Source organism: Pseudomonas sp. LRP2-20 (assembly GCF_024349685.1).
In the GTDB taxonomy this organism is placed as follows: domain Bacteria; phylum Pseudomonadota; class Gammaproteobacteria; order Pseudomonadales; family Pseudomonadaceae; genus Aquipseudomonas.
In genome coordinates this window covers 1,558,634-1,616,304 of record NZ_AP025944.1, presented here as the reverse complement: position 1 = coordinate 1,616,304, position 57,671 = coordinate 1,558,634, and the positions used below count along the sequence as shown (strand labels likewise).

Below are 57,671 nucleotides of genomic sequence, written 5' to 3'. Positions count from 1 at the left end.
GGCCAGACGGTGCCACTTGTCCCGGGTGGCATGCCACACCTGGTGGAACAGGCGGTGCTCGGGCGAGTTCAGCCAGGCCATCAGCGCTGGCGCCAGCGGCGTGACCTGGCGCGCCTCGGGGAAGGCGTGCTTGCTGGCGACGAAGTGATTGTCCGGCTCAGGGCTCAACAGTGGCCGGTCGCTGCGACGGATTCGCCCAGTCAGGGTGCCGGCGCCAGCGTTGCCCCAGGATGCCCAGACTTCATCGAGGGTCGCCTCCAGTTCATGGCTGGGCGCTGACGCCCCAGCCGGCACCAGGCGCCAGCGGACCTTGCCGGCATCGGCGGCGACCAGTTCGCCGAGCACCCGGTAACGGGGCTGGTCACTGCCGCGCAGGCGTTCAGCCACGTCGATGAAACCACGCAGCGAGCGGCCGCTCGGGCCGACATCCAGCAGCATCTGCACGTCCTGCAGGGGCAGGCCATCCAGGCCAGCCTCGGCACCACTGAAGCGCAGGTCCCAGATGCCGCGCAGTTTGTCGCCAATGCGCACACCCGCAGCGGTAGCGGCATCGACCGTGGCCTCGCCGGGGGTCTCTACTTCATCTTTGCCGAGCTTCTCGTCGTGGTCGCGCGGCTGGCGCGCATACCACGCTGCCGAACCCGCCGCCCCGGCTACCGCCAGCCCCACCATGAACCCACGCCTGGAAAACCTCATCGCCACATCCGTATCCGTGTCAGCCACGCCTATCGAGCTAGAACGAGACGCCACGCGGCAAATTTACCGGCAGCACGCCGCTAAATTTCCCGCTGCCGCTCTCGTCCCTCCGTGACAGGCAAGCCCCGTGATCGCGGCTGCCGCAACCGCATCGACCCTGCAACCAACGGGATGGCAATGAACACGACACGCTTGCGCAAGGCCCCCTACCTCGCTGCCCTGGCGCTGATCCTCGCGCTTGCGGGCGCCGCGGCCTGGTACCTCTTCATCTACCTGCCCGCCGGCTACCCGCGCGAAGTGATGAAACACGCAGAAGAACTGCAAGAGCGCATCATCTCCTTCGACAGCCACATCACCGTGCCGCTGAACTTCGGCACCGAAGGCAAGGAGGCCGACAAGGATGGCAGCGGCCAGTTCGACTTGGTCAAGGCGGGCCGCGGGCGCCTCTCGGGGGCTGCACTGACGATCTTCGGCTGGCCGGAAATCTGGAACGGCGCCAATGCGCCCCATCGCCCGACCGCCGCCTTCGTCGATGAAGCGCGCCAGCAGCAGGAGATGCGCTACAAGATCCTCACCGGCATGGTCCGCGACTACCCCAACCAGGTCGCCATCGCCTACACCCCCGCCGACTTCCGACGCCTGCACGGCGAGGGCAAGTTCGCGATCTTCCTCAGCATGCTCAATGCCTACCCGCTGGGCCACGACCTCGATGCCCTGGACACCTGGGCCGCGCGCGGCATGCGCATGTTCGGCTTCAGCTACGTGGGCAACAACGCCTGGGCCGACTCCTCGCGCCCACTGCCGTTCCTCAACGACACCCCCGACGCCCTCGGCGGCCTGTCGCCGCTGGGTGAACAGGCCGTGGGCCGGCTCAACGACCTGGGCGTGATCATCGATGTCTCGCAGATGTCCACCCTGGCCCTGGAAGACGTCGCTCGCCTGAGCCGTGCGCCGATGGTCGCCTCCCACTCGGCGCCGCGTGCGCTGGTGGACATCCCGCGCAACCTCAGCGACCACGAGCTGCAAGCGATCAAGCGCAGCGGCGGTGTGGTGCAGGTGGTGGGCTTCCCGGCCTACCTCAAGCCGCTGAGCCAGGGCACTCTGGACAAGCTCAACGCCCTGCGCAAGCGTTTCGACCTGCAGCCACTGAACGGTCTGGCCAATGCCCTGATGCCAGGTGACGCGATCATCTCCATCTGGCCCGAGCAGAAGTTCGGCGAGTACGCCAGCGCGCTCTACGCCATCCTCGACGAAGAGCCCCGTGCCACGGTCAAGGACATGGTCGACGCCATCGACTACACCGTGCGCAAGATCGGCATCGACCATGTCGGCATCGCCTCCGACTTCAACGACGGTGGCGGCGTCACCGGCTGGATGAACGTCGGCGAGTCGCGCAATGTCACTGCCGAACTGATCCAGCGCGGTTACTCCGACGCCGACATCGCCAAGCTGTGGGGCGGCAACTTCCTGCGCGTGTGGGAGCAGGTGCAGCGCCTGGCCAAGCCCGCTGCCAGCACACAAGCGGAGCGCGGCTGATGAACGACCGTCGCAGCTTTCTCAAGCAGGCCGGACTGTTCGCCGCCGCCCTGCCCTTGACCGGCAGTTTTACTACCAACGCACTGGCCGCCCCCCTTGAGGCAAAACCCGGCCAGGACAAGTGGCAGGCCCTGCGCCAGCAGTTCGACCTGGACCCGGCCTACCTGCACTTCTGCAATTTCCTGCTCGCCTCCCACCCCCGCGTGGTCAGCGAGGCCATCGCCCGCTTCCGCGCGCGGCTGGACCAGAACCCGGGCGAAATGGTCGACTGGGACCGCGAGGAACTCTGGGGCTATGAAAACGAGGTGCGCGCCTGGGCCGGCCGCTACTTCGGCGTACAGCCGAGCCAGGTGGCCCTGACCGGTAGCACCACCGAAGGCTTGTCGATGATCTACGGCGGCCTGCAGGTGGCGCCGGGCAAGGAAATCCTGGTCAGCGCCCACGAGCATTATTCCACCAACACCCGCCTGGCCTACCGCGAACGGCTGATGGGCACCCAGGTGCGCCGGGTGGCGCTGTTCAAGGACCCGCAACTGGTCTCGGTGGACGAAATGCTCGGCAATATCCGCCAGGCCATCCGCCCGGAAACCCGCGTGCTCGGCATGACCTGGGTGCAGTCTGGCAGCGGCGTCAAACTGCCGATCGGCGAAGTCGGCGAACTGGTGAAAACGCTAAACCAGGGGCGTGACGAGCAGGACCGGATCCTCTACGTGGTCGACGGAGTGCACGGCTTCGGCATCGAGGACGTGACCTTCGCCGACTTCAACTGCGACTACTTCATCGCCGGCACCCACAAGTGGCTGTTCGGCCCACGCGGCACTGGCGTGATCATCGCCCGCGAAGCAAAGCCCCAGCCGTACCTGGTGCCCAGCCTGCCGACCTTCACCAAGGGCGAGAACTTCGGCACCTTGATGACCCCCGGTGGCTACCACGCCTTCGACCATCGCCTGGCCCTGGGCAAGGCCTTCGAACTGCACCTGCAGCTGGGCAAGGCCGATGTCCAGGCCCGCGTGCACCAGCTCAATGACTACCTCAAGCAGCGCCTCGCCGAACACCCCAAGGTGCAACTGGTGACGCCACGCAGCCGCCAGCTTTCCGCCGGCTTCACCTTCTTCCGCGTCGAGGGCCGCGATTGCGACGCCGTTGCCCGCCACCTGATGGCCAACAAGGTGATCAGCGACGCCGTCGACCGTGATGTCGGCCCGGTGGTGCGCCTGGCCCCGAGCCTGCTCAACGACGAAGCCGAGATCGACCGGGTGATGGCCATCCTCGCCCCGCAACTCGCCTGACCTTTCGCCTTTCAAGAGAACCGCCATGCACATGTTCAAGCCCCTGGCCCTGGTGGCCGCCCTGCTCGCCAGCGCCCCGGCCTTTGCCAGCGATGCGCACGCACCCGGCAAGACGTTCAAGGACTGCAAGGATTGCCCGCAGATGGTCGTGCTGCCCGCCGGCAGTTTCACCATGGGCGTGCCTGACGACGAAGTCGGCCGCCAGCCGGACGAAGGCCCGATGCACACCGTGACCTTCGCCAGGCCCTTCGCCATCAGCCAGTTCCAGGTCCAGGCCAGACAGCTGCAGGCCTGGCAACGCGAAGCCAAGGTCACCCTCCCCGACGGCGACGACCGCCCAGGCCGCCGCTGCACCAACGGCAAGCCCAGCTACCCGCAAGGCCCCGACCAACCGGCGGTGTGCATCAGCTACGACGAGGTGAAGGCCTACGTCGCCTGGTTGTCGAAGAAGACCGGCAAGCATTACCGCATGCTCAGCGAAGCCGAGCGCGAATACGGCGCCCGCGCAGGCAGCAGCGGCCCGTTCCCGTTCCCCTTCGATGAAGGCAAGGAATACAGCATCGCCAAGCACGCCAACACCTATGGCGCCGCCGACGGCTTCAACTACACCTCGCCAGCCGGCAGCTTCCCGGCCAATGCCTTCGGCCTCTACGACATGCACGGCAATGTCTACGAATGGGTCGCCGACTGCCGGCACGACAACTACGTCGGCGCACCCGCCGATGGCAGTGCGTGGATGGAAGCAAGCTGCGAGTACAACCACATCCGCGGCAACGACTACAGCGAAGCCCCGGTGTTCTCCCGCTCCGGCAACCGCAACTACCGCGAACCCTATGTGCGGGGCGACTGGCTGGGCTTCCGGGTAGCCCGCGAGCTCTGATCCACGCCACCTGCCCCACTCGCCCGGGCCCATGGCCTGGGCCTCCTAAATAAGAACACTTCTCGAACGTTTTTCTTCACAGGGCAATGGCCCGCACCGGCGCCTGCCCCGCACAGCGCCCCAAAGCGCATCTGCGCATCCACCAGGAACCTACCATGAACCGATCGACCCCTGGCGCACTTCGCGAACTCCTCGGCTTGCTCAAACCCTACCGGCTGATCGTCGCCTTTGCCGTCGGGCTGGGTATCGTCGGCGGCTTGTGCATCACCTTGCTGCTGGCCAACATCAACAACCTGCTGCATGCTCCTGGTGCCCTGAGCTGGGGTGTGGTGCTGGCGTTTGCCGGCATCTGCCTGGTGGCGCTGGGCTCCTCCATCGCCTCGGACATTGGCACCAACTATGTCGGCCAGCACGTCATCGCCGGCTTGCGCCGCGACCTGGGCGAGAAGGTGCTCAGTGCGCCCATCGAACAGATCGAGCGCTACCGCAGTCACCGCCTGATCCCGGTGCTGACCCATGACGTCGACACCATCAGCGACTTCGCTTTCGCCTTCGCGCCGCTGGCCATTTCGCTGTCAGTGACCCTGGGCTGCCTGGGTTACCTGGCCCAGCTGTCCTGGCCGATGTTCCTGATCGCTGCCCTTGCCGTACTGATCGGCACTGCCGTGCAATACATCGCACGGGTCCGTGGCATCCGCGGTTTCAACGCAGCGCGCGAAGCCGAGGACGAACTGCAGAAACATTACGACGGCGTTGCATCGGGCGCCAAGGAGCTGCGCATCAGCCGGCCGCGTCGTCAGCGCATGTTCAACGACCGCATCAGCCGCACGGCGAACTACATCCGCGACACCCACGTGCGTTCGATCAACATCTTCGTCATCGCCAAGAGCCTCGGTTCGATGCTGTTTTTCGTGGTCATCGGCTTGGTGCTGGCCCTGCAACAAGCCCAGTTGGTCAGCGACCCCAAGGTCACCAGCGGCTTCGTGCTGGTGCTGCTTTACATGAAAGGGCCGCTGGAGCACCTGGTCTCGACCCTACCGATCGTCAGCCGCGCGCAGATCGCCTTCCGCCGCATTGCCGAGTTGTCGCAGCAGTTCTCCTCGCCCGAGCCGCACCTGCTGCTTGCCGCCAACGAAGTGCCGGATCAGCAGATTCGCAGCCTCGAACTGCGCAACGTCGGCTTTGCCTTCCCGCCGGTGGCAGGCGCGGCGCCGTTTGCCCTGGGGCCGATCAACCTGCGCATCGAACACGGCGACATCCTGTTCATCGTCGGCGAGAACGGTTGTGGCAAGACCACCCTGATCAAGCTGCTGCTGGGCCTGTATGCACCACAGCAGGGCGAGATCCTGCTCGATGGCCAGGCTGTCACGGCAGCCAACCGCGATGACTATCGCCAGCTGTTCACCACCGTGTTCGCCGACTACTACCTGTTCGATGACCTGCTGCAAGACGCCCAGGCCCTGCCCGAGGATGCCGGCAAGTATCTGCAGCGCCTGGAGATCGCGCACAAGGTGCAGATCCGTGACGGCGCCTTCACCACCACCGACCTGTCCACCGGCCAGCGCAAGCGCCTGGCACTGGTCAACGCCTGGCTGGAAAAGCGCCCGGTGCTGGTGTTCGACGAATGGGCCGCCGACCAGGACCCGACGTTCCGGCGCATTTTCTACACCGAACTGCTGCCGGAACTGAAGCGCCTGGGCAAGACCATCATCGTCATCAGCCACGACGATCGCTACTTCGACGTCGCCGATCACCTGTTGCGCCTGCGCGACGGCAAGCGCGTGGAAGAAGAAATCACAGAATTTTCACATTGATCTTTCCGGTTCTGGGGAGCCGGTACGTTACATAAATGCAAATAACTCTCATAAGTAATCTATCTGCTAACACTGAGTATCCGCATGACCACTAACACGGTTTCGCCGCTCGCCAAGGCGGTTCGCAGGAAATCACTGGCCTTGTTGACCCCGTCGCTGCTGGCTTGTGCGCTGGCAGCCTCGCTGAACGCCAATGCCGAACCGGTACAACTGAACATCCCTTCCCAGGGCCTGGTCGGGGCGCTGAATGCGTTGGCCAAGCAGGCCGACCTGCAGCTGCTGTACAGCCCGGAGACCGTGCGCAACACCACCGCGCCGGCCATCAAGGGCAACATGGAGCCCGAGCAGGCACTGCGCCTGCTGCTGCGTGACAGCGGCCTGACCTACCAGATCGACGGCCACACGGTGATCCTCAATGGCGCATCCGGCTCGTCGGCAATGGAGCTGGGCCCACTGAACATCAATGCCAACACGCTGAATGCCACGAGTGAGGGGACCAACTCGTATGCTGCACGCGCCGTAACCATTGGCAAAGGCGTTCATACCCTGAAGGAGACGCCGCAGTCGGTCACCGTCATGACCCGCAAGATGCTCGACGACCAGAACCTCAACACCCTCGAGCAGGTGCTGGACAAGACGCCCGGCATCACCACCTATGACTCGCCCATGGGCGGCAAGTACTTCTACTCGCGCGGTTTCAACCTCGACGGCCAGTACCAGTACGACGGCGTGCCCCTCGATGTGGGCGGCAACTACGTGCAGGCCAACAGTTTTTCCAGCGACATGGCGTTCTATGACCGCGTCGAGATCCTGAAAGGCGCGGCCGGCATGATGAAGGGCTCCGGCTCCTCGGCCGGTGGTGTCAACTTCGTGCGCAAACGTGGCCAGGACAAAGCCCACACCAGCGTGACCCTCTCCGCCGGCAGCTGGGACAACTACCGCAGCCAGGTGGACGTGGGCGGCCCGCTGAACGAGTCGGGCACCGTGCGCGGCCGCGCCGTGGCGGCGCTGCAGGACAAGCAGTATTTCTACGACAACGCCGATCGCCAGGACCGCGTCGCCTATGGCGCCATCGACTGGGATGTGACGCCCGACACCACCCTGGGCTTCGGTCTGGCCTACGAGGATGTCGACGCCTCCCCTTGCTATCACGGCCTGCCGCGCTACGCCGATGGCAGCGACCTGAAACTGTCCCGCTCGACCTGCCTGGGTGCCAGCTGGAACGACCTGCAAAGCGAGCGCATTACCGGTTTCGCCGACCTCAAGCACCGCTTCAACGACGACTGGTCGCTGAACTTCGCGTCGGTCTACACCCATAACAACCAGAACATCGAGTACGGCTACTCTGAAGGCTCGGTACCGGTGGGTGCCACCACCGGCGCGATGGGGCGCTATTCCGGGCGCTTCGATTACGACCAGACCGACTACGGCTTCGATAGCTACATCGATGGCAAGTTCGAGGCGTTCGGCCTGGAGCACGAACTGATCATCGGGGCCAACGCCAGCCGCCAGAAAAACCACGACTACTTCGCCCTGCTGGCATTGAGCGGCACGCAGAACCCTTTCGACCCGTCGGATAACTTCCCGCACCCGGCCAAGGCCGACTACCAGACCGGCACCATCCGCGGCGGCCCGTTCCCGACCGACTCCACCACGACCCAATGGGGCACCTATGCCAACCTGCGCCTGAAACTGGCCGAGCCCCTCACCCTGGTGCTGGGTACCCGTGTCAGCTGGTACCGCAATGACCGCGACTCCTATACCCAGCGCTGGGATACCTGGGAACATATCCGCAGCAAGGAAAACGGCGAAGTCACGCCATTCGGCGCCTTGCTCTACGACCTGAACGACCAGTGGACCGCCTACGCCAGCTACGCGCAGATCTTCCAGCCGCAAGGCAACCTGACCACCGCCGATGGTCAATCGCTGCAGCCCAAGACCGGTGGCAGCTATGAGCTGGGCATCAAGGGCGAGTTGCTCGACGGCAACCTCAACACGTCGTTCAACCTGTTCCGTACCATCGAAGACCACCGTGCTGAAACCGACTATGAGAACGTCTGTGCAGGCTCCAGTGACGGTTATTGCTACACCGACAGCGGCAAGGTCCGTGCCCAGGGCTTCGAGGCCGAGATCAGCGGCTCGCCGATCGACCGCCTGCAACTGCTGGCCGGCTACACCTATACCCAGACCAAGTACCTGAAGACCATTAACGATACCGACCCGACCGAGCTGACGTTCACCTCCAGCTTCATTCCGCGGCACATGCTCAAGGTCTGGGGTGACTACCAGCTTGATGGCGCGCTGGATCGCTGGACGATCGGTGCCGGGGTGTCCAGCCAGAGCGACAACTTCCGCCGCCAGGGCAACATCCGCATCGAGCAGCCGGGCTACACGCTGTTCAGCGGCCGCGTGCAGTATCGCCTGGACCAGAACTGGACCGTTGCGGTCAATGGCAACAACCTGTTCGACAAGAAGTACTACAGCACCATCGGGGCTACCGGTTGGGGTAACTACTATGGCGAACCACGCAACTTCATGCTGACCTTGAAGGGAGATTTCTGAAGGGTGCTCGCTTGAGTACGGAAAGGGCCGCATAGCGGCCCTTTTTTCATTCCTGGTGGAGCCACCGGGGCTGCCAAGTGTTCGACTTGCGGTTTTCAGCGCCTGGGAGATCGAGCGCCGCCCGCGCGGCGCATCGCGAGCTTTGCTCGCTCCTACGTTTGTTTCTGGCCAGTAACGCCTGTGGCAGACGCGCGCGACCGCCTGGTTTGTACGACGGGATATCGCGCCATGCGCCAAGGCGTCCGCGCGCAAATCCCCCAGAAATGATTGGCCCGAAACAAACGTAGGAGCGAGCAAAGCTCGCGATGCGCCGCGCGGGCGGCGCTCGATCTCCCAGGCGCTGAAAACATCAAGGCGAACACCCCGGGCTCCCCTTATCCCATCGCCCTCCCCAACGCCGCACACAACCGCTCATGCACCTGCAGCACATCCGGCAGCACCGAGGCCATGCGCAACAGGTCATGGGTCAGCCCCGGCAGCTCCATCACCTCGACCGCTACTCCAGCCTCGCGCAAGCGCTCGACGTAGGCCCTCCCCTCATCCAGCAGCGGGTCGAGCCCGGCCAGCGCAACGATGGCTGGCGCGACACCGCTCAGATCCTCTGCCAGCAACGGCGAGAAGCGCCAGTCCTGGCGGTCCTGCGGCGTGCGTGCGTAGTGGTCGTAGAACCATTCCAAGGTATCGCTTTCCAGCAGGTAACCCTCGCCGAACAGCGTGCGCGAAACACTCTGCCGGCTGGCATCGGTCACCGGGTAGCACAGCAGCTGGGCACACGGCGTCAGCGCTGCGCGCTCCCCCAGCCGCGCCGCTTCGATGGCCAGCACCGTGGCCAGGGTGGCACCTGCGCTGTCGCCGCCGAAGGCCACACGGGCGCGGTCCAGGCCCAGGCACTCAGCCTGGCTGGCCAGCCAGGCCAGGCAATCCTCACCGTCCTCCAGGGCAATCGGGAAACGGTGTTCCGGCGCCAACCGGTAACCCACCGCCAATACCGCGCAGCCGGCCCTTGCGCACAGTTCGCGGCAGACGCCATCGTGGCTGTCGAGGCTGCCGACGACAAAACCGCCGCCGTGAAAATACACCAGCACCGGCAACCGGGCCGCTGCCTGTGGCGGCCGATACAGGCGCAGCGGTATGGCCGCACCGTCCCTGGCAGGGGCGTACAGCGCTTCGATGGCCAGGTTTTCAGGCGCTGCCCAGCGCAGTTGTTCGGTGGACTGCTGGAACACCCGGCGGGCTTCCACAGGGCTCATGTGATGAAACGGCGCATTGCCAGCATTGGCTTCGGCCAGGTCGAGAAAAGCTTCAAGTTCAGGATGCAGCATGGTGTTCCTCGAAGAAGGGAGGCCTGCGCAGGCCCCCCGGTTGAATGACGAAAAGGCTCAGCCCAGACGCGCCAGGCAGTGCTCGATCAACAGCTCCAGCTCGACGCGATAATCGTCCATCAGCGCCTGCACGGTCTCGGGGCGGTAGCGGCGCGTGCTGTAGACACAGCGCAGCGCCAGGCAACCGTCATAGGCCTGGCCGATGATCTCCAGCCAGTTGCCCAGGCGTGCAGCGGGGCTGTAGCAATCCCCCGTGCCTTCGGCAGCCGGTACCAGCAGCGCCTTGTCGTCGAAGCTCTGGTCGAACTGCCCCAGGTAGTTGAAGGTGATCCGCGCCTGCGGCAGACGCGCCAGGCGCTCGCCCAGCCCAGGCTGGCCAAGGTAGCGCAGCACGCCATAACCGATGCCCTTGTTCGGCACGGCCTGCAGTTGCCCCTGGATGGCCAGGATCGAACGCCCCATGTCCACCTCAGGCTGCAGGCGAACCGGGAACATGCTGGTGAACCAACCCAGTGTGCGCGACAGGTCGAGGGCTTCGAACAGGTCTTCGCGGCCATGCCCTTCCAGCTGCACCAGCACCGATTCCTGCTCGCTCCAACGGCACAGCACGCGCCCCAGGGCGGTCAGCAGCAGGTCGTTGATCTGCGTGCCATAGGCAGCTGGCGCTTCCTTGAGCAGGCGGCTGGTCGGGCTGCTGTCGAGCACGACCCTGGCCACGGCCTGTTCACTGACCTGGTTGCGGCCACGAGGGTTGTCGCAGGGCAAGTCCTGTATCGGGCGGTCCAGCTGCTGCAGCCACCAGTCGGCTTCCTCGGCGGCGATTCGCCCAGCATCCTGCGCCAGGCGCTCGACCCAGGCGCGGTAGCTGCTGCTACGCATCGGCAGCACGGGTTGCTGGCCCAGGCTGCAGGCCTCGTAGGCGCTGCGCAGGTCTTCCAGCAGCACACGCCAGGACACCGCATCCACCACCAGGTGGTGGATCACCAGCAGCAGGCGCGCCTCACCGTCGGCCATGGTCACGTGCATGGCACGCCACATCGGGCCGTCGGCCAGGTCCAGGCTGCGTTGCGCCTGGTTGGCCAGCTGCTCCAGCGCCTCGGCATCGGCGGCCTCGCGGCGCCACAGCTGCGGCGCACAGGCGTCCTCGGCCAGGTAGTGCTGCAACCAGCGGCCGCTGTCGCGGCTGAAGCGCAGGCGCAGCGAATCGTGGTGTCGCTGGATCACCCCAAGGGCGCGCTCCAGTGCATCCAGGTCCAATGCGCCGCGCGCCTTGAGCATCAGCGCCTGGTTGAAGTGCTGCGGCTCGAGCATGTCCTCGGCAAACAGCCACTCCTGGATCGGCAGCAGGCGGAAAGCACCCTCCACCGCCACCAGGCTGCCGTCCTCGACCGGGCCGCTGACCGTTTCCAGGGGGCGCTGGCAAATGCCGGCAATGGTCTGGTAACGCAGCAGGTCGCGCAACTTCAGGTCGAGGTCCAGGCCTGAGTGGTTCTTCACCCTCGATACCACTTGCAGGCTGAGAATCGAGTCACCGCCCAGTTCGAAGAAGTTGTCTTCGATGCCGACCTGCTCGACTTGCAACACCTGAGCCCAGATCTCAGCCAGCATCTGCTCTACGGCATTGCGCGGTGCCACATATGCCTCCTGCTGGAAACTCGGCTCCGGCAGCGCCTTGCGGTCCAGCTTGCCGTTGGGCGTGAACGGGAACGCGGGCAGCACCATGACCTGCATCGGCACCATCCAGTCCGGCAGGCTGGCGCGCAGGGCCATTTTCAGGCTGTCACCCGTCAGTGAACGATCGCCGACCACGTAGCCGACCAATTGCTTGCCGCAGGCACTGTCACGCGCCACCACCAGGGCATCTTCGACGCCCGGCTGACGGCGCAACGCCGCTTCGACTTCGCCCAGTTCGATGCGGAAGCCGCGGATCTTCACCTGCTGGTCGATACGCCCCAGGTAATCGAGGATGCCATCCTCGCGCAGGCGCACCAGGTCACCGGTGCGATACAGCCGCGCGCCGGCGCTGCCGAACGGGTCGGGTACGAAGCGCTCGGCGCTCTGCCCGGGTCGGTTCTGATAACCACGGGCAACCCCTTCGCCACCGATGTACAACTCACCGGCGAAGCCCACCGGCAGCGGGTTGAGCTGCTCGTCCAGCACATGCAGGCTGCGCTCGCCCACGGCACGCCCGATGGGCGCGTAGTCGGCGCCGCAACGGTCGTTGCCCGCCGCCTTCCACAGCAACGGCGTGACCACGGTTTCAGTGGGGCCATAGCCATTGGTGAAGTGCCGCGGACGCAGCGCCGCCCGGACCTGTTCGAAACTGCGCTCCGCTACCGCATCACCGCCAAAGCAGTAGATGCGCACCGGCGGCGCCGGCATGCCGCTGCCTTCGACAAACTCGGCCATCTGCTTGAGGTAGGCCGGTGGGAAGCAGGCAATATCGATACGCTGTTCGTGCAGCACGCGGCACGTCTGCTCCGGCGTCCACAGGCTGCCATCGCGAATCACCAGCGTGCCGCCTACCATCAACGTGGTCAGCCAGCGTTCGTGGGCACCGTCGAAGGCGAACGACATGAAATGCAGCTCGCGCACGCCAGGCTCCATCTCGTACAGCTCGGCAATGGCCTGGCAATGCATGCTCAGCGGCGCTTGCGGCACCGCCACGCCTTTCGGCCGGCCGGTAGAGCCAGAGGTGTAGATCAGGTAGGCCAGGTTGCCCGGCCGGGCCTGCGACATCGGTGCGGTGTCCGGCCAATGGCCCTGGTCTGCGTCATCGAGCAGCACGCGTTGCAAGGCAGCTGGCGCAGGCACGCGCGCCTGCAGTGCATCCTCGGTGATCAGCAAGGCCATGCCCGAGTCATCGACCATGTAGGCCAGGCGTTCGGCCGGGTAGTCGATATCCAGTGGCAGGTAGGCGGCGCCCGTCTTCATCACCGCCAGCAAGGCCACCAGGGTTTGCACCGAACGTTCCAGGGCGACGCCGACCACCACTTCAGGGCCGGCGCCCAATGCTTGCAGGCGGTTTGCCAGGCGATTGGCCGAGCGCTCCAGCTGCAGGTAGTCGAGCTGCTGCCCGCCACACTGCACCGCCAACGCGTGCGGGCGCTGCCCGGCATGGCGGCCAATCAGTTCGACCAGTGACTGTGCCTGCCAGGTGTTGGCAGGTGCCGCGCTCCAGCCCTGCAGGGCTTTGCGTTGTGCCTGCGGCAGACGCTGCAGGTTGCCCAGCGCCACGTGCGGATTGGCGAGCATCTCTTCCAGCAGGTGCTCCATCATGGCGCGAATGCCCTGTACCACCGGCTCGCTGAAGCAGCCGCGCAGGTACAGGTATTCGATCGACAGCTGCTCGCCCAGGTGCACCGCGAGGTCCATGGGGAAGTTGGTGACGTCGTGGTTGGACGATTGGCCGAAGCTCAACCCGCTGGCCGCGCTTTCGCCCAGGCGCTGATCGATCGGGTAGTTCTCGAAGACGATGATGCTGTCGAACAACGGCTGCCCGCCCTGCCCCGACCAGCGCTGGACGTCGGCCAGTGGCACATGGGCGTGCTCGCGCAGTTCCAGGTTGTCGCGCTGCAAGGCCTGCAGCCAGTCGAGCAGTGGCTGCCCGGCGTCCATCCGGCCGATCACCGGCAGGGTGTTGATGAACAGGCCGAGCATGCGATCAGCCCCTGCCAGCCCCTCGGGGCGCCCGGCGACGGTCGCGCCGAAGCACGGCGCCGACTGGCCGGTGTAGCGCTGCAACAGCAGCAGCCAGGCGCCCTGTACCAAGGTGTTGGCGGTGATGCGCAGTTCACGGCAACGCTGCTGCAGGCGAGCAGTGCGCTCACCGTCCCAACGGGTATAGAGCGCATGGTGGCCCTGTTCGTCGCTGACCTGCCGCGGGTGCACGGCCTGGCTCAGCGAAGTCGGCTCGTCCAGGCGTTGCAGGCGGTCTTTCCAGAAGCGCTCGAGGGCACCCTGGTCCTGGCGCTGCAGCCAGGCGATGAAATCGCGGTAACGGCCCACCTCACCGGTGCTGCCGCCCTGGTGATACTGCTCCATCACCTCGCCGAACAACTGCGAGCTGGACCAGCCATCCATGAGGATGTGATGGCTGGTCCAGGCCAGGTGGTAGCCCTGCTCCGCCACGCGGATCAGCAGCAGGCGCTGCAACGGCGCACGAGTCAGGTCGAAGCCACGGGCGCACTCTGCTTCAGCGCGCTCGGCCAGGCGCAGCTCGTCTACTGCCTCACCGCGCCAGTCGAGCAGTTCGAAGTCCAGGCGGGCCTGGCGGTGAACCACCTGCACCGGGCGTGGCAAGCCTTGCCAGTGGAAGCTGGTGCGCAGGATGTCGTGGCGGGCCATGACACGCTGCCAGGCCGCCGCGAAGCGTTGCGGATCGAGGCCGTCGACGGGCAGGCAGACCTGGTTGACATACAGCGCCGAGCCACCATCGGACAGAGTATGGAACAGCATCCCCTCCTGCATCGGCGACAACGCGTACACGTCTTCGATGTCATCCACCGCCACAGGCAACGCATCGAGCTGGGCCTGGTCGAGGGCGGCCAGGGGGAAGTCCGCCGGCGTCACCCCCTGGCTGCCCGGCTGCTGGCAATGCTCCACCAGTGCCCGCAGGGCGCTTTCGAAGGCGGTCGCCAGCGCCTGTATGCGGCTTGCCTCGAAGGAACAGGTGCTGAACGTCCAGCTCAGGCTCAACACGCCTTGGTGGACCTGGCCATCCAGGTTCAGCCAGTTGCCCAGCGGTGCATCATCGTCGATACCGCTGCCGGCCGACTCATCAGCCAGGCGCCACAGCGCATCTTCTGCCGAGCCGGCATCGAACTGCCCCAGGTAGTTGAAGGTGATGCGCGGCTGCGGCAGGGCAGCCAGGGTCTGGCGGGCAGCCTGAGGACCGAGATGGCGCAGCAGGCCGTAGCCGAGGCCTTTGTTCGGCACGTTGCGCAGTTGTTCCTTGATACGCTTGATCGACGTGCCGATATCGGCAGCGGGTTGCAGACGCACCGGATACAGGCTGGTGAACCAGCCCAGGGTGCGCGACAGGTCGATGGCGTCGAACAGCTCCTCACGCCCATGCCCTTCCAGCTGCACCAGTGCCGAGGCTTCACCGCTCCAGGCACACAGGGCCTGGGCCAGGGCGGTCAGCAGCAGGTCGTTGACCTGGGTGCGATAGGCCGCCGGCGCCTCTTGCAGCAGTGCGCGGGTCAAAGCCGGGTCGAAGCGGCTGGTGAGGGTTTGAGCATGGCGTTTGGCCTGGCTGCCATCGCGGTGGTCGGCAACGATGCCTTCGCCGCCTTCGGCAAGCTGCGCCTGCCAGTAGCCCAGCTCGGCGCTCATCGCCGTGGACTGCGCATGGGCTACCAGCTGCTCGCCCCAGGCCTTGTAGGCGCTGGTCTTGGCTGGCAGGCGCAGCGCCTGGCCTTTTTGCAATTGGCGGTAGGCGCTCTGCAGGTCCTCCAACAGAATGCGCCAGGACACGCCGTCGATGACCAGGTGGTGGACCACCAGCAGCAGGCGCTGGCTGCCATCGGCCAGGCTGGCCAGCAGCGCACGGCACAGTGGCCCGTGCTCCAGCGACAGGCTGCGCTGGGCCTCGGCCGCCACCTGTTCGAGCGTATCGACCTGCACGCACTGCAACTGCACGCACTGGTCGACGGCGGCGTGATACTGCACCCAGCCCGCAGTGTCCTGGCGATAGCGCAGGCGCAGGGCGTCATGGTGCAGCGACACATGCTGCAGCGCGGCGCGCAGGCGTTCACCGTCCAGCGCCTCGACAGGCGCCAGCAGCAAGGCCTGGTTCCAGTGATGGCGAGCCGGGATTGCCGTGTCGAAGAACAGTTGCTGGATCGGCAGCAACGGTGCCTCGCCAGTCACCGGCCCTTGCTCGACCTGGCTCGCTTCGCTCTGCTCGGCAACGCCGGCCAGGCGCTGCAATGTCTGTTGCTCGAAAACGTCCTTGGGCGTGAAGCGCAGTCCTTGCTGGCGGGCGCGGCTGACCAGCTGAATCGAGACGATGGAATCACCGCCCAGTTCGAAGAAGTTGTCGTTGAGGCCGACCTGTTCGACCTTGAGCACCTCCTGCCAGATGGCAGCCAGGCGTTGCTCCAGTTCGCTCTGCGGCGCCAGGTACTCGCGCCGCGACTGGCCCAGCTCCGGCTTGGGCAAGGCCTTGCGGTCGAGCTTGCCGTTGGGCGACAGCGGCATGCGCTCGAGCAGCACCCACTGGCTCGGCACCATGTAGTCCGGCAACACAGCGGCCAGGTGCGATTTGATTGCCTCCAGGCTATCGGCCTGCTCGGCCACCAGGTAGGCCACCAGTTGCTTGCCGCTCGGGCCATCGGCGGCCACTACCACGGCTTCGCGCACGGCGTCCTGCTCCTGCAGCCGCGCTTCGATCTCGCCCAGTTCGATGCGCAGGCCGCGGATCTTCACCTGGTAGTCGATGCGCCCGGCGTACTCGATCACCCCGTCCTCGCGCTGGCGCGCCAGGTCGCCGGTGCGGTACAGCCGCTGGCCGGCGCCGAACGGGCTGGTGACGAAACGCTCGGCGGTCAGCGACGGGCGACGGTGGTAACCGCGCGCCAGGCCGATGCCGCCCAGGTACAGCTCGCCAGTGACGCCGGGGCTGACCGGGTTCAGCTCACCGTCCAGCACGTAGGTCTGCAGGTTGGCGATCGGCTGGCCGATCGGCACGGCGTCCTTGCCTTCCTCGACGCAGGTCCAGTGGGTGACGTCGATGGCCGCTTCGGTCGGGCCATACAGGTTGTACAGGCCGCTTTGCGGCAGCAGCGCCAGGGTCTGGCGTTGCAGCTCTACCGGCAGCGCTTCGCCGGAGCAGATGATCCGCTGCAGCGAGGTGCAGCGTGCGGCGTTTTCGTCACCGACGAAGGCCTGCAGCATCGACGGCACGAAGTGCAGCGTGCTGATCTGCTCGCGGGTGATCAGCTCGGCCAGGCGCGCCGGGTCACGGTGGTCACCGGGCCGCGCCATGACCAGGCGCGCACCTTCCATCAGCGGCCAGAAGAACTCCCACACCGACACGTCGAAGCTGAACGGTGTCTTCTGTAGCACGCTGTCATCGGCATTGAGCTGATACGCCTCCTGCATCCAGGCCAGGCGGTTGTGCAAGGCGACATGGCGGTTGCCGGCGCCTTTCGGCTTGCCGGTGGAGCCGGAGGTGTAGATGACGTAGGCGAGGTTTTCCGGGTGCAGCCGCACGCCCGGGTTGTGTGCGTCCAGCGCGCTCCAGGCTTCGGCCCGGTCCAGGTCGAGCACGGCCAGCCCTGCAGGGATCGGCAGGCCGTCGCGCAGGTGCGACTGGGTCAGCAGCAAGGCGATGCCGCTGTCCTCGAACATGTAGGCCAGACGCTCCTGCGGGTACTCCGGGTCCAGCGGCACATAGGCGCCACCGGCCTTGAGGATCGCCAGCAGGCCGACCACCATCTCTACCGAACGCTCGGCGGCGATGCCGACCAGCACGTCCGGGCCCACACCCATGCCACGCAGGTGCTGCGCCAGGCGATTGGCCTCGGCATTGAGTTCGGCGTAGCTCAGCGTACGTTCGGCGAAGGTCAGCGCCGGCGCCTGCGGCTGGTGGGCAACTTGCTGTTCGAACAGCTGATGCACATACGGCGTGCCAGGGTAGTCGCGCGCCGTGGCATTCCATTGCTCGACCACCATCTGGCAGTCACCGGCCTCCAGCAACGACAGCTCGCCCAGCGGGCTATCCGGCTGCGCCATGAACTGCAACAGCAGTTGGGTCAATTGCCCGGCGATGCGGCGGATGGCCGGCTCGGCGAAGTCCTGGGTCAAGTAATTGAAGGCCAGCTCCAGCTCCTCGCCCACCTGGGCGATCAAGGTCAAGGCATAGCCGCTCTGCTCGCTGTAGCCCAGGTTGCTGAAGCCAAGGCCACCCGGGGCCGCCTGCAGGGCCTCGGAAACCGGGTAGTTCTCGAATACCAGCAGCGTGTCGAACAGCGCTTCGCCGTTGCGCCCGGCCAGGCGTTGCACGTCTGCCAGCGGCGTATGCTCGTGGTCGCGCAGGGCCAGGTTCTGCGCCTGCACCGCCTGGGCCCACTGGGCAACACTGAGCGCGCCGTCCGGTGTGGCGATCACCGGCAAGCTGTTGATGAACAGGCCCAGTTGCTGCTCGATCCCTGGCAGCTCCACCGGGCGCCCAGACACGGTGGCGCCGAACGCCACGCTGCGCTGGCCGGTATAACGCTGCAACAGCAGCAGCCAGGCCGATTGCACCAAGGTGTTGAGGGTGACCTGCCGCTGCCGGGCGAAAGCCTGCAGGCGGCGGGTCTGTTCGACGTTCAGCCGGGCGCTGTGCAGGGCCTGGCCGGGCTTGGCCCGATCCGCTCGGGCGCAGGCCAGCGCCAGGCGGGTCGGCTCCTCCAGCGGCGCCAGTTGAGCCTGCCAGAAACGCTCGCTGGCTGCCTGGTCCTGGCCCTGCAGCCAGGCGAGGTAGTCCTGATAGCGCCCTTCTGGCGCAGCGACGGCCTGGCCGGCATAGGTTTGCAGCACCTCGCCGAGCAGCCGCGAGTTGCTCCAGCCATCCATCAGAATGTGGTGGCTGGTGTAGATCAGGTGATGGCTGTCAGTGCCAGTGCGCACCAGGCACAGGCGCAAAAGCGGTGGGCAGGCCAGGTCGAAACCGCGGTCCAGTTCTTGGCCAGCACGCTCGTCCAGCAGGCTGGCAGAACCTTCGCCGCCCTCCTCGACCAGGATCTCCAGGCTGGCCTGGCGCTGGATCACCTGGCGCGGCGACTCCAACCCGCCGTCCCAGAGAAAGCCTGCGCGCAGCAGTTCGTGGCGATCGACCGCCTGCTGCCAGGCACTGGCGAAGCGCTCGACGTCCAGGCCACGGATATCCAGGCGCATCTGGTTGACGTAGGTACGGCCGCAGGCTTCGTACAAGCTGTGGAACAGCATGCCCTGCTGCATGGGCGACAGTGGGTAGATCTCGGCGATGGCCCGGGCGGGCAACGCCAGCGCATCGAGCTGTGCCTGGTCCAGCCCGGCCAGTGGCACATCGCTCGGGGTCAGCCCGCCGTGGCTCTGCACCAGGCAGTGCGCGATCAGCGCCTCCAGGGCCTGCTGGTAGGCCTCGGCCAGGCGGGCGATGGTCGCTTCGGTATAAACCTCGCCACTGAAGGTCCAGTTCAGGCTCAGCTCGCCACCGAACACCTGGCCATCGACACTCAGCCAGTTGCCCAGCGGTGCCTGCGGATCTTGCCCGGCGCCACGGCCTTCACTGGCGGGCACCCACAACGCGCCCTCGGCGAAGTCGCCATCGAACTGCCCCAGGTAGTTGAAGGTGATACGCGGTTGCGGCAAGGCGGCCAGTGCCGCGCGTGCCTCGGCACTGCCCAGGTGGCGCAGCAGGCCGTGGCCCAAGCCCTTGTCGGGGGTGGCCCGCAGCTGCTCCTTGATGCCTTTGATGGACGCTGCCAGGTCGCCGACCGGGGTCAGGCGTACCGGGAACATGCTGGTGAACCAGCCCAACGTGCGCGACAGGTCGATGTCGCTGAACAGGTCTTCGCGACCGTGCCCTTCCAGCTGCACCAGCGCCGACGCTTCGCCGCTCCAGGCGCAGACGACCTGGGCCAGGGCGGTCAGCAGCAGGTCGTTGACCTGGGTGCGGTACGCCGCTGGCGCTTCCTGCAACAGCTGGCGGGTACGCGTGGCGTCCAGCCGCGTGGTGACGCTGCGCGCATGCTGGTTGTCCATCGCACCCTGTGGATTGTCACGCGGCAGCTCCTGCGGCGCGCCGTCCAGCAATTGCTTCCAGTAGCCGAGCTGCTCGACCATCGGCGCGGACCGGGCATGTTCGACCAGGCGCTCGCCCCAGGCCTTGTACGAGGTGGTCTTGGCCGGCAACTGCAGCGTCTGCCCAGCCTGCAACTGGCGATAGGCCGCCTGCAGGTCTTCCAGCAGGATGCGCCAGGAGACACCGTCGATGAGCAGGTGGTGAATCGCCAACAGCAGGCGCTGTGTGCCGTCCGGCAGGGTAATCAGGGCCAGGCGCAGCATGGGGCCTGCGGCCAGGTCGAGGCTGCGCTGCACCTCGGTGCAGTAGGCCGGCAGCTCGTCGAGGCTGAGCAACTGATGCTGCCAGATCAGCCCGTCGGCGCCCACCTGTTGCTGATGGGTCTGCACCCAGGCGCCGTCGACCTGCTGGTACCGCAAGCGCAGCGAGTCATGGTGCTGCAACAGCGCGGCCAGGGCATGTGTCAGCCGTTCGCTGTCCAGCGGTTCGGCCGGGGCCAGCAGCAGCGACTGGTTCCAGTGCTGGCGGTTGGGAATCTCACTGGCGAAGAACGTGCGCTGGATCGGCAGCAGCGGCGCTTCACCGGTTACCGGCCCCTGGTCGATCTGCAGGCTCTCGCTGAGTTGCGCCACAGTGGCCAGGCGACGGATGCTCTGGTGCTGGAACAGATCACGCGGCGCGAAGCGGATACCCGCTTGACGCGCCCGGCTGACGATCTGGATGGAGATGATCGAATCCCCGCCCAGCTCGAAGAAGTTGTCGTCCACGCCGACCTGCCGCAGACGCAGCACGTCCTGCCAGATCAGCGCCAGGCGCTGCTCCAGCGCGTTGCGCGGCGCCTGGTATTCACTGCGCGATTGCGCAGGGTCAGGCTTGGGCAGCGCCTTGCGGTCGAGCTTGCCGTTGGGCGACAGCGGCATCTGTTCGAGCAGCATCCACTGCGCTGGCACCATGTAGTCCGGCAGCATATCCAGCAATTGCGCCTTGACGCCTTGCAGGTAGCCGCCCTGGATCTCCGCTTCGGCACGAGCCAGCGAGGTCGGTTCCGGCACCAAATAGGCCACCAGTTGCTTGCCGCTCGGGCCATCGGCGGCCACTACCACGGCTTCGCGCACGGCGTCCTGCTCCTGCAGCCGCGCTTCGATCTCGCCCAGTTCGATGCGCAGGCCGCGGATCTTCACCTGGTGGTCGATGCGCCCGGCGTACTCGATCACCCCGTCCTCGCGCTGGCGCGCCAGGTCGCCGGTGCGGTACAGCCGCTGGCCGGTACCGAACGGGCTAGTGACGAAACGCTCGGCAGTCAGCGACGGGCGACAGTGGTAACCGCGCGCCAGGCCGATGCCGCCCAGGTACAGCTCGCCAGTGACGCCGGGGCTGACCGGGTTCAGCTCACCGTCCAGCACGTAGGTCTGCAGGTTGGCGATCGGCTGGCCGATCGGCACGGCGTCCTTGCCTTCCTCGACGCAGGTCCAGTGGGTGACGTCGATGGCCGCTTCGGTCGGGCCATACAGGTTGTACAGGCCGCTTTGCGGCAGCAGCGCCAGGGTCTGGCGTTGCAGCTCTACCGGCAGCGCTTCGCCGGAGCAGATGATCCGCTGCAGCGAGGTGCAGCGTGCGGCGTTTTCGTCACCGACGAAGGCCTGCAGCATCGACGGCACGAAGTGCAGCGTGCTGATCTGCTCGCGGGTGATCAGCTCGGCCAGGCGCGCCGGGTCACGGTGGTCACCGGGCCGCGCCATGACCAGGCGCGCACCTTCCATCAGCGGCCAGAAGAACTCCCACACCGACACGTCGAAGCTGAACGGTGTTTTCTGCAGCACGCTGTCGTCGGCCGTCAGACGGTAGGCTTCCTGCATCCAGGCCAGGCGGTTGTGCAAGGCGACATGGCGGTTGCCGGCGCCTTTCGGCTTGCCGGTGGAGCCGGAGGTGTAGATGACGTAGGCGAGGTTTTCCGGGTGCAGCCGCACGTCCGGGTTGTGTGCGTCCAGCGCGCTCCAGGCTTCGGCCCGGTCCAGGTCGAGCACGGCCAGCCCTGCGGGAATCGGCAGGCCGTCGCGCAAGTGCGACTGGGTCAGCAGCAAGGCGATGCCGCTGTCCTCGAACATGTAGGCCAGGCGCTCCTGCGGGTACTCCGGGTCCAGCGGCACATAGGCGCCACCGGCCTTGAGGATCGCCAGCAGGCCGACCACCATCTCCACCGACCGCTCGGCGGCGATGCCGACCAGCACGTCCGGGCCCACGCCCATGCCACGCAGGTGCTGCGCCAAGCGATTGGCCTCGGCATTGAGTTCGGCGTAGCTCAGCGTACGTTCGGCAAAGGTCAGCGCCGGCGCCTGCGGCTGGCGGGCAACTTGCTGTTCGAACAGCTGATGCACATACGGCGTGCCGGGGTAGTCGCGCGACGTGGCATTCCAGCCAACGATCGCCAGTACCCGCTCCTCTTCGTGCAGCATGGCCAGATCGCCCATGCGTTGTGCCGGAGCCTCAACGATGGCCCGCAGAAGGTTCTGCCAGTGTACGGCCATGCGCTGGACGCGCGGCGCATCGAACAGGTCGGTCGAGTAGATCAACGAAGCGCTCAGGCCTTGTGGATGCTCGACACAGTCCAGGCTCAGGTCGAACTGCGCACTGGGCATGGCCCATTGCATTTGCTCGACTTCCAGCCCCGGCAGCTTCACGCCCTCACTGATAGCCCCCTCGCTGACCTGATAGTTGAACATCACCTGGAACAACGGGCTGTGGCTCAGGCTGCGCTCCGGCTGCAGCGCGTCGACCAACTGCTCGAACGGCAGGTCCTGGTGGGACTGGGCTTCCAGCGCAGCCTGGCGCACCTGCTTGAGCAGGTCGAGGAAACACGCCTGGCCATCAACGTCGGCGCGCAGGACCTGGGTGTTGACGAAAAAGCCCAGCAGGCGCTCGGTCTCGGCGCGATTGCGGTTGGCCGAAGGCACACCGACACGGATGTCAGCCTGGCCACTGTAGCGATGCAGCAGCAACTGGAACGAGGCCAGCAACACCATGAACGGCGTGCAGCCCTGGGCCTGGGCCAGTTGCCGGACCCCCTGCAGCAGCGATGGCTGCAGTTCGAGCATTTCACGGCAACCCTGGCTGCTGCGGCGAGCCGGCCGTGGGCGGTCGAATGGCAGCTCCAGCGGGCCTTGCTCGCCGGCCAGGCGTTGCGTCCAGTAGTTCAGCTGCCGCTCGCGCTCGCCCGCCGCCAGCCACTGGCGCTGCCAGCCGGCGTAATCGGCATACTGGATCGGCAAGGTCGGCAGCTGCGCCACAAGGCCTTGGCAATGCGCCTGATAAAGGTTGATCAGCTCGTCGACCATCAACTGCATGGACCAGCCGTCGGAGACGATATGGTGTTGGGTCAGCACCAGTACGCGATCTGCCTCGCCCACCTCCAGCAGCGCCACCCGCAACAGCGGACCTGCCTCCAGGTCGAACGGGCGGATGGCCTCGGCCTCGATGGCGGCCAGCAACGTCGGTTCGTCGGCTTGCGCCAGGCTGCGCGTGGCGATTGTCAGTGCCGCGACCGGATCGATGCACTGACGCGGCTGGCCGTCATTCTCGAGGAAGAAGCGCGTGCGCAGCGTCTGGTGCCGCGCCGCCAGGTCGGCGAATGACTGGTGCAGGGCGTCGAGGTCCAGTGCCCCGCGCAAGCGCAACACGGTCACCATGTTGTAGGCAGCGCCTTCCGGGTCCAGCTGCCAGAGCACCCACTGGCGCTGCTGGGCGTGGGAGAGCCGTGGCGCCTCACCGTCGGCCAGTGGCACGATGGGCAGGCGGCCCAGATCGACACCTTTCTCCAGCAGGCGCTTGAACAGGGCCACGCGCTTGTCGTGGCCCAGCGCGCTGATCCGCTGGACCAGCTCATTGCCCTGTTGGGTCCCTTGCTTAAGCATCAAATGCCTCCAGTTCGTCCAAGGCGTCAAAAATCGCGTCGTAGTCTTGTTCTGCCGGGCCCGCATTGCGGGCTACCAAAGCGGCCAGGGCACCGAGGTCGTCGGCGAGGTAGGCGTCCTGGATCGGCAATTCGACCGAGCATTCGGTCTTGATCCGGGAAACCAGGCGCACCAGCAGCAACGAATGGCCGCCCAGTTCGAAGAAGTTGTCGTTGAGGCCGACCTGTTCGACCTTGAGCACCTCCTGCCAGATGGCAGCCAGGCGTTGCTCCAGTTCGCTCTGCGGCGCCAGGTACTCGCGCCGCGACTGGCCCAGCTCCGGCTTGGGCAAGGCCTTGCGGTCGAGCTTGCCGTTGGGCGACAGCGGCATGCGCTCGAGCAGCACCCACTGGCTCGGCACCATGTAGTCCGGCAACACGGCGGCCAGGTGCGATTTGATTGCCTCCAGGCTATCGGCCTGCTCGGCCACCAGGTAGGCCACCAGTTGCTTGCCGCTCGGGCCATCGGCGGCCACTACCACGGCTTCGCGCACGGCGTCCTGCTCCTGCAGCCGCGCTTCGATCTCGCCCAGTTCGATGCGCAGGCCGCGGATCTTCACCTGGTAGTCGATGCGCCCGGCGTACTCGATCACCCCGTCCTCGCGCTGGCGCGCCAGGTCGCCGGTGCGGTACAGCCGCTGGCCGGCGCCGAACGGGCTGGTGACGAAACGCTCGGCGGTCAGCGACGGGCGACAGTGGTAACCGCGCGCCAGGCCGATGCCGCCCAGGTACAGCTCGCCAGTGACGCCGGGGCTGACCGGGTTCAGCTCACCGTCCAGCACGTAGGTCTGCAGGTTGGCGATCGGCTGGCCGATCGGCACGGCGTCCTTGCCTTCCTCGACGCAGGTCCAGTGGGTGACGTCGATGGCCGCTTCGGTCGGGCCATACAGGTTGTACAGGCCGCTTTGCGGCAGCAGCGCCAGGGTCTGGCGTTGCAGCTCTACCGGCAGCGCTTCGCCGGAGCAGATGATCCGCTGCAGCGAGGTGCAGCGTGCGGCGTTTTCGTCACCGACGAAGGCCTGCAGCATCGACGGCACGAAGTGCAGCGTGCTGATCTGCTCGCGGGTGATCAGCTCGGCCAGGCGCGCCGGGTCACGGTGGTCACCGGGCCGCGCCATGACCAGGCGCGCACCTTCCATCAGCGGCCAGAAGAACTCCCACACCGACACGTCGAAGCTGAACGGTGTCTTCTGCAGCACGCTGTCATCGGCATTGAGCTGATACGCCTCCTGCATCCAGGCCAGGCGGTTGTGCAAGGCGACATGGCGGTTGCCAGCGCCTTTCGGCTTGCCGGTGGAGCCGGAGGTGTAGATGACGTAGGCGAGGTTTTCCGGGTGCAGCCGCACGCCCGGGTTGTGTGCGTCCAGCGCGCTCCAGGCTTCGGCCCGGTCCAGGTCGAGCACGGCCAGCCCTGCGGGAATCGGCAGGCCGTCGCGCAAGTGCGACTGGGTCAGCAGCAAGGCGATGCCGCTGTCCTCGAACATGTAGGCCAGGCGCTCCTGCGGGTACTCCGGATCCAGCGGCACATAGGCGCCACCGGCCTTGAGGATCGCCAGCAGGCCGACCACCATCTCCACCGACCGCTCGGCGGCGATGCCGACCAGCACGTCCGGGCCCACGCCCATGCCACGCAGGTGCTGCGCCAGGCGATTGGCCTCGGCATTGAGTTCGGCGTAGCTCAGCGTACGTTCGGCGAAGGTCAGCGCCGGCGCCTGCGGCTGGCGGGCAACTTGCTGTTCGAACAGCTGATGCACATATGGCGTACAGGGGTAGTCGCGTGCCGTGGCATTCCATTCCTTCACGATCCGCTCATGTGCCGCCGCATCAACCAGCCCGAAGCTGCCCAGCAAGGCGTGCGGTGCGCTGGCGAAGCCTAGCAGCAGATGGCGCAACTCGGCCGCAATCTGCTGCACCTGCTGCTGGCCGAAGACCTGGCGCTGGTAGGCGAAGGTCAGTTGCATCTGTTCGCGCGCTTCGGCAATAAGGGTCAGTGGGTAGCCGCTGTACTCCTGATAATCCAGGCCGGACAAGCGCAACCCGGCACTGCTGTCCGACAGGCTCTGGGCCAGCGGATAGTTCTCGAACACCAGCAGGCTGTCGAACAGCGCTTCGCCATTGCGCCCGGCCGCCGCCTGGATGGCATAAAGCGGCAGGTATTCATACTCGCGCAGGCGCAGGTTGAGCGCCTGCACCTCACGCACCCAGTCGGCGACGGCCATCTGCCCTTGCGGCTCGGTGGCCACCGGCAGGGTATTGATGAACAGGCCCAGTTGCTGCTCGATGCCCGGCAGTTCCGCCGGGCGCCCGGACACGGTGGCACCGAAGCAGGGCCGACGCTGACCGGTACGACGCTGCAACAGCAGCGCCCAGGCGGCCTGCAGCACGCTGTTGAGGGTGACTTGCTGGGTCTGCGCAAAGTGCTTCAGGGCCTGGCTCAGCGTATGGCCCAGCTCCAGCACCACCGCGCCCTGCCCGGACTGGGCGGTATCGCGGGTAGCGCCGAGCAGCGACGGGCCGTCCAGGTCGAGCAGTTGGGCTTTCCAGAACGCATCGGCGCCCGCACGATCCTGCTGCTGCAGCCAGCCGAGGTAGTCGCTACGGCTGGCCTGTACCAGCACGGCAGGCTGCCCCGAATAGGCCTGCATCACGGCAGCGAACAGCAACGAATTGCTCCAGCCGTCCATGAGAATGTGATGGCTGCTGTAGATCAGGTGATGGCGCTGCGGGCCGGTGCGCACCAGAACCAGGCGCAGCAGTGGAGCCTGGCCGAGGTCGAAGGCACGTGCCTGCTCGGCCTGCGCCAGCGCCTCGAGGCGCGCGTCGATATCGGCCTCGCCGGCCCAGTCGAAGCGTTCGACCGGCAGCTCGACATGGCGCCATACCACCTGGCGTGGTGCTTCCAGGCCCTGCTCCCAGACAAACCCGGCGCGCAGTGATTCATGCTGGTCCAGCGCCAGCTGCCAGGCCTGGATAAAGCGGTCAGGGTCAAGGTCGTCGAGGTCCAGGCGCAGGCGGTTGACGTAGCTGCTGGCCTGGCCGTCGTACAGGCTGTGGAACAGCATGCCTTCCTGCATCGGTGCCAGCGGGTAGATGTTCTCGACCTGGCGCAGGTCGACCGGCAGCGCATCCAGCTGTGCCTGGGTCAGGCCCGCCAGCGGGAAGTCGGCCGGGGTGGCGCCGCCGGCCTGGCTGTCGAGGCAGTGCTCGACCAGCGCGGCCAGTTCGCTGGCGTAGTCGTCGGCCAGGCGGGCGATTACCGGCTCGTCGAACATCGCCTGGCTGAAGGTGAAGCCCAGCTCCAGTTCGCCGCCCAGTACCTGGCCGTTGACGCTCAGCCAGTTGCCCAGTGGCGCATCGGCCGCCTGGGTGGCGCCAACGCTTTCCATGGCGGGTGCGAACAGCCGGTCTTCGCCGAAGCCCTGGTCGAACTGGCCGAGGTAGTTGAAGGTCACCCGCGCGGCCGGCAAGGCTTGCAACGCCGCCTGCTGTGCCGGGCTGCCAAGGTAGCGCAGCACACCGTGGCCGATACCGCGCCCGGGCACGCCACGCAACTGCTCCTTGATGGCCTTGAGCGAGCCGGCCAGGTCGTCGGTCGGGGTCAGTGCCACCGGGAACAGGCTGGTGAACCAACCCAAGGTGCGGCTCAGGTCCACGCCGTCGAACAGATCTTCGCGGCCATGGCCCTCCAGTTGCACCAGCGCACTGCCCTGCCTGGTCCAGCGGCACAGCACCCGTGCCAGTGCCGTGAGCAGCAGGTCGTTGACCTGCGTGCGATAGGCTGCCGGCGCCTGCTGCAGCAGGCTCTGCGTGGTGTCGGCAGGCAGCCGGCAGCGCACGGTACGAGCGTGGCGCACTTGCAGCCCGGCGTCGCGGCGTGCCGCCGGCAGGTCGCCGGTGTGCCCGGCGAGGGTCGCTTGCCAGTAAGCCAGTTCAGCATCGCGGGCAGGCGCCTGGGCCCAGCCCACCAGGCGCTCGGCCCAGGCCTTGAATGCCGTGCCCTTCTCCGCCAGCGCTGGCACGCGCCCGGCCAGCAGGGCGACGCAGGCTTGCTCCAGGTCCTCCAGCAGCACGCGCCAGGACACACCGTCGACCACCAGGTGGTGAATCACCAACAGCAGGCGCTGCCCACCTTCAGCCAGGTCAAACAACACGGCGCGCAGCAGCGGCCCTTGAGCAAGATCGAGGCTGACCTGCGCCGCGTCGGCAATGGCCTGCAGTTGCGCGGCATCAGCCACCGGGCTATGCCACAAGAGTCCGCCTGGCACGCCAGCACCGTGCTCGGCACGCCAGCTGCCGTCCCGCTTCTCGAAGGCCAGGCGCAACGCATCATGCTGGTTGACCAGCAGCGCCAGGGCCTGCTCGACGATGCTCGCCGTCAACGCCTGGCGCGGTTGCAGCATGACCGCCTGGTTGTAATGCCCAGGCTGGTTCAGGGCCAGTTCGAAGAAGCGTGCCTGTACCGGCAGCAGCGGCATGCTGCCGCTGACTTGCGCAACAGCGGCGGGCTTGGCCACTGCAGCGGTCAGCTTGGCAACCTGGGCCAGCTGGGCGACGGTCTGCTTTTCGAACAGCTGGCGCGGGCTCAGCTTGATGCCCTGGCGCTTGGCCCGGGCGATGATCTGCAGGCTGAGAATGGAGTCGCCACCGAGCTCGAAGAAGTTGTCTTCAACGCCGATATCTTCACGCTTGAGCACCGCTTGCCAGATGCCCAGCAGTTGCTCTTCCAGCGGTGTACTGGCGGCGACATGGCGCTTGAGCTGTACCTGCGGCGGCGGCAATGCGCGGCGGTCCAGCTTGCCGTTGGCGGTCAGCGGCAGGCGCTCCAGCAACAGCAGATGGGCCGGTATCAGGTAGTCCGGCAGCAGCGCCTGCAGCTGCTCGCGCAGGGCCTCGACTCTCAGCGCGGGGTTGCCTGGCACGCACCAGCCGACCAGTTGCAGCTGCGCCGGGTCATCCCCTTGCGGCACCGCCAGCACCACGGCGTCATGCACCCCGTCCAGGCCACGCAGCACGCGGCCGACCTCTCCCGGCTCGACACGATAACCACGGATCTTCACCTGGTCGTCAGCACGCCCGAGGAAGTGCAGCAAGCCTGCCTTGTCGCGATGCACGCGGTCACCGCTGCGGTACAGGCGCGAGCCCGGCGCACCGAACGGGTCAGGCACGAAACGTTCGGCGGTCAGTGCCGCCTGGCCGAGATAGCCTTGCGCCAGGCTGTCGCCGCCAATGTAGAGTTCGCCCGCGACACGCGCTGGCAACACGTTGAGCACATCGTCCAGCACCCGCACACTGGCACCCGGCAGCGCCGTGCCCAAGGGTATCGCCTGCGGCGCTTCACCTTGCAGTTCGTGGGTCAGCACGCCAACCGTGGTTTCGCTGGGGCCGTAGTGGTTGATGAAGCGGCAGCCCGGCTTGAGCTCGCGAACTTTCTGGTACAGCGCGGGCGAACACGCTTCACCGCCGACGATCAAGGCATGCTCTGGCAGCACGTGTGCCGCGTTGGCTGCCTGCAGCAGGCCGTTGAGGTGGCTTGGGACGATCTTCAGCACGCCGATACGCTGTTCGGCCATGTAGGCAGCGAAAGCATCGGCATCGAAGCCCAGCGCCTCCGGCAACACATGCAGGGTGCGCCCGGAGCACAGGGCGCCGAACAGTACCGTGTGGCCAAGGTCGGCAGCGATGCTGGAGACCAGCGCCATGCTCGCGTCCGCCGCCAGGTCCAGACGTTGCAACAGGCCGTCGACATAGCTGGCCAAGGCGCCATGGCTGACCACCACCCCCTTCGGTTGGCCGGTGGAGCCGGAGGTGTGGATCACGTAGGCCGGTGCATCCGCCAGGAGCGCGGCATGTGGCGCATTATCCGGCAGCGCGGCCCAGCACGCCGGTGCGTACGGTTGTACCTGGCAAGCTGAAGAGGCCAATGCCTGCTGGCGAGTCTCGGCAGACTCGCACAGCAACACCGTAGCGCCGCTGCGCTGCAGCATCCCTTGCAGGCGCTCGGTCGGCGCCTTGCTGTCCAGCGGCATGTAGACGCCACCCGCCTTGAGAATACCCAACAGGCATACCAGCCAGTCCAGCGAGCGCTCCATCAGCACCGCGACCGGCGCACCCGCAGTGACGCCCAGGGCGCGCAGGTGATGGGCCAGGCGATTGGCCTGGCGGTCCAGTTCGGCATGGCTGAGCCGTTGCCCTGCACAAGCTGCCGCCATGCCATCGGGCTGGCGGCGCACCTGCTGATCCCAGCGCTGCAGGACCAAAGCCGGTTGCGCATGGTGGCTGACAACCTCTGTGGCAGGCGCCTTGACCAGGATGTGCAGCGGCGCATCTGGCGCAGCCAGCAGTGTCTCGAACAGCTCACGCAACGCAGCGATGAACCCTTCGATGGTGGAGCGCTGGTAGAGGTCGCTGGCGTAGGTCATTTCACCGTGCACCAGGCGGCCGTCGTCGGTGATGTCCAGGGCCAGGTCGAAGTGGGTGCCTTCCTTGCGCAGCGGGTACTCGCTGATGGCCAGCCCCGGCAGTTGCAGCGCGGTCTGCTTCTGCACGCCGACGTTCTGGTTGAACTTGGCCTGGAACAGCGGGTTGTGCCCAAGGCTGCGCTCTGGCGCCAGCACCTCCACCAGCTGCTCGAACGGCAGCTCCTGATTGGCCTGGGCGGCGAAGGTCGCCTCGCGCACCCGCACCAGCAGTTCACCCAGCGACAGGCGCTCGTCGACCACGCAGCGCAGCACCTGGGTGTTGACGAAGAAACCGATCAGGCCTTCCACCTCTTCGCGGCCGCGGTTGGCGTTGGGCACACCGATGCGGATGTCGCGCTGGCCGGAATGGCGCGAGAGGAACAACGCGTAGCCGGTCAGCATCAGCATGAACAGGGTCACGCCCCGGGCCCGGGCGGTATCGCGCAGGCGCTGCGACAGCGGCTCGCCGAAGTCGAACTTCAGGGTCTCACCCTGCAGGCTCTGCACAGGCGGGCGCGGGAAATCGGCCGCCACTTCGAGCAGGTGATGGTCTTCACCCAGCTGCTCGCGCCAGTGCTGCAACTGCCGCTCACCCTCACCGGCTTCCAGCCAGCGGCGCTGCCACACGGCGTAGTCGGCATACTGCAGCGGCAACGCTGGCAGGCTCTGGGCACCGCCCTGGTAGCACTGCACGAACTCGCGGACCATCACGTCCATCGACCAGCCATCGGAAACGATGTGGTGCATGCACACCACCAGCACGTGTTGATCCTGGCCCAGGCGGAACAGGCTGGCGCGCAGCAGCGGGCCATTGAGCAGGTCGAACGGGCGGGCGACGTCGGCTTCCACGAGGCGCGCCAGCTCGGCCTCGTCAGCCGCCCCAAGCTCGACACGCCGCAGCGCCAGGGGTTCGGCTGCCAGCACCCGTTGCAGCGGCTGTTCGCCGTCGACCTGGAACACCGTACGCAGCGCTTCATGGCGCTCGATCAGGGCGTCGAAGGCGCCCTGCAAACGGCCTTCGTCGAGCTGGCCGTGCAGGCGCAGGCCAGCAGCCATGTTGTAGGCCGCGCTCTGCGGGTCGAGCTGCCAGAGGAACAGCAGGCGCTGCTGGGCGTAAGACAACGGAATGGCCTCAAGGCCATGGCGGCTGACCGGGATCGGCAGCAGGCCGAAGTCCTTGCCATCCTGGCGCAGCTTGGCGAGGAACTGACGGCGTTGTTCGAGCGGCAACCCGATGAACTTCTCGGCGATACGCAGCGTAGTGTTGCGGGTCATGCTCAAACCTCCTCCAGTGAATTCATGAACGCTTCCATGTCGGCCCAGTCCTGGTCGGCGGTGCCGCCCAGGGCCTGCAGCTCTTGCGCCAGGGCGGCCAGGTGCGGGCGCTCGAACAGGCTGCGCATGGGCAGCGCGACGCCCAGTTCGGACTTGATCCGGGCAATGACCTGGGCCGCCAGCAACGAGTGCCCGCCCAGGTCGAAGAAGCTGTCGTCGAGGCCGACGCGGGGCACCTGCAGGACTTCCATCCAGATCGCCGCCAGCTGTTGTTCCTGCTCGCTGGCCGGCGCGCGGAAGCTGGCCTGCAACTGGCTCGGGTCAGGCGCGGGCAAGGCCTTGCGGTCGAGCTTGCCGCTGGGGGTCAGCGGCAGCTTTGCCAGCAGCACCAGGTGCGCAGGGACCATGTAGTCCGGCAGCGTCGCGCGCAGGCCCTCGCGGATCGCCTGGCGCTGCGCTTCGGCACTGGCGCCATCGGCTTCGGTGACCACATAGGCCACCAACTGCCGCCCGCCAGGCATGTCCAGGGCCAGCACCGCCGCCTCGCGTACGCCAGGGCATTGCTGCAGGCGCATCTCGATTTCGCCAAGCTCGATACGGAAGCCGCGCACCTTCACCTGATGATCGACCCGGCCGATGTACTCGATGGCGCCATTGGCGTCGAAACGGGCACGGTCACCGGTGCGGTACAGGCGCTCGCAGGGGACTTCGGGGTCGGGTAGGAAGCGTTCGGCGCTGAGCGCGGGCTGGCCGTGATAACCGCGTGCCAGGCCAGGCCCACCGATGTACAGCTCACCGATGGCGCCCGCCGGCACAGGCTGCAGCTCGCCGTCGAGGATGCACAGGCGCCGGCCGGCCAGGCCCTGGCCAATGGGAATGCCGCGCCAGGACACCTCCTGCGATGCCAGCGCCGTGCAGTCGTGGATGCTGGACACCACCGTGGCTTCGGTCGGGCCATAGGTGTTGAGCAGGCGCACGCCGCCCAGGCCAGCGCGGCGCCACAGGTCGAGGCCGTCGACCGCCATGGCTTCGCCGCCGACATGCACCTGGCGCAGTGCGCCAAACGCTTGTGGGGTGGCACGGGCGTAATCCTGCACCAGCATGTGCCAGTAGGCGGCTGGCAGGTCGGCGACGGTAATGCCGTGCTGCTGCAGTGCCTGCAGGAAACTGGCGCTGTCCCACAGGCGACTGTCGCGCAGCACCACGCGGGCACCGACACACAGCGGTGGGTAGAACTGCTCGACGAACCCGTCGAAGCTGCAGGTGGCGAACTGCAGCACCCGATCATCCACGCTCAGGCGCGAATAGTCGGTTGCCAGTTCGCAGAACTCGGCCAGCGCGCCATGACTGATGGCGACGCCCTTGGGGCGGCCGGTGGAGCCGGAGGTGTAGATCACGTAGGCCAGGTTGCCGGGCTGCAGTGCTACCTGCGGGGCATGCTCAGGTTGTGCTTCCTGCGCCTGGTCCAGGCACAGGACCTCGATACCCTCAGCCACGGGCAAGTGGTTCAGCAGGCCCGACTGAGTCAGCAGCAGGCGCAGGCCGCTGTCGGCGAAAACCTGGGCGATACGCTCGCTGGGCGCTTGCGGGTCCAGCGGCACATAGGCACCACCGGCCTTGAGCACCGCCAACAGGGCAACCCCCATGTCCAGCGAGCGCTCCAAGGCCACACCCACCAGCACCTCAGGCCCGACACCCGACTTCAGCAGGCGCTGGGCCAGGCGGTTGCTGCGGCGTTCCAGTTCGGCGTAACTCAGGCTGGCGCCCTGCCCTGCGCCGGCCAGTACCAGCGCGACCGCCTCGGGCGTGCGCGCTGCCTGTGCCTGGAAGCGCTGATGGGCCAAAGCCGTTGCCTGCGGTGCGGGTGCATGCAGTGCCCAACGCTGCAACTGGCGGCACTCTGCAGCATCGAGCACTTGCAGCTCGCCGACTCGACGTTGCGGGTCGGCGAGCACACTGCGCAGCAAGTTGCACCAATGCCCGGCCATGCGCTCGACGGTGGTGGCGTCGAACAGATCGGTGGCGTAGGTGAAGGCGGCCAACAAGCGCTCGCCTTCCTCGCGGGTCTCCAGCATCAGGTCGCTGGCGGCGGCATGGCTGCGGGCGCTGGCCACGCTCTGTTCGGCATCCAGGTGCGCCAGCTGCAGGCCGCACCCCAGGCGCATGCCCTGGATGTCGGTGACCAGGGGCTGATGGTTGTACATGACCTGGAACAGGGCGTTGTGGCTCTGGCTGCGGCTGGGCTGCAACGCCTCCAGCAGCGCATCGAACGGCAGCTCCTGATGGGCTTGCGCGCCCAGGGCGGTCTGGCGCAGCGCTTGCAACAACTGGGCGAAGGTCTGGCGGCCGTCCAGCTGGCTGCGCAGCACCTGGGTATTGACGAAGAAACCGATCAGCCCCTCGACCTCACCGCGGTTGCGGTTGGCAATCAGGCCGCCGACGCGGATGTCGCCCTGCCCGCTGTAGCGGTACAACAGGGTCTTGAAGGCCGCCAGCAGCACCACGAACAAGGTCACGCCCTGGCGCTGGGCCAACGCCTTCAGGCCATTGCGCAACTCGTTGTCGATGGCGAACTCCAGGCGCGCGCCGGCGTGGCTCGGCTGTGCCGGGCGTGGCCGGTCGGTGGGCAATTCCAGTGGCTCGTGCTCCTCGCCCAGCTGAGCCCGCCAGTAGTCGAGCTGCCGCACCTGCTCGCCGGCTTCCATCCAGCTGCGCTGCCACAGGGCGTAGTCGCGGTAGTGCACGGCCAGTGCCGGTAACTGGGCCTGGTTTCCAGCGCTGCGGGCATCCAGGCAGCGCATGAGCTCTTCGATGAGGATGTTCATCGACCAGCCGTCGGCAATGATGTGATGCAGGGTCAGCAACAGCACATGCTCATCCGCCGCCAGTTGCAGCAGCGCCACCCGCAGCAGCGGGCCCTGTCGCAGGTCGAACGGCTGGCCGGCCTCACGGGCGACTTCTTCACGGGTCCGCCGCAGGCGCTGATCCGCGTCCAGGCCGGACAGATCGACATGGCGAACCTGCACCTGGGCGCCGTCACCGACACGCTGCAGCGCCTGCCCGTCGACCTCCTCAAAGGTGGTACGCAGGCACTCGTGGCGCTGCACCAGGTCGGCAAAGGCCAGGTCCAGCGCCTGGTGATTCAGCTTGCCGAGCAGGCGCACGGCCCCCGGCAGGTTATAGGCGGCGCTGCCCGGCTCCAGCTGCCAGAGGAACCACATGCGCTGCTGGGCATAGGAGAGCTGGTCGCGGCCGGCGACACCGCTGCAGTCGGGGATCGGGTAGTGGGTGAAATCGACTTGCTCGTCGCGCAGGGCGGCGAAGAAGACACGGCGTTTTTCCAGCGGCAGTTCAATGAAGCGGCGCGCCAGCTTCAGGGATTGATCGAGGGTGCTCATAGGTCGTCCGAACCGGTGATGGGAGCCGCCCTGGGCTCCGCGATACCTGTTGAACGAATGGTTCCGGCTTGCATTTAGGCGCTGTTTGCAAAACCTCTCGCGCCCGTTTTGCGCCAGCACGCCGGTGCGCCCGAAGACGCCCCGGCGGTTGCCGCGGTGCTGCGCGGCTCAGCCCGCGCCGTGCCCCTCGGCCATCGCCACGATGACCTTGCGCTTGCCGGTGAACGTGCTGCGGGCATGGGCGGCGAGCATGTTGTCGAGCATCAGCACATCACCCTCCTGCCACGGGAAGGCGATGGTGCATTCATCCAGCACGCCGCGCACTTCGTCGAGAATCGAGTCTTCGATAGGTGAACCGTCGCCGTAGTAGACGTTGCGTGGCAGGTCTTCCTCGTCGACGATTTCCAGCAGGCTCTCGCGCACTTCAGGCGGCAGGTTGGAAACATGGAACAGGTGCGCCTGGTTGAACCACACATCTTCGCCGGTACGTGGGTGGCGGGCCACGGCCTGGCAGATCTGGCGGGTGCGCAGTTCGCCGTCATCCTTCCAGTCGCAGCTGATCGCATGGCGCTGACAGTAGGCTTCCACCACGGCCGGGTCGTCACTGTTGAACACCTGTTCCCAGGGCACATCCAGACCATTGCCGAAGTTGCGCACGTACATCAGCCCATGGCGGTTGAAGCGTTCATGGATGCGCGGGTCGATGCGGCGGAACACCTCGCGGCTGTCGGCGATCGGCGTTTCCCCTCCGCTTTCGGCGGCGATCATGCTGTAGAACCAGATCTTCATCGGCCATTCACGGGTGTAGGCCTGCTCGTTGTGCAGCGGGATCTTCTGGTGCGGCGGGTACTCGGTGGAGGTGTACACGCCTTGGGTGACGTTGCTGCGCGGGGTAGAGCCGAACTCGTAATTCAGCAGCGGGTGGCCAAAGCCGCCAGCGAAACTGCGGAAGGCCTCGGCGCCACCCACCTCGAAACCGCGAAAAAGAATGCCACCGGCGTCGAGCAAGTGGCGGTCTACCAACGCACGGATCGGCTGCAGCGCTTCGTTGAGGTCCAGGCCGGCGTGGGGTGCCTCGACCAGCAGGGGCAGGCTGCGCTGACCGGGCAGCAGTGGCCGGGCAAGCAGCTCCAGTGTGGCGCTCATGGCTGCCCCCTTACGGCTGCTGGCCGCAACGGGTTGAACAGCAATTGATTGGCATCAGGCAGCGCCTGGCTGGCCTTGAAGCAGGTGGCGGCATGCATCCTTCGACCCTCGATTAAATGACGGCAAGCTTCGGCTCGGGCGTGCGTAGCGCACGTCGGGCGTGTGCAGAGGAAACGAGGGGCAGAGGGAGGGATTTAGCGTGGATGGCGTCCCCGGCAGGAATCGAACCTGCACCAGAGTCTTAGGAGGACCCCGTTCTATCCATTAAACTACAGGGACTGAAAGCCACCGGCGATTTTGCTGAGCTGGATGCAGCAATAGCCGGACGGCGAGCATGTTAACCAGCGCGCCACCGTTTGTCATGCCTGAATCGGGCTTTTTGCACGTAGGGGTTTTCTGAGAGCCGATCAGGCAATCAACTTTTCCTGACGCAGCAGATCGAGCAAGCCCGTAACCGCCGCTGCCAATTCACCTGAATTGTCGAGGCGGTGCACCCACGGCGCTGCCTCCAATTGCAGCCGGGCATTGCGCGACAGGCGCTGATCGACTTGCTCCGGGGTTTCCCGCCCGCGGGCGAGCAAGCGCTCACGCAGCACTTCGGGTTGCACTTCAAGGCACACCGCCAACAGATCCGGGTAGCGTTCCCGCGCGGCGGGCAGATAGGCCCGCGAACCGTTGACCAGTACCGAGTGCCCTTGCGCCAGCCACTGATCCACCTGGGCCGGAATCCCGTACTCAAGGCCATTGGCCCGCCAGTGCATGGCGAATGCGCCCTCACTGCGCATTTGTGCGAAGCGTTCCGCGCTCACGCCGTGGGCTGCTTCACCCTTGGCCTCGGCGGAGCGCGTGATGACCCGACGGGCTATTTCCACCCCTGCGGCAGACAATTGCGCACGAGAAGCATCGATCAGGGAATCTTTTCCCGAACCCGATGGTCCTATCAGAAATATCAGGCGGCCTGAGGCGCCTTCTCGGGCGCTTGCGTCATGTTGCATAGCCACTATGCTCTATGGAAGGAAACCCGCGCATTCTAGGTGTTTTCTGTGTCCTTTGCTGCGTTTTACAGGTTTTTGACGGCATAAGACTGACGGTGCGGCGGGCTGGATAATGCGAAACTTTTCAAACCAGTGCTCATTTCTGATAATTGGTACTGGCAAAAAGCCTTTATCCGGCTCACTATTTGTCACAGAATTGACGCCAAGGAAACGGCGACCATGAGGCAAGATGACCTTCCAAATTTTCATGACGGTTGAACATTTTGTCGTCGCCACGGTCGTACTACCACTCCGTGCGGCCAATTTGAGAACCGCTTCCCCTGAACCAGTAAATCCGGTCAATTTATATGCGCCCAATGAAACAGGCTATTTATTCGAGCCGCACCGCTGACAAGTTCGTCGTCCGCCTGCCAGACGGGATGCGTGAGCGCATTGCCGAGGTAGCGCGCAACCATCACCGCAGCATGAACTCCGAGATCATCGCGCGCCTGGAACAGAGCCTTATCCAGGAAGGCGCGCTGGGCGACGAGCTGAGCATGCGCCTGGACAGCCCGGAGCTGTCGCTGCACGAGCGCGAGCTCCTGCAACGTTTCCGCCAGCTGTCACACCGCCAGCAGAATGCGCTGGTGGCCCTCATCGCTCACGATGTGGAAATGGCGGCCGACGCCTCCTGAGGCCGGCAGCAAGCAGATACGAAAAAGCCAGCGTAAGCTGGCTTTTTTCGTTGCGCTTCATTTGCCTTTGCACAGTGCAGTGTCTGTGGGAGCCGCGCTTGCAGCCTGCAATACTTATTTTATTTTCAGAAACCTGGGGCCGCTGTGCGGCCCATCGCCGGCAAGCGCGGCTCCCACACCACACGCGCCAACTTCAAGGCGTCAGAGCAGGAACAGCGTTGCCAGGCCCAGGAAGATAAAGAAGCCGCCGCTGTCGGTCACGGCAGTGATCATCACGCTCGAACCCATGGCCGGGTCGCGCCCCAGGCGCGTCAGGGTCATCGGAATCAGCACACCCATGAATGCCGCCAGCAACAGGTTCAGCGTCATCGCTGCGGTCATCACCACGCCCAGTGACCAGCTGCCATACAGCCAGAACGCCACCGCACCGATCACCCCGCCCCAGACCAGGCCATTGAGCAGCCCCACCGCCAGTTCCTTGCGCATCAACCGGCTGGTGTTGCCTGGCGACACCTGGTCCAGCGCCATGGCGCGGACGATCATGGTGATGGTCTGGTTACCCGAGTTGCCACCAATACCGGCAACGATCGGCATCAGCGCAGCCAGCGCCACCAGTTTCTCGATCGAGCCTTCGAACAGACCGATCACCCGCGAGGCGACGAAGGCAGTAATCAGGTTGATCGCCAGCCACGCCCAGCGGTTGCGCAGCGAACGCCAGACCGAGGCGAAGATGTCTTCCTCCTCACGCAGACCGGCCATGTTGAGGACTTCGCTTTCGCTCTCCTCACGGATCAGGTCGACCATCTCGTCGATGGTCAGACGGCCGATCAGGCGATCGCTCTTGTCCACTACCGGTGCCGAAACCAGGTCATAACGTTCGAAGGCCTGAGCGGCGTCGTAAGCATCTTCCTCAGGGTGGAAAGACACGGGGTCGGTTGCCATGACCTCCGTTACTTTCTTCTCTGGGTCGTTGACCAGCAGACGCTTGATCGGCAGTACACCCTTGAGGATGCCTTCGTAGTCGACCACGAACAGTTTGTCGGTATGGTTGGGCAGCTCTTTCAGTCGACGCAGGTAGCGCAGCACCACTTCCAGGCTGATGTCTTCGCGGATGGTAACCATCTCGAAGTCCATCAGCGCACCGACTTGCTCCTCGTCGTAGCTCAATGCCGAACGCACGCGCTCGCGCTGCTGGGCATCGAGGCTTTCCATCAGCTCGTGAACCACATCACGCGGCAGCTCTGGCGCCAGGTCGGCCAGTTCGTCGGCGTCCATTTCCTTGGCGGCAGCCAGGATCTCGTGATCGTCCATGTCGGCGATCAGCGATTGACGAACAGAGTCGGAAACTTCGAGGAGGATGTCGCCGTCGCGATCCGAGCGCACCAGCTGCCAGACCGTCAGGCGGTCTTGCAGAGGCAAGGCTTCGAGGATGTAGGCAACGTCGGCAGGGTGCAGGTCGTCCAGCTTGCGCTGCAGGTCGACCAGGTTCTGGCGGTGGACGAGGTTCTCTACCAGGTCATTGTGCTGACCTTCCTGACGGTGGGTCAGGTCTTCTACCACACGTTGACGCTGCAGCAGTTCGACCACCTGGGCCAGGCGATCCTGCAGGCTCTCTTGAGCTTTCTTTACTTCTACTTCAGTCATAGGCGAACTCCACTCCCAGCAGCGGAGCACGCCGGGAGAATCAATCAGTCAGATCTAGCTGTATGAATCTTGTTAAGGAGTAACTACTGGGTAAGTCCATGGTGGTTTTCCACAAGCCCCGGCGGGGCTGACGGGCGCAATCATACACTGCCTGGGCGGTCAGATCGCTTAAAATTTTGGCCAGAACAATCGTTTGCGTGATAAAGCTGGGACAACGCTCGAAGCCATCAGTGCGACGGCAGGCGCGCAATAAAAAACACATCAACCGCGCAAAAGTCTGTCGCGCCGGTTTCTGTGCAGTCTAGTCAGGCATCACTGACAAAACAGTGAAACAGAAAACAAAAAGCCCGCTCAATTGAGCGGGCTTCTTGATTGTGTGGCGGACTCAGCAGGATTCGAACCTGCGACCGCTCGGTTCGTAGCCGAGTACTCTATCCAGCTGAGCTATGAGTCCGTGGTGGTAGTTTTAGACCAGGTTACCACTGGTGGGTGAAGCGACTTTGCAAGCAGAGCCACTTCAAAAGTGGCGGACTCAGCAGGATTCGAACCTGCGACCGCTCGGTTCGTAGCCGAGTACTCTATCCAGCTGAGCTATGAGTCCGTGGTTGGCAGTTTTAAACCAGATACCGCTGGCGGGTGAAGTGCCTTTGCAAGCAAAGCCACTTCAAAAGTGGCGGACTCAGCAGGATTCGAACCTGCGACCGCTCGGTTCGTAGCCGAGTACTCTATCCAGCTGAGCTATGAGTCCGCGTTTGGTAGTTTTAGACCAGATTACCACTGGTGGTTTGAAGCAGCCTTGCAAGCAAAGCCACTTCAAAAGTGGCGGACTCAGCAGGATTCGAACCTGCGACCGCTCGGTTCGTAGCCGAGTACTCTATCCAGCTGAGCTATGAGTCCGTGTCTTGCCGCGCATAATAGTTCGCTGAAACATTTTTGCAAGAACTTTTTCGTTTAACTTCAACGACTTAGCGTTCTCACCGTTTACAGCGCCCTACGCAAATAATGGCGGTGAAGGGGGGATTCGAACCCCCGATACCCTTATGAGGTATACTCCCTTAGCAGGGGAGCGCCTTCGGCCACTCGGCCACCTCACCGCAACACGAGGCGAATATTAAACAGGCTCTTCCTCGTTTGCAACCCTTTTTTTGAAAAAAACTTCAAAAAAATTAAAGGCTTGGCTCCTCGTCCTTCTCTTTCTTGATCCGCAGGTAGATTTCTTCGCGGTGAACGGCCACTTCTTTAGGGGCGCTGACACCAATACGCACCTGGTTGCCTTTGACGCCGAGCACCGTCACGGTGATCTCGCCGTCTCCAATGATCAGGCTCTCGGCGCACCGACGAGTCAGAATCAACATAGCTTTCTCCTTACGCAAAACATTCAGGGTTTACAGTCTTGGGATGTCAGGCCTGGCCGTGGACGACGACACAGGGCCTGGATGATCGCCCCGCCGGCAGGACAGGGCCTGCGTGGCGACCAGAAACGCGAAGGGCGCGGCTTAGCCGCGCCCTCCAGGCAACGCCTTACTCGCCCTGTCGGGCCGGAGCGTCGAGTTCGAACGCGGTATGCAGCGCGCGTACGGCCAGCTCCAGGTACTTCTCTTCGATAACCACCGAGACCTTGATTTCCGAGGTGGAGATCATCTGGATGTTGATGCTCTCCTTGGCCAGGGCTTCGAACATGCGGCTGGCAACACCCGCGTGGGAGCGCATGCCAACGCCGACGATCGAAACCTTGGCGATCTTGGTGTCGCCGATCACTTCACGGGCACCGATTTCACGTGCGGTGTTTTCCAGCACGCTGTAGGCCTTCTCGTACTCGTTGCGGTGCACGGTGAAGGTGAAGTCGGTGGTGTTATCGTGCGAAACGTTCTGCACGATCATGTCCACTTCGATGTTCGAAGCGCTGATCGGGCCGAGGATCTTGAAGGCAACGCCCGGGGTGTCCGGCACGCCACGAATGGTCAGCTTGGCCTCATCACGGTTGAAGGCGATACCGGAAATGATCGGCTGTTCCATGGATTCCTCTTCATCAATGGTAATGAGGGTACCTGGACCCTCCTTGAAGCTGTGCAGCACGCGCAGCGGAACGTTGTACTTGCCGGCGAACTCCACCGAGCGGATCTGCAACACCTTGGAACCGAGGCTGGCCATTTCCAGCATCTCTTCGAAGGTGATCTTCTCCAGGCGGCGGGCCTGCGGCACGACGCGCGGGTCAGTGGTGTAGACGCCATCGACGTCGGTGTAGATCTGGCACTCGTCCGCCTTCAGCGCAGCCGCCAGGGCCACGCCGGTGGTGTCGGAGCCACCACGGCCGAGGGTGGTGATACTGCCATGCTCGTCGACACCCTGGAAACCGGCTACCACCACCACGCGACCTTCCTTGAGGTCGGCACGGATCTTCTGGTCATCGATCTGCAGGATGCGCGCCTTGTTGTGCGCGCTGTCGGTGAGGATGCGCACCTGGTTGCCGGTGTAGGACACCGCTGGCACACCACGCTTGATCAAGGCCATGGTCAGCAGGGCAATGGTGACCTGCTCACCGGTCGACACGATTACATCCAGTTCACGCGGAACCGGCTGATCGGTGATCTGCTTGGCCAGATCGATCAGGCGATTGGTTTCACCGCTCATGGCCGACAGCACAACCACCAGGTCGTCGCCCGCTTCACGGTGTTTCTTGACCTTATCGGCTACCTGCTCGATCCGCTCGATGGAACCGACAGAGGTGCCGCCAAATTTCTGTACGATCAACGCCATTTCAATGGTGCCTCAGCCCATACCGGGCCTCAAAAAAACCATCCAACATGAAGAGGCCGGCGACTAGACCGCCGGCCCCTTCATCTCAAAGTCCCTGCTCTGCGAACGGCACGGCCAGCGCCAGGGCCTGGTCCAGCGCAGCGACGTCGACGCCACCACCCTGGGCCATGTCCGGACGGCCACCGCCCTTGCCACCCACTGCCGCAGCGGCTTGTTTCATCAGGTCACCAGCCTTGAGTTGGCTGGAGAGGTCCTTGGTCACGCCGGCCACCAGCACGACCTTGCCCTCATGCTCGCTGCCCAGCAGGATCACTGCGTGGCCGAGCTTGTTCTTCAGCTGATCGACCAGGGCCAGCAGGGCCTTGCCATCCTGCCCATCCAGGCGGGCGGCGAGCACCTTGGCACCTTTGACCTCCACGGCCGCATTGGAGAGATCGTCCCCGGCGGCGCTGGCGGCCTTGGCCTGCAGCTGCTCGAGCTGCTTTTCCAGCTGGCGGTTGCGCTCGAGCACAGCCGACAGCTTGTCGATCAGGTTGTCACGATTACCTTTGACCAGCTGCGCGGCTTCCTTGACCTGCTCTTCGGCAGCGTTCAGGTAGGCCAGTGCAGCGGCACCGGTAACCGCTTCGATACGGCGCACGCCCGAGGCCACGCCGCCTTCGCTGATGATCTTGAACAGGCTGATATCGCCGGTGCGCTTGGCGTGGATACCGCCGCACAGCTCAACGGAGAAATCGCCGCCCATGCTCAGCACGCGTACGGTATCACCGTACTTCTCGCCGAACAGGGCCATGGCACCCTTGGCCTTGGCGGTTTCGATATCGGTCAGCTCGGTTTCAACCGGGGTGTTCTTGCGCACCTCACGGTTGACGATGTCTTCCAGGGCCTTGATCTGCGCAGGCGATACCGCTTCGAAGTGGCTGAAGTCGAAACGCAGGCGCTGGCTGTCGACCAGCGAGCCCTTCTGCTGCACATGCTCACCCAGCACCTGGCGCAGGGCTTCGTGCAGCAGGTGGGTGGCCGAGTGGTTCAACGAAGTGGCGTGCTGCACATCGGCATCGACCTTGGCCTCGACTGGCGATCCGATGACCAGCGCACCGCTGGCGACCACGCCGTGGTGCAGGAAGGCACCGCCCGTCTTGGTGGTGTCGCGCACGTCGAAGCGTGCTGCGCCGGCCTGCAGGAAGCCGCTGTCACCGACCTGGCCACCGGATTCGGCGTAGAACGGGGTGCGGTCGAGGACCACGACGCCCTCTTCGCCTTCACCCAGCTGGTCGACGGACTGGCCATCCTTGTACAGGGCGATGATCTTGCCTTGGCCTTCGGTGGCGTCATAACCGAGGAACTCGGTGGCGCTGTCGACCTTGACCAGGCTGTTGTAATCCATGCCGAAGCTGCTGGCGGAGCGGGCACGCTCGCGCTGGGCTTCCATTTCACGCTCGAAGCCGGCCTCGTCGATGGTCAGCTCGCGCTCACGGGCGATGTCGGCGGTCAGGTCCATCGGGAAGCCGTAGGTGTCATACAGCTTGAACACCACGTCGCCCGGGACCACGTCGCCCTTGAGTTGGGCCAGGTCCTGCTCGAGGATGCGCAGGCCCTGCTCCAGGGTCTTGGCGAACTGCTCTTCTTCAGCCTTGAGCACGCGCTCGATGTGCGCCTGCTGGTTCTTCAGTTCAGGGAAGGCTTCACCCATCTCGGCGGCCAGGGCCGCGACGATCTGGTAGAAGAAGCTGCCCTTGGCGCCGAGCTTGTTGCCGTGACGGCAAGCGCGACGAATGATGCGGCGCAGCACGTAGCCGCGGCCTTCGTTGGACGGCAGCACGCCATCGGCAATCAGGAAGCCGCAGGAACGGATGTGGTCGGCAACCACTTTCAGCGAAGCCTGGCCGTCGTTGCTGCAACCGATGGCCTTGGCCGCGGCAGACAGCAGGTTCTGGAACAGGTCGATCTCGTAGTTCGAGTGCACGTGCTGCATGACCGCACTGATGCGCTCCAGGCCCATGCCGGTGTCCACCGACGGCGCTGGCAGCGGGTGCAGCACGCCGTCGGCGGTGCGGTTGAACTGCATGAAGACGTTGTTCCAGATCTCGATGTAGCGGTCGCCGTCTTCTTCCGGCGAGCCGGGTGGGCCGCCCCAGATGTCGGCGCCGTGGTCGTAGAAGATCTCGGTGCAAGGGCCGCACGGGCCGGTGTCGCCCATGGTCCAGAAGTTGTCGGAGGCGTACGGGGCGCCTTTGTTGTCGCCGATGCGCACCATGCGCTCGGCCGGCACGCCGACTTCCTTGGTCCAGATGTCGTAGGCTTCGTCGTCAGAGGCGTAGACGGTGACCCAGAGCTTTTCCTTGGGCAGGTTCAGCCACTTGTCGGAGGTCAGGAAGGTCCAGGCGAAGGTGATCGCGTCGCGCTTGAAGTAGTCACCGAAGCTGAAGTTGCCCAGCATTTCAAAGAAAGTGTGGTGACGCGCGGTGTAGCCGACGTTTTCCAGGTCGTTGTGCTTGCCACCGGCACGCACGCACTTCTGGCTGCTGACGGCGCGGGTGTAGGCACGCTTCTCGGCACCGAGGAAGCAGTCCTTGAACTGGTTCATGCCAGCGTTGGTGAACAGCAGGGTCGGGTCGTTGTTCGGGATCAGCGAACTGGAGGCGACTCGGGTATGGCCCTGCTCTTCGAAGAAGCGAAGGAAGGCTTCACGGATTTCTGCGCTTTTCATAGGTTCTTCCACGGAAACGGCGGCCCTTGGGGGCAAACACGTCGACGAAACGACGGCAAAGGGCCGCATTATATCGGTCCTGCAAGCAAGGTGCAGTGTGTTTATGCGATAGAAAGCGTCGATTGGACAGCTTTTAAAGCGCTTGCAGACAAAATGACATGACCGGATGCTAAATGCAGCCTTTCGCCACTGGCAAGCCAATTACCGCCCAAGGGAAGGGAAAATGGAACAGGCGGTGAATTAAAAGGTTTTCATGAGCCTTGGGAGGCAAAACCGAGTTGCCTGCTTCGCGGGTAAACCCGCCCCCACAGGTACAACGCACGCCTCAAGCAACGCACCAAACTTGTGGGAGCGGGTTTACCCGCGAAGAAGACGACGCCGGTTTCAGCCCAGGCGTTGCCCCGAATCAGGCACGATCAGGATGCCGGCGCGCAGGCCATTCTTGACCCTGGGATTGGGAAAAATGATCCGCGCCCCCTCCTCCTCGACCACCCAGCGCATTTCTGCCAGGTCCTCGGCCAGCAGGTAACCCTTGCTGAGCTCGGAGAAGTTCTCGATGTCCGCCGGCAGGTGCAGGTGGAAGCTGTCACTGTGCTTGATGATCTCGCGGGCGACACTGAACAGCTTCAGGCCGTCCAGCGAGTCGTCGATTTCAGGCTCGGTAGCCTCGATGATATGAATCAACCGCTCTTCGAGCTTGTCGAGGTTGACCTGCTCGTTCTGCCCGAACGGCCGTGCCTTGCCCAACTCCAGGGTAAAAGCCTCGGCATCCAGCTGTTCGTAGGTGAAGGCACTGAAGGTAATCGACGACTTGCTCTGCAACAGCACCGCCTCCATGCCGGCTGCCGCCAGGCGGGCCAGCTCGCGTCGGGAATGCTTGCGCCCCTCTTTATAAGGATACAGGGCAAACTGCTCGATCTTCGAACCGCGGATGGCGGTATGCAGGTCGTAGTGCAGGCGGGTACGCTCAGGCTTGCTGAAGAACACCCGGGCGAACTGCTCCAGCTCCGCCGCACGCAATGCCTCGAATCCACTGGAGAGCTCGTGACGACCGTTGAACAGCCGGTTGATGTCCTGCTCGACGAACCGCTCACCCTTGCGGATGGCGACCGGGTTGCCGAACAGGAACAGAATCCGCGCGCGCGGCTTGATCTTGCCGTTGGCCACGCCATGCAGCAGCCTTTCGAGCAGCTCGATCGGTGCCGTCTCGTTGCCGTGAATGCCGGCAGAAAGCAGCAGGTCCAGCCCACAATCCTCGCTTTCGGGCGGACGCACCTCCAGTGCGCCCTCCCCCAGCCAGCGCAACCGCACGCCCTTGGGTGTCACTTGAGTCTTCTCGGCCGGCTCGTGATCGGTCAGGGTCAGCTCGAGCAATTTGCCAAGGGCGAGCATAGGCGCTTCCTTAGTGGTGGTGGCCGCAGTCGGGGCCATGGACGTGATCGTCATCTTCGCCGACCTCTGCCGGCTCCATTTCCAGCTGCAAGCTGACCAGGTTGGTGGCCATCGGGCGCAGCAGCAGGTTGGCGTACTCGACATCGCCTTCCTCGACATCCACGCCGATCAGCAGCTGGCCACGGCCGTCCTGCTGAACCCACACTTCCTTGCCTTGCCAGACAATGGCAAAACGGGTGCAGGAGGTTTCCAGCTGGGTGCCGTCTACATCTTCGAGGATCAGGCGCAGGGCGTCGGTCATGGGTAATTCTCTCTTCAAGGTTGGCGTTGGAACGGGTACACCGAGCCCAACTTCAGGATCTGGGTCAACTCATCCAGCGCGGTACGGCACTCCAGCAGCAGTTGCGGGTCGGCAAGGTCGGCTTCGCCAAGGCGATCGCGGTAGTGCTTGTCGACCCACTGCACCAGGGTGTCGTACAGCGGGGCGGTCATGATAACGCCTGGATTGACCGCCGCCAGTTCCGATTCCTTCAATGCCACGCGCAAACGCAGGCAAGCCGGGCCACCGCCGTTCTGCATGCTCTGCTTGAGGTCGAACACCTTGACCTCCTTCACCGCGCCGCCCTGGGCGGTCAGCTGGCCGAGGTAGGCCCAGACCCGCTCGTTGTTGCGGCACTCTTCCGGCACCACCAGCAGCATCGAGCCATCGTCACGGCTGAGAAGCTGGCTGTTGAACAAGTAGGAACGCACTGCATCCTCTACCGTTACCGCCGCGCGAGGCACACGGATGGCCTGGAAGTTGCCACCCTTGCTGGCCAGTTTAGCCTGCAGCTGGCCAAGCACCGCGTCAGTCTCGAGGAAAGCGTCCTCATGGTAGAACAGCACTTCGCCGTTACCGACCGAAATCACATCGTTGTGGAACACACCCTGGTCGATCACCGCCGGGTTCTGTTGAGCGTAGACCACACCGTCATCGCTCAGGCCATGCAGCCTGGCCACGGCCTGCGAGGCCTCCAGGGTCTGGCGCGCCGGGTACTTCTGTGGTGCGGGGTAGCGGCTGTCGAAGGCGCTGCGGCCATAGACGAAGAACTCCACCCCGGCCTCGCCGTATTCACGACAGAAGCGCGTGTGGTTGGCCGCGCCCTCGTCGCCGAACTGTGCCACGGCAGGCAGCGCTTGGTGGTGGGCAAAGTGTTTCTCATTGTTGAACATCGCCGCCAGCACGCGGCTGGTGGTCGGGTGCTCGATACTGCGGTGGTACTTGCAGTTGAGGTTGGCAGCGGTGAAGTGCACGCGGCCATCGGCGGTATCGGCACTCGGGCTGACGGTGGCGGCGTTGGCCACCCACATGCTCGAGGCCGAGCAGCTGGCGACCAGCAACGGCATGGCCTCCTTGGCGGCACGCTGGATCACCTCGGCATCGCTGCCGCTGAAGCCCAGGCGGCGCAAGGCGGCCACGTCCGGGCGCTCCTGCGGCGCCAGCACGCCCTGCTTGAAGCCCATGTCGGCCAGCGCTTTCATCTTGGCCAGGCCCTGGCGTGCCGCTTCCCGCGGGTTGGACGCTTGCTGGCTGTTGCTCTGCGAAGCCACGTTACCGTAGGACAGGCCGCCGTAGTTGTGGGTAGGCCCCACCAGGCCATCAAAATTCACTTCATAGGATTTCATCGGCTAGGCTCCGTGACCTGTTGTTATAGGGTGACGCCCGGCGTCAGGGACGCCGGCAAGGCAAGGCTGGCGGTCTCCAGCGAAGCCACGGGGTACGCGCAGTAGTCGGCGGCGTAATAGGCACTGGCACGGTGGTTGCCACTGGCACCCACGCCACCGAACGGCGCGCTGCTGGCGGCGCCGGTCAGCTGTTTGTTCCAGTTGACGATGCCGGCGCGGCTGCGCAGCCAGAAGTACTGGTAGCGGGCACGGGAATCGGACAACAGGCCGGCGGCCAGGCCGTATTGGGTGTTGTTGGCCTCGTCGATGGCGGCATCGAAGTCGGCGTAGCGAATCACCTGCAGCAGCGGGCCGAAGAACTCTTCGTCCGGGCGCTCGGCCACGGCCGTGACATCGAGAATGCCGGGTGTCAGCAGCGCGGCGCCGGCCTGGGGCTGGGTCATTGCCAGCAGTGTCACGGCGCCCTTGGCCAGCAGTTCGGCCTGGGCGGCGATCAGTGCTTGCGCGGCCTGCAGCGAGATCACCGAGCCCATGAACGGCGCCGGCTGCTGATCGAAGGCACCGACGGTAATGCTCCGGCACACCTCGACCAGCCGCGCGACCAGCGCATCGCCCCAGGCGCCCTGTGGCACCAGCAGACGGCGCGCACAGGTGCAGCGCTGGCCGGCAGAAATGAACGCCGACTGGATGATGGTGTACACAGCGGCATCCAGGTCCTTGACCTCATCCACCAGCAGCGGGTTGTTACCGCCCATTTCCAGGGCGAGGATCTTGTCCGGGCGGCCGGCGAACTGTTGGTGCAGCAGGTTGCCGGTGCGACTGGAGCCGGTGAAGAACAGGCCGTCGATACCCGGGTTGGCAGCCAGCGCCACACCGGTTTCACGTGCCCCTTGAACCAGGTTGAGCACACCGGCCGGCAGGCCGGCGGCGATCCAGCAGTTGACCGTCAGTTCGGCGACCTTGGGGGTCAGTTCGCTGGGCTTGAACACTACGCAGTTGCCCGCCAGCAGCGCCGGTACGATATGGCCATTGGGCAAATGGCCCGGGAAGTTGTAAGGGCCGAACACCGCCACCACGCCATGGGGCTTGTGCCGCAGCACGGCCGTGGCATCGGCCAGCGGGCCGCTCTTCTCGCCGGTACGTTCACGGTAGCTCTGCACCGAGATCGCCACCTTGTTGACCATGCTGGTCACTTCCGTGGCCGATTCCCACAGCGGCTTGCCGGTTTCCTCACCGATGCAGTGGGCCAGCGCCTCGGCATGCTGCTTCAACTGTTCGGCGAATTTTTCCAGCACGTCGATACGCGCTTCCAGGCTGAGTTGCGCCCAGGCCGGGAATGCCTGGCGGGCAGCCTTGACGGCTGCGTCGACCTGGCCGGCATCGGCGCCCTGCCCTTGCCAGACAACGGCCTGAGTCACGGGGTTGAGCGACTGCAAGGCTTCACCCTGGCCTGCCAGCCAGTTGCCTGCGATGTAATGCGTGGTCATTTACTGGGCCTCCCGGCTTGCCGACAGCGGCACGGCACGTACGTTGTCGCCGGCACCCATGCGCAGGCGCTTGGCGGTCAGCGGGTCGACCACCAGGGTGCCTGCCGCCAGGCGTGCGGGCGCTGCGGTGATGCGGCAGTCGTCGCGCTTGCGGTTGTGGATGATGTAAGGGGTAGCGTCATCGCCCGGCGTGCCCACGGCCAGCACGAGGGTCTCGCTGTCGCGCACGGCGCGGATCTTCGAGGTCTCGCATTCGATGGCCGGCCCGGCGTCGAAGATGTCGACGTAGCCCTGATAGCTGAAACCTTCCTGCTTGAGCATCGCCAGCGCAGGTTCGGTGTCGGTGTGCACGCGGCCGATCACATTGCGCGCGGCTTCGGACAGGAAGCAGGTGTACAACGGGAACTTGGGCATCAGCTCGGCGATGAACGACTTGTTACCCACGCCAGTGAGGTAGTCGGCCTGGCTGAACTCCATCTTGAAGAAGTGCCGGCCCAGGCTTTCCCAGAACGGCGAACGGCCTTGCTCATCGGACATGCCGCGCATTTCAGCGATGATCTTGTTGCCGAACAGTTCAGGGAACTCGGCAATGAACAGCATGCGCGCACGCGACAACAGGCGACCGTTGAGCCCGGAGCGGTAATCGCTGCGCAGGAACAGCGAGCACAGCTCGGAGTTGCCGGTCAGGTCGTTGGCCAGGAACAGCGTGGGGATTTCGCGGTAGATCTTCAGTTCCTGGGAGGCGCTGACCGTCAGGCCGACCCGGTAGTTGTACCAGGGTTCACGCAGGCCCACGGCACCGGCGATGGCACTGATGCCGACCACCAGGCCTTCATCGTTCTCCAGCACGAACAAGTAGTCGGTGTCGCCGCGCTCGGCTTCGCCACGGAAGCTCTTTTCGGCCCAGCCGACACGGTGGGCAAGGCGCTCTTCATTGGCTGGCAAGGTCGTCAGCCCAGTAGTGCCGGTGCTGCGTGCCAACTCGATCAGCGCGGGTAAATCGCTGCTGCGTACGGGACGAACGATCATGCTATCTCCTTGTGCGGCGGCCAGTGCCTGCCGCGAAACTCACTGTTGCAGCCCGGCCCTGGCTCAGGCCGCGACCAACCGCACGCTGGCGCCTTCACCGACGCCCAAGGCATCGGCCGCTTTACTGCTCAAGCTGACCGGCTTGCCCGGCACCCAGTCCAGGTCCAGCAGCACTGCGCGGTAATCCTGCAACTGGCCATTGCACACCAGATAGGGGCGCCCACCCTTGACCGGGGTATCGTCCACTTTCACTGGCACCACGCGGCTCTGCGCGATCGAGCGAATGCCCGAGGCACGCGCATGCAGGGTCGGCCCACCATCGAAGATGTCGATGTAGTGCTCGGTCTCGAAGCCTTCGCGCATGAGGATGTCGAAGGTGATCTGCGCCCGCGGGTGCACCTGGCCCATGGCCTCCTGGGCTTGATCAGGCAGCAGCGGCACGTAGATCGGGTAATGTGGCATCAGCTCGGCGAGGAAGGTACGGCTTTTCAGGCCACACAGGCGCTCGGCCTCGGCGTAGTTGAGGTCGAAGAAATTGCGGCCGATGGAATCCCAGAACGGTGATTCGCCTTGCTCGTCGCTGTAGCCGACGATTTCGGTGACCACCGAATCGGCGAAGCGCTCCGGGTGCGAGGCCATGAACAGCAGGCGACCACGGGAGTTGAGCTCCGCCCAGCCGCTGTTCACCAGTTCTGGCAGCACATAGAAGCTGGTCAGCAGGCTGTTGCCGGTAAGATCGTGGCACAGCGACAGGACATGGATCTTGTTATGGATCTTCAGCTCGCGCGAGGCGTGCACGAAGGTCTCGTTGCGGAAGCTGTAGAACGGCTCGGAATAGCCAGCCGAGGCGACAATGGCCGAGCAGCCGGCGAGCTTGCCAGTGTCGCTGTCCTCGAGCACGAAGAAGTAGCTCTCTTCACCGTTGAAACTGACTTCTGCGGCGAAGGAGGTTTCCGAGGCGGCAATCTTGTCGCCCAGGCGGGCGGCATCGTCCGGCAGCGAGGTGACACCAACGGGGCTGTCGGCAGCCATGCGCTGCACTTCGTTCAGATCAGCCATTTGCGCGGGGCGCATCACCAGCATGGTGTCACTCCTTTGGAAAAACGGGCCGTTCAGGACGGCACGGAAAAACGGCGGGCGCATCAGCACCCGCACAGGAATTCAGAGTTCACCGGCGCGGCGCCTTGAAAAGCCCGGGCCGGTGAACGGGCCGCAGGCCGATCAGCCCTTGGTCAGTTGCGCCACAGCGCGCTCGAAGCGGTCCAGACCTTCGTCGATGTCGGCGTCTTCGACCACCAGGCTTGGGGCGAAGCGGACCACATCCGGGCCGGCCTGCAGCACCATCACGCCTTGTTTTTCAGCCGCGTTGAGCACGTCCTTGGCCTTGCCCTGCCAGGCTTCGGTCAGCACGCAGCCGATCAGCAGGCCGACGCCACGCACCTGGCTGAACAGGCCGTGCTGCTGGCCGATTTTTTCCAGGCGGGACTTGAAGCGCTCGTGCTTGGCCTTGATGCCAGCGAGGGTTTCTGGGGTGTTGACCACGTCCAGCACGGCGCAGGCGACGGCGCAGCCCAGCGGGTTGCCGCCGTAGGTAGTGCCGTGGGTGCCGACGGCCAGGTGCTTGGCGAGTTCGGTGGTGGTCAGCATGGCGCCGATCGGGAAACCGCCGCCCAGGCTCTTGGCGCTGGTCAGGATGTCCGGGGTCACACCGTAGTGCTGGTAGGCATACAGCGAGCCGGTGCGGCCAACGCCGGTCTGCACTTCGTCAAAGATCAGCAGGGCGTTGTGCTCGTCGCACAGCTTGCGCGCGCCTTCCAGGTAGGCCTTGTCGGCCGGCACCACACCGCTCTCGCCCTGGATCGGTTCGATCACCACGGCGCAGGTCTTGTCGGAAATCTTTGCCTTCAGCGCTTCCAGGTCGTTGTAGGGCACGTGGCTGATGCCGGTGATCTTCGGGCCGAAGCCGTCGGAGTACTTCGGCTGGCCACCGACGCTGACGGTGAAAAGGGTGCGACCGTGGAAGCTGTTCACGGTGGCGATGATTTCGTGCTTCTCAGGGCCGAAGCGGTCGTGGGCGACGCGACGGGCCAGCTTGAAGGCGGCCTCGTTGGACTCGGCGCCGGAGTTGCAGAAGAACGCACGGTCGGCAAAGGTGGCGTCGACCAGCTTGTGCGCCAGGCGCAGGGCCGGCTCGTTGGTGAAGACGTTGGATACGTGCCAGAGGGTATTGGCCTGTTCGGTCAGGGCCTTGACCAGTGCCGGGTGGCAGTGGCCCAGGGCGTTCACCGCGATGCCGCCGGCAAAATCGATGAGCTCGCGGCCCGACTGGTCCCAGACACGCGAACCCTCGCCTCGCACAGGAATGAAGGCCGCCGGAGAATAGTTGGGAACCATGACCTGGTCGAAATCGGCACGTTGCACCGGGGCTTGCTCAACGGACATCTGAGTCTCCTGAAGAGGAACGCTGGCCTGGAAGTGGCGAGCGATGGGGGGATTGTAAGGACTGATCCGCGCCTGTCCTTGCGGCCAAGCGACAACTTGTTACAGCGCAAAACCCAGTTTTACCCAGGCTTTCGGCAATGCGACAAACACTGTCGCAATCGCGCAGTGTACGGGAGAGAGGGGGCTGGGTGAACGGGTGTGCACATTAAGAAGAGGGGCAACCTGTTCCGGCCCTTTCGCGGGTAAACCTGCTCCCACAGGGGTGCACAAGCTTCGAGCCCTGTAGTGATCCTGTGGGAGCGGGTTCACCCGCGAAGAGGCCGGAACCGGAGAAAGAAGAATCAGCCCTTTTCGGCAGGCGCCGAACTCAATTCGAACGGGCTGCTGCTGCGCCGCTGGTTGCGGTCTTCGCGCGGCGTGGCGCCGAAGAAATTGCGATAGGCACTGGAGAAATGCGGCCCCGAGGAGAAACCACAGGACAACCCGATCTGGATGATCGACTTGCTGGTCTGCATCAGCATCTGCCGCGCCTTGTTCAGCCGCAGCTCCAGGTAATACTGGCTCGGCACGCGGTTCAGGTACTGCTTGAAGATCCGCTCCAGCTGCCGGCGCGATACACAGACATGCTGGGCAATTTCATCAGTGGTCAGCGGCTCTTCGATGTTGGCTTCCATCAACAGCACAGCCTGGGTCAGCTTCGGATGGCTCGAGCCAAGGCGGTTCTGCAGCGGGATGCGCTGGCGTTCGCCACCTTCGCGAATGCGCTCGACCACCAGTTCCTCGGACACCGCCCCAGCCAGCTCGGCCCCATGATCACGGGCCAGCACCGCCAGCAGCAGATCGGTCACGGCCATGCCACCACAGGCGGTCAGGCGATCACGGTCCCAGTCGAACAAGTGACTGGTGGCAATGACCTTGGGGAAGCGCTCGGCGAAATCGTCCTGCCAGCGCCAGTGCACCGCCGCGCGGTAGCCATCGAGCAAACCAAGCATGGCCAGTGGATACACCCCGGCGGACAGGCCACCGATCATGCAACCACTGCGCGCCAGTTGCTTGAGCGCCGCCGACAGCGCCGAACCCACTGCCTGGGGCAGATCGTCGGCCAGCAGGAACAGCTTGTGGCAGCCTTCCAGCCGCCCGTTCCACGGCTCACCGGGCAGGCGCCATGCACCCTCCTCGGCCGGCTCCGCCTGGAGGAAGGCGATCTCGTAGACCACCTCCGGATGCACCCGCTGGGCCACCTGCAACACTTCCTCCGCCAGCGCCAGGGTCAAAGGCTTGGTGCTTGGCCAGATGAGAAAACCGATTCGCTGGGTGGTCATAGGGTGCGGTCCGAAACCTGGGGTCGTCGAGTCTGTGGCGCCGGGTCAGGCTGCGCTCGCTGCGCAGCATGCCCTATTCTGGTGCAAAGGTGCAGCCTTTTACTTCAAGCTGCCGGAGAGGAACTGCTTGAGCCGCTCCGATTGCGGGTTGGCCAGCACTTCACGCGGGCAACCGGTTTCTTCGACCAGGCCTTTGTGCAGGAACACCAGCTGGTTCGACACTTCGCGGGCAAAGCCCATTTCGTGGGTCACCACCACCATGGTGCGGCCTTCCTGGGCCAGCGCTTGCATGACCTTGAGCACATCGCCTACCAGCTCAGGGTCGAGCGCCGAGGTCGGCTCGTCGAACAGCATGACCTCTGGCTCCATGGCCAGGGCCCGGGCAATCGCCACACGCTGTTGCTCACCGCCGGACATGTGGCCGGGGAAGGCGTCCTTGCGGTGCGCCACACCCACCTTGGCCAGGTAGTGCTCGGCCTTCTCCAGGGCTTCCTTCTTGCTCACCCCGAGCACGTGCACCGGAGCTTCGATGATGTTTTCCAGCGCGGTCATGTGCGACCACAGGTTGAAATGCTGGAACACCATCGACAGGCGCGAGCGCATGCGCTGCAACTGGCGCGGGTCGGAGGCCTTGAGCGCGCCGTCCTTGCCGGGCACCAGCTTGAGCTCTTCGTTGTTGAGCAGGATCTTGCCGGCATGGGGCTGCTCGAGCAGGTTGATGCAGCGCAGGAAGGTCGACTTGCCCGAGCCGCTGGAGCCGATGATGCTGATCACGTCGCCTGCCTTGGCCGCCAGGGACACACCCTTGAGCACTTCATGGCTGCCGTAGCGCTTGTGCAGGTCTTGGACTTCGAGTTTGTACATGCTGTCGGTTCTCACAGAGCGTTCAGTGCTTGCGCGGCGCCAGGTAGCCGAGCCAGCGGCGTTCGGCCATCTTGAACAGGCGCACGAGGATGAAGGTCAGGCACAGGTAGAACACGCCCGCCGTGATGTAGGCCTCGAAAGGCAGGTAGTACTGGGCGTTGACCGTGCGCGCCGCACCAGTGATGTCGATCAAGGTGACGATCGACGCCAGGCTGGTGGTCTGCAGCATCATGATCACTTCGTTGCTGTACTGCGGCAGCGCCCGGCGCAGGGCCGACGGCAGCAGGATGCGGCGGTACATCTTCATGCGCGACATGCCCATGGCCTTGGCCGCTTCGATCTCGCCATGGGGCGTGGCCTTGAGGCTGCCGGCGATGATTTCTGCGGTGTAGGCACTGGTATTGATGGCAAAGGCCAGGCAGGCACAGAACGTTGCGCTGGACAGCCACGGCCAGAAGATACTCTCGCGCACCACCTCGAACTGGGCCAGGCCGTAGTAGATCAGGAACAGCTGCACCAGCATCGGCGTGCCACGGATAACGTAGGTGTACAGCCAGGCGCTCATGTTCACCAGCGGCTGCTTGGACACCCGCATCAGGCCCAGCGGAATCGCCGCGAGCAGGCCGAACAGCAGCGAAAGCGCCAGCAGCTTGAGGGTGGTCAGCAGGCCGCCGAGGTACAGCGGCATGGCTTCCCAGACGACGTTGTAGTCGAAAATCATAGTTCAGCCACCTTGACGCCTACCGAGTAGCGGCGTTCCAGATACTTCAGCGCCAGCAGCGAAATACTGGTGATCACCAGGTACAGCGCGGCCACGGCCAGGAAGAAGGTGAAAGGCTCGCGGGTAGCGTCGGCCGCCTGCTTGGCCTTGAACATCATGTCCTGCAGGCCGACCACCGAAATCAGCGCCGTGGCCTTGGTCAGCACCAGCCAGTTGTTGGTGAAGCCCGGGATGGCCAGGCGGATCATCTGCGGCACCTGGATGCGGAAGAACACCTGGCGCGCGCTCATGCCATAGGCCACGCCGGCTTCAGCCTGGCCCTTGGGGATACCGAGGAACGCACCCCGGAAGGTTTCCGACAGGTACGCACCGAAAATGAAGCCCAGCGTGCCGATACCGGCGATCAGCGGGTTCAGGTCGATGTAGTCGTCATAGCCGAGCAGCGGCGCCACCCGGTTGATGATGTCCTGGCCGCCGTAGAAGATCAGCAGGATCAGGACCAGGTCGGGGATGCCACGGATCACCGTGGAATACAGATCCCCCAGCCAGGCCAGCCAGCGCACCGGCGACAAACGCAGCGCCACGCCGATCAGGCCAAGGACGATGGCCAGGGCCATCGACGACAGGGCGAGCTGCAGCGTCAGCCACGCCCCGTCGAGGATGACTGCCCCATAGCCTTTCAACATGATTGGGATTCCTCAGGGCTTGGGAATGAAAAATGGTGCAAACCTCAGAGCCTCTGCTGTTTGCACCATTGCACAGGTGAAACCCGACGTCTTAGTTCGAGTCTGGACCGTAGATGTCGAAGTTGAAGTACTTCTTCTCGATTTCTTTGTACTTGCCGTTGGCGCGAATGGCGTCGATGGCCTTGTTGATGCGCTCGCGGTTGGCGTCGTCGCCCTTGCGCACGGCGATGCCGACGCCGTCACCGAAGTACTTCACGTCGGTGAACGATGGGCCAACGAAGGCAAAGCCCTTGCCGGCGTCGGTTTTCAGGAAGCCGTCTTCGAGCAGGGTGGCATCGGCCACGGTGCCGTCCAGGCGGCCGGCGGCAACGTCCAGGTAGATTTCGTTCTGGGTGCCGTAAGGAACGACGGTGGCGCCCTTCGGAGCCAACACTTCCTTGGCGAAGCGGTCGTGGATCGAACCGCGCTGCACGCCGATCTTCTTGCCCTTGAGCTCGTCGAGGCTTTCGCTGACGGTGGTGCCTTCCTTCATGACCAGGCGTGCCGGGGTCAGGTAGTAGCGCTTGGTGAAGTCGACCGACTTCTTGCGATCTTCGGTGATCGACATGGACGACAGGATGGCGTCGATCTTGCGCACTTTCAGTGCCGGGATCAGGCCGTCGAACTCTTGCTCGACCCAGGTGCACTTGGCCTTCATCTCTTCACACAGGGCGTTGCCGATGTCGTAGTCGAAACCGGCGATGCTGCCGTCCGGCTGCTTGAAGGCAAAGGGTGGGTAGGCGGCTTCGATGCCGATCTTCAACGGTTTTTCATCGGCCTGCGATACCAGGGAAAACACGGAAAGCGCCAGGGCGCCAAGCAGTGCGAGCTTCTTCATCAGGTAACTCCATCGGTACGGGGCAATACGAGGCAGGGGGTAACAGCTGCCCGATATGCGAATGGGTACAACGCGAGCCGCGCAGGTTTCGACCAAGGTCGCAGACCACGAGCGAGTGAGTGGCATTTTAACGACAGCCCGGTAGTCGATATTTCTTCAAAGCGACAACTACTTACAGAAGCGCTTGAAATCGCGGCGGGCGATGTTGACAGCTTTTGCAAATCATGCAAGAGCTCGAGAGAAATAACCTATAAGCCAAGCAATTAACGGGCCTATTATTGGCAAACCCTTGCAAGACGGCAAGTGCAG

General features: G+C 64.8%; 29 protein-coding genes and 6 tRNA genes (1 of these 35 cut by a window edge). 6 read left to right on the top strand and 29 right to left on the bottom strand.

What is annotated here, in order from left to right; translation table 11 throughout:
* Window positions 1–696 carry the 5' portion of a pyoverdine maturation tyrosinase PvdP gene (gene pvdP, locus OCX61_RS07055; protein ID WP_261943167.1) on the bottom strand. 936 nt of this gene lie to the left of the window's left edge, so the window shows 696 of its 1,632 coding nt (coding positions 1–696); the start codon lies at window positions 694–696; its stop codon lies off the left edge, out of view.
* Window positions 697–873: 177 nt separating this feature from the next.
* Between pvdP and pvdM the strand changes: the two genes are divergently transcribed.
* The 5 genes from pvdM (at window position 874) to OCX61_RS07030 (ending at window position 8,777) form a co-directional block, all read left to right on the top strand.
* Complete coding sequence (pvdM, locus tag OCX61_RS07050) at window positions 874–2,232, top strand: pyoverdine-tailoring dipeptidase-like protein PvdM (protein ID WP_261943166.1); 1,359 nt, start codon at window positions 874–876, stop codon at window positions 2,230–2,232.
* Complete coding sequence (gene pvdN / locus OCX61_RS07045) at window positions 2,232–3,521, top strand: pyoverdine-tailoring periplasmic protein PvdN (protein WP_261943165.1); 1,290 nt, start codon at window positions 2,232–2,234, stop codon at window positions 3,519–3,521. The genes pvdM and pvdN overlap by 1 nt, the downstream gene beginning before the upstream one ends.
* Before the next feature lie 25 nt (window positions 3,522–3,546).
* On the top strand, window positions 3,547–4,401 hold the full coding sequence (pvdO, locus tag OCX61_RS07040) for a dihydropyoverdine dehydrogenase (protein WP_261943164.1): 855 nt from the start codon (window positions 3,547–3,549) through the stop codon (window positions 4,399–4,401).
* 155 nt (window positions 4,402–4,556) lie between these two features.
* Complete coding sequence (locus tag OCX61_RS07035) at window positions 4,557–6,215, top strand: cyclic peptide export ABC transporter (RefSeq protein ID WP_261943163.1); 1,659 nt, start codon at window positions 4,557–4,559, stop codon at window positions 6,213–6,215.
* Window positions 6,216–6,299: 84 nt separating this feature from the next.
* Window positions 6,300–8,777 carry a TonB-dependent siderophore receptor gene (locus OCX61_RS07030; protein WP_261943162.1) on the top strand — a complete coding sequence of 826 codons (2,478 nt, stop codon included), beginning with the start codon at window positions 6,300–6,302 and terminating at the stop codon, window positions 8,775–8,777.
* 374 nt (window positions 8,778–9,151) lie between these two features.
* Here OCX61_RS07030 and OCX61_RS07025 read toward each other — a convergent pair whose 3' ends face one another.
* The 7 genes from OCX61_RS07025 to phnN all read right to left on the bottom strand — a co-directional run bounded on the left by OCX61_RS07025 (window position 9,152) and on the right by phnN (window position 37,092).
* The gene (locus OCX61_RS07025) at window positions 9,152–10,099 is read right to left on the bottom strand and encodes an alpha/beta hydrolase (protein ID WP_261943161.1); all 948 of its coding nucleotides are present in this window, start codon (window positions 10,097–10,099) and stop codon (window positions 9,152–9,154) included.
* 57 nt (window positions 10,100–10,156) lie between these two features.
* Complete coding sequence (locus tag OCX61_RS07020) at window positions 10,157–23,782, bottom strand: non-ribosomal peptide synthase/polyketide synthase (protein WP_261943160.1); 13,626 nt, start codon at window positions 23,780–23,782, stop codon at window positions 10,157–10,159.
* Window positions 23,775–31,553 (bottom strand): non-ribosomal peptide synthetase, encoded by a 7,779-nt coding sequence (locus OCX61_RS07015; RefSeq protein WP_261943159.1) that lies wholly within the window; start codon window positions 31,551–31,553, stop codon window positions 23,775–23,777. Before OCX61_RS07015 ends, OCX61_RS07020 begins: the two co-directional genes overlap by 8 nt.
* A gap of 2 nt (window positions 31,554–31,555) precedes the next feature.
* Window positions 31,556–34,951, bottom strand: coding sequence for a non-ribosomal peptide synthetase (locus OCX61_RS07010; RefSeq protein ID WP_261943158.1), 3,396 nt, complete (start codon window positions 34,949–34,951; stop codon window positions 31,556–31,558).
* Window positions 34,952–35,119: 168 nt separating this feature from the next.
* A complete protein-coding gene (locus OCX61_RS07005; protein WP_261943157.1) occupies window positions 35,120–36,097 on the bottom strand; it encodes a TauD/TfdA family dioxygenase in 978 nt (325 codons plus the stop codon).
* Between the two features lie 204 nt (window positions 36,098–36,301).
* Window positions 36,302–36,376 (bottom strand) — tRNA-Arg (locus OCX61_RS07000).
* 128 nt (window positions 36,377–36,504) lie between these two features.
* Window positions 36,505–37,092, bottom strand: a complete 588-nt coding sequence (phnN, locus tag OCX61_RS06995; RefSeq protein ID WP_261943156.1) for a phosphonate metabolism protein/1,5-bisphosphokinase (PRPP-forming) PhnN — start codon at window positions 37,090–37,092, stop codon at window positions 36,505–36,507.
* Window positions 37,093–37,439: 347 nt separating this feature from the next.
* Between phnN and OCX61_RS06990 the strand changes: the two genes are divergently transcribed.
* Window positions 37,440–37,766, top strand: coding sequence for an Arc family DNA-binding protein (locus OCX61_RS06990; RefSeq protein ID WP_003254499.1), 327 nt, complete (start codon window positions 37,440–37,442; stop codon window positions 37,764–37,766).
* Between the two features lie 201 nt (window positions 37,767–37,967).
* Here OCX61_RS06990 and mgtE read toward each other — a convergent pair whose 3' ends face one another.
* The 21 genes from mgtE to aotJ all read right to left on the bottom strand — a co-directional run bounded on the left by mgtE (window position 37,968) and on the right by aotJ (window position 57,362).
* On the bottom strand, window positions 37,968–39,410 hold the full coding sequence (gene mgtE, locus OCX61_RS06985) for a magnesium transporter (protein ID WP_261943155.1): 1,443 nt from the start codon (window positions 39,408–39,410) through the stop codon (window positions 37,968–37,970).
* Window positions 39,411–39,787: 377 nt separating this feature from the next.
* Window positions 39,788–39,864, bottom strand: a tRNA-Arg gene (locus tag OCX61_RS06980).
* A gap of 70 nt (window positions 39,865–39,934) precedes the next feature.
* Window positions 39,935–40,011 (bottom strand) — tRNA-Arg (locus OCX61_RS06975).
* 70 nt (window positions 40,012–40,081) lie between these two features.
* Window positions 40,082–40,158 (bottom strand) — tRNA-Arg (locus tag OCX61_RS06970).
* Window positions 40,159–40,230: 72 nt separating this feature from the next.
* Window positions 40,231–40,307, bottom strand: a tRNA-Arg gene (locus tag OCX61_RS06965).
* Between the two features lie 106 nt (window positions 40,308–40,413).
* Window positions 40,414–40,504, bottom strand: a tRNA-Ser gene (locus OCX61_RS06960).
* 72 nt (window positions 40,505–40,576) lie between these two features.
* Window positions 40,577–40,765, bottom strand: a complete 189-nt coding sequence (csrA, locus tag OCX61_RS06955; protein ID WP_003254503.1) for a carbon storage regulator CsrA — start codon at window positions 40,763–40,765, stop codon at window positions 40,577–40,579.
* A 166-nt stretch (window positions 40,766–40,931) separates the two neighbouring features.
* Complete coding sequence (locus tag OCX61_RS06950) at window positions 40,932–42,167, bottom strand: aspartate kinase (protein ID WP_261943154.1); 1,236 nt, start codon at window positions 42,165–42,167, stop codon at window positions 40,932–40,934.
* Window positions 42,168–42,252: 85 nt separating this feature from the next.
* Window positions 42,253–44,877: an alanine--tRNA ligase gene (alaS, locus tag OCX61_RS06945; RefSeq protein WP_261943153.1), complete on the bottom strand. Its 2,625-nt coding sequence runs from the start codon at window positions 44,875–44,877 to the stop codon at window positions 42,253–42,255.
* 384 nt (window positions 44,878–45,261) lie between these two features.
* A complete protein-coding gene (gene astE / locus OCX61_RS06940) occupies window positions 45,262–46,269 on the bottom strand; it encodes a succinylglutamate desuccinylase (protein ID WP_261943152.1) in 1,008 nt (335 codons plus the stop codon).
* A 10-nt stretch (window positions 46,270–46,279) separates the two neighbouring features.
* Window positions 46,280–46,570 (bottom strand): topoisomerase II, encoded by a 291-nt coding sequence (locus OCX61_RS06935; RefSeq protein ID WP_085675855.1) that lies wholly within the window; start codon window positions 46,568–46,570, stop codon window positions 46,280–46,282.
* A 14-nt stretch (window positions 46,571–46,584) separates the two neighbouring features.
* Window positions 46,585–47,934, bottom strand: a complete 1,350-nt coding sequence (gene astB, locus OCX61_RS06930; RefSeq protein WP_261943151.1) for an N-succinylarginine dihydrolase — start codon at window positions 47,932–47,934, stop codon at window positions 46,585–46,587.
* A 23-nt stretch (window positions 47,935–47,957) separates the two neighbouring features.
* A complete protein-coding gene (astD, locus tag OCX61_RS06925) occupies window positions 47,958–49,421 on the bottom strand; it encodes a succinylglutamate-semialdehyde dehydrogenase (RefSeq protein ID WP_261943150.1) in 1,464 nt (487 codons plus the stop codon).
* Window positions 49,422–50,450 carry an arginine N-succinyltransferase subunit beta gene (gene aruG / locus OCX61_RS06920; protein WP_261943149.1) on the bottom strand — a complete coding sequence of 343 codons (1,029 nt, stop codon included), beginning with the start codon at window positions 50,448–50,450 and terminating at the stop codon, window positions 49,422–49,424.
* Window positions 50,451–50,513: 63 nt separating this feature from the next.
* Window positions 50,514–51,533 (bottom strand): arginine/ornithine succinyltransferase subunit alpha, encoded by a 1,020-nt coding sequence (gene aruF / locus OCX61_RS06915; protein WP_261943148.1) that lies wholly within the window; start codon window positions 51,531–51,533, stop codon window positions 50,514–50,516.
* 138 nt (window positions 51,534–51,671) lie between these two features.
* The gene (locus OCX61_RS06910) at window positions 51,672–52,892 is read right to left on the bottom strand and encodes an aspartate aminotransferase family protein (protein WP_261943147.1); all 1,221 of its coding nucleotides are present in this window, start codon (window positions 52,890–52,892) and stop codon (window positions 51,672–51,674) included.
* A 341-nt stretch (window positions 52,893–53,233) separates the two neighbouring features.
* Window positions 53,234–54,214, bottom strand: a complete 981-nt coding sequence (gene argR, locus OCX61_RS06905) for a transcriptional regulator ArgR (protein WP_261943146.1) — start codon at window positions 54,212–54,214, stop codon at window positions 53,234–53,236.
* Between the two features lie 99 nt (window positions 54,215–54,313).
* Window positions 54,314–55,078: an arginine/ornithine transport ATP-binding protein AotP gene (gene aotP / locus OCX61_RS06900; RefSeq protein WP_085675848.1), complete on the bottom strand. Its 765-nt coding sequence runs from the start codon at window positions 55,076–55,078 to the stop codon at window positions 54,314–54,316.
* Window positions 55,079–55,100: 22 nt separating this feature from the next.
* The gene (locus OCX61_RS06895; RefSeq protein ID WP_261943145.1) at window positions 55,101–55,799 is read right to left on the bottom strand and encodes an ABC transporter permease; all 699 of its coding nucleotides are present in this window, start codon (window positions 55,797–55,799) and stop codon (window positions 55,101–55,103) included.
* Window positions 55,796–56,485 (bottom strand): ABC transporter permease, encoded by a 690-nt coding sequence (locus OCX61_RS06890; RefSeq protein ID WP_085675846.1) that lies wholly within the window; start codon window positions 56,483–56,485, stop codon window positions 55,796–55,798. The genes OCX61_RS06895 and OCX61_RS06890 overlap by 4 nt, the downstream gene beginning before the upstream one ends.
* Before the next feature lie 91 nt (window positions 56,486–56,576).
* On the bottom strand, window positions 56,577–57,362 hold the full coding sequence (gene aotJ, locus OCX61_RS06885) for an L-arginine-binding protein AotJ (protein WP_261943144.1): 786 nt from the start codon (window positions 57,360–57,362) through the stop codon (window positions 56,577–56,579).
* Between the last annotated feature and the right edge of the window lie 309 nt (window positions 57,363–57,671).

What these genes read in the sequence shown, in the direction of transcription:
- pvdM (WP_261943166.1), top strand. Translation starts at nt 874, where the DNA reads ATGAACACGACACGCTTGCGCAAGGCCCCCTACCTCGCTGCCCTGGCG.
- pvdN (WP_261943165.1), top strand. Translation starts at nt 2,232, where the DNA reads ATGAACGACCGTCGCAGCTTTCTCAAGCAGGCCGGACTGTTCGCCGCC.
- pvdO (WP_261943164.1), top strand. Translation starts at nt 3,547, where the DNA reads ATGCACATGTTCAAGCCCCTGGCCCTGGTGGCCGCCCTGCTCGCCAGC.
- OCX61_RS07035 (WP_261943163.1), top strand. Translation starts at nt 4,557, where the DNA reads ATGAACCGATCGACCCCTGGCGCACTTCGCGAACTCCTCGGCTTGCTC.
- OCX61_RS07030 (WP_261943162.1), top strand. Translation starts at nt 6,300, where the DNA reads ATGACCACTAACACGGTTTCGCCGCTCGCCAAGGCGGTTCGCAGGAAA.
- OCX61_RS07025 (WP_261943161.1), bottom strand. Translation starts at nt 10,099, where the DNA reads ATGCTGCATCCTGAACTTGAAGCTTTTCTCGACCTGGCCGAAGCCAAT.
- OCX61_RS07020 (WP_261943160.1), bottom strand. Translation starts at nt 23,782, where the DNA reads ATGCTTAAGCAAGGGACCCAACAGGGCAATGAGCTGGTCCAGCGGATC.
- OCX61_RS07015 (WP_261943159.1), bottom strand. Translation starts at nt 31,553, where the DNA reads ATGACCCGCAACACTACGCTGCGTATCGCCGAGAAGTTCATCGGGTTG.
- OCX61_RS07010 (WP_261943158.1), bottom strand. Translation starts at nt 34,951, where the DNA reads ATGAGCACCCTCGATCAATCCCTGAAGCTGGCGCGCCGCTTCATTGAA.
- OCX61_RS07005 (WP_261943157.1), bottom strand. Translation starts at nt 36,097, where the DNA reads ATGAGCGCCACACTGGAGCTGCTTGCCCGGCCACTGCTGCCCGGTCAG.
- phnN (WP_261943156.1), bottom strand. Translation starts at nt 37,092, where the DNA reads ATGCAACATGACGCAAGCGCCCGAGAAGGCGCCTCAGGCCGCCTGATA.
- OCX61_RS06990 (WP_003254499.1), top strand. Translation starts at nt 37,440, where the DNA reads ATGCGCCCAATGAAACAGGCTATTTATTCGAGCCGCACCGCTGACAAG.
- mgtE (WP_261943155.1), bottom strand. Translation starts at nt 39,410, where the DNA reads ATGACTGAAGTAGAAGTAAAGAAAGCTCAAGAGAGCCTGCAGGATCGC.
- csrA (WP_003254503.1), bottom strand. Translation starts at nt 40,765, where the DNA reads ATGTTGATTCTGACTCGTCGGTGCGCCGAGAGCCTGATCATTGGAGAC.
- OCX61_RS06950 (WP_261943154.1), bottom strand. Translation starts at nt 42,167, where the DNA reads ATGGCGTTGATCGTACAGAAATTTGGCGGCACCTCTGTCGGTTCCATC.
- alaS (WP_261943153.1), bottom strand. Translation starts at nt 44,877, where the DNA reads ATGAAAAGCGCAGAAATCCGTGAAGCCTTCCTTCGCTTCTTCGAAGAG.
- astE (WP_261943152.1), bottom strand. Translation starts at nt 46,269, where the DNA reads ATGCTCGCCCTTGGCAAATTGCTCGAGCTGACCCTGACCGATCACGAG.
- OCX61_RS06935 (WP_085675855.1), bottom strand. Translation starts at nt 46,570, where the DNA reads ATGACCGACGCCCTGCGCCTGATCCTCGAAGATGTAGACGGCACCCAG.
- astB (WP_261943151.1), bottom strand. Translation starts at nt 47,934, where the DNA reads ATGAAATCCTATGAAGTGAATTTTGATGGCCTGGTGGGGCCTACCCAC.
- astD (WP_261943150.1), bottom strand. Translation starts at nt 49,421, where the DNA reads ATGACCACGCATTACATCGCAGGCAACTGGCTGGCAGGCCAGGGTGAA.
- aruG (WP_261943149.1), bottom strand. Translation starts at nt 50,450, where the DNA reads ATGATCGTTCGTCCCGTACGCAGCAGCGATTTACCCGCGCTGATCGAG.
- aruF (WP_261943148.1), bottom strand. Translation starts at nt 51,533, where the DNA reads ATGCTGGTGATGCGCCCCGCGCAAATGGCTGATCTGAACGAAGTGCAG.
- OCX61_RS06910 (WP_261943147.1), bottom strand. Translation starts at nt 52,892, where the DNA reads ATGTCCGTTGAGCAAGCCCCGGTGCAACGTGCCGATTTCGACCAGGTC.
- argR (WP_261943146.1), bottom strand. Translation starts at nt 54,214, where the DNA reads ATGACCACCCAGCGAATCGGTTTTCTCATCTGGCCAAGCACCAAGCCT.
- aotP (WP_085675848.1), bottom strand. Translation starts at nt 55,078, where the DNA reads ATGTACAAACTCGAAGTCCAAGACCTGCACAAGCGCTACGGCAGCCAT.
- OCX61_RS06895 (WP_261943145.1), bottom strand. Translation starts at nt 55,799, where the DNA reads ATGATTTTCGACTACAACGTCGTCTGGGAAGCCATGCCGCTGTACCTC.
- OCX61_RS06890 (WP_085675846.1), bottom strand. Translation starts at nt 56,485, where the DNA reads ATGTTGAAAGGCTATGGGGCAGTCATCCTCGACGGGGCGTGGCTGACG.
- aotJ (WP_261943144.1), bottom strand. Translation starts at nt 57,362, where the DNA reads ATGAAGAAGCTCGCACTGCTTGGCGCCCTGGCGCTTTCCGTGTTTTCC.